This is a genomic window from Halobaculum halobium (assembly GCF_030127145.1).
Taxonomy (GTDB): Archaea; Halobacteriota; Halobacteria; order Halobacteriales; family Haloferacaceae; genus Halobaculum; species Halobaculum halobium.
Map to the genome: position 1 here is coordinate 288,357 of NZ_CP126159.1, position 56,594 is coordinate 344,950.

Sequence of the window (56,594 nt, forward strand, 5' to 3'; positions counted from 1 at the left end):
CGCCGATACCGGTGGGGCCGGCGAACTTGTGGCCACTGAACGCGAAGAAGTCCGCGTCCATCGCCCCCACGTCGACGGGACGCGTCGGCGCGGACTGTGCGCCGTCGACGACCGCGTACGCGTCGTGGTCGTGCGCGAGCGCCACGAGATCTTCGATGGGATTGATCGTGCCGAGGACGTTCGAGACGTGGGGCGCACACACGACCGCGGTGTCGTCGGTGATGAGGTCACGGGCGGCGTCCATGTCGAGGTGCCCGTCGGCCGTGACGGGGATGTGGCGGACGGTCGCGCCCGTCCGCTTCGCGATCTGCTGCCAGGTGACCAGCGAAGCGTGGTGGTCCATCTCGGTGGCGACGATCTCGTCGTCGGCGTCGAGGCGCTGGCTGAGCCCGTACGCGACGAGGTTGATGCTCTCGGTGGTGTTCTTTGTAAAGACGATCTCCTCGCGACCGTCGGCGCCGAGGAACTCGGCGACCCGGTCGTGAGCCTGCTCGTACGCCACCGAGGCCTCGTAACTGAGCTCGTGGATCCCGCGATGGATGTTCGCGTTGTAGCCCGCGTAGAACTCCTCGAACACGTCGTACACCTGTCTGGGCGTGTGCGTGGTGGCGGCGTTGTCGAGATAGGTGAGAGGATGCCCGTTCACCCGACGCTCGAGGACGGGGAAATCGTCGCGTATCTTCGACGCGTCGAAGGTCATATCTCCGTCCAGACAGCATGACCTCATAAATGACGCGCACATGATCTTGGTACTCGATAACGCGGTCGACGGCGGCTACATGGCCGACGAGATCGCGCACTTCCTCCCCGACGCTCACGTGTACAACTATCCGAACGAGGACGGCGACCCGAGCCTCGCGGACGTGGACGGCGTCGTCATCGGCGGGAGCGAGGTCGGCGTGTACGACGAACCGGACCAACCGTGGATCACCGATCAAAAGCGGTTCGCGCGCCGCCTCGTTGAGGAGGGCGTGCCGACGCTCGGCATCTGCTTCGGCCACCAGATCCTGAACGCAGCGCTCGGCGGGTCAGTCGTGGACAGCGGGACGGCTCGCCTCCACCTCAGGGACGCCGAATTCGACGACGACGACCCCCTGTTCGACGGTGTCGAACCGACCGTCCCCGTTCTCCACTCCGACGTGGTCACGGAACTGGGGGAGGGCATGGAGCTCATCGGGCGCGCGGACTACTACGAGTACTTCGCTACCCGACACCGCGACAGTCCCGTGTGGTCCGTGCAGTATCACCCCGAGTTCACGCCTCGGATCGTCGACGAGTACGACGGCTGGGAGGAGACCGACCGCTCCTTCGAAGAGTCCACCGCTACTCGAACGCTCAGGAACTTCGCGGACCTCGTGGAGTCGCACGGGAGCGATTGAGCCCGACCCGTAGACTGACTCGCCGCGCCACGTCACCGGATCCCCAGCGTCGCCCCGGATGTCGACGACCGCCCGCTACTCCTCCAGTTCGCCCATCGCGTCGACCACCCGTTGGAGCATCTTCCGTTGGCCGCGCCGGAGGTTCTTCGACACGGCCGGCTTGGACACGTCGAACTCCTCGGCGAGCGTTCCGAGGGTCGCCGAGCGCGGACTCTCGAAGTACCCCTCGGAGGCGGCGGTCTCGAGCGTTTGGCGTTCCACGTCCGAGAGGTCCTTACACCCCTCGATGAGCGTCATCGCGGCGCCGGCGTTCTGGATGAAGCCCTGCAGTTCGGGGAGGTCGGGCTCGTCGCGTTCGAGCACCTGGTACTCGTTGTCGCGGTCGAGCCGCGAGAGCGTTCCGTCCGCCTCGCCGCGGTCGTCGAACCCCACGTGCCACAGCTCCGATCCGTCGGCGATGTAGAACGGCCCGGTGATGTAGCCGCCGCCGTCGCGGACGGTCGACATCGCGGCCGTCTCGTCGATGACGGTCCGAATGTGACCGACGCCGCCGGTTTTCGAGAGGAGGGTGTACTCGCGGAGCCCCTCGTGTTCCCGCAGTTCGGTCAACCCCCGTCCGAGCGTCTCGCGGTCGTCACCCTCGACGACCATCCGGGTCTCCAGCGAGTCTGTCGCGGTGTCGAACTCCCAGTGCACCGCCGAGAACGCCAGATCGTGCTCCTCTGTGGCGTGGATGAACGGACAGTCGTACTGCTCCATGTCCAGGGTGACGTCGATCATGGTACTCTCTCCGGTCGCTAGGACATTCGGGAAGATCTACATAATTGTTTATGTTGTCAGGGTCGGTGACGCTGACGAATCGAACTGGGCGGTTACCGCAGTCGGTCCACCGATCACCGTTCACCGCCGAACCGCTCGCGAACCGCCTCGCGGTCTATCTTCGAGGGGCCCGAGTACGGGACGTCCTCGACGAATGCGAGGTGTTTCGGGTGCTTGAACCGCGCGAGTCGGTCGTCGAGGAACTCGTCCAGATCCGATCGCGTCAGCGACTCGTCGCCGACGAGGACCGCCTTTCCGACGGTCCCCCACGTCTCGTCGGGGACGCCGATGACGACCGCCTCTCGGATCCCTGGATGGTCGGTGAGGGCGTCCTCGACCTCGGCGGGGAAGACGTTCTCGCCGCCGCTGACGTACATGTTCTTCTTTCGCCCTTCGATGTGGTAGTAGCCGTCGGCGTCGGCGCGCGCCAGATCGCCGGTCGACACCCACCCGCCCCCGAACGTCTCGGCGGACTCCTCGGGGGCGTTCCAGTATCGCTCCGCGGCGGCCGGACTCGACAGCTCCAACTCCCCGATCCCGCCGTCCTCGACCCGGTTCCCGTCGCCGTCGACGATCCGCGCGGAGACGTGGGGCGCCGGCACGCCGACGGCGTCGGCCTTCTCGCGGGGCCAGTCGTCCGGCATCGCGAAGTTGTTCGGACCGCACTCTGTGAGCCCGTACCCCTGCGAGAGGTCGACGCCGCGGTCCCACCACGCCTCCAGTACCGACCGGCGACACGGTCCGCCGCCGGACTTGGCGAACCGCAGCGACGACAGGTCGGTGTCGGCCCAGTCGTCGTGTTCGCTCATCATTCGCAGCACCGCCGGCACCGCGACGAGGACCGACGCCTCCCGGGACTCGACGGTGTCGAGCACCTGCCCGGGGTCGAACTCCCGGGCTATCACGACGGTCCCCCCCGTGTGGAACAACGGGACGGTGAGCACGTTCCACCCGCCGGTGTGAAACAGCGGGAACGGCATCGGCGTCACGTCGTCGCCCCGGAGGTTCCACGCTGCGATCGTCGTCATCGAGTTCCAGTACACCGCGCGGTGGGTGATCACCGTCTGCTTCGGCGTTCCAGTCGACCCGCCCGTGTGGAGGAACAGGTGTGGGTCCGACAGCGACACCGACGACTCGGTCGGATCGACCGATCCCTCGGCGACGGTTCCGTCTTCCCGGTCTCCGCTGTCGTCCGCGTTGGCGGGTCTCGCCGACTCGAACGACTCGCCTCCGAGATCGGCGGCGGCGGTCGCGACGTCGTCCGCGTCGTCGCCGACTGTGTATACCGGCGCGTCATCGAGGCCGGCCGTCCTCAGCGCGTCGCCGGCGAGGTCGGCGAACTCGCTCTCGACGACGACTGCCGACGGGTCGGTGTCGCCGACGAGTTCCGCGAGCTCAGGAGGCGCCAATCGGTGCGACAGCGGCGCGAGCACGGCTCCGATCTTCCCGGTCGCGAAGAACAGATCCACGAGCGCGGGTCGGTTTCGCGAGAGCGTCACGACCCGGTCGCCCGCACCGAGGCCGGCGTCGCGGAGCAGTCGAGCGGTTCGGATCGCCCGGCCGTCGAGGTCGGCGTACGTGTACGACCGGCCGGTCGAGGCGTCGACGAGCCCCACGCGGTCAGGGGACAGCGATGCGCGCCGACCGGCCCAGTCGCCGATCCAGTCTGGACCGTCTGTGGGCGGGCGCGTCGGCTGCTCGTCTTCGGCCGCCACGTCGGCGGAGCCCTCTCCCTCAGACATCGGCGAGGAACTCGCGGAGGCGGTCATTCACCCGTTCGGCGTCTTCGATGAAGAACAGATGCGACCCGCCCTCGACGAACTCGGCGGCCGCCTCCGGGATCGCAGCGGCCAGCAGCTCGCCGTTCTCAACGGGAAGCACGCGGTCGTCGGTGCCGTGCATGACCAGCGTCGACACGTCGATCGCGTCGAGTTCGTCGCTCGCGTCGAACGCTTGCACAGCCGCTGCCTGTGCCTCCCTCGCGCTCGGTGGCGCGTCCGACGCGAGCCGCCAGTCGACGATCCGTTCGACGAGATCCCCGTTCTCCTCGATGAAGCCGTCGGTGACGGCGGGCGCCATCTTGTACCGGATCGCCTCGCGCTCGTTCGCGTCGTCGGGCACCGAGAACATCCGCCCCAGCGTCGACTCCGGCGTCGGCACCGCCTCCGGTCCCCCGGGCGAGGTACAAAGCAGCGTGAGGGACTCTGCCCTGTCGTAGTCGATCGCGTATCGCTGGGCGACCATGCCGCCCATCGACGCCCCGACGACGTGGGCTGCGTCGACGCCGGCGTCGTCGAGCACGCTCTCGAGATCGCCAGCGAGTTGGTCGATCGTGTACGGTCCCGCCGGAACGTCGGAGTCGCCGGTCCCCCGGTTGTCCCACACCAGCAGGTGATACGACTCGGCGAGGGCGTCTGTCTGCCAGTTCCACATCCAGCGACCGTAGCCGAGCCCCTCACACAGGACGACCGTCTCCGCCTCGGCCGGGTCGCGGCCGCGCTCCTCGTAGGCGATTTCGACGCCGTCGTGGTCCGCACGTTGCACGAAGTGAGACTGTCCGCGCCCCCCCTTCAAGCGGGCGCTTTACATGTTAACCCCCGACGCTTTCGGGCATCGTCCCGGAGCACCGATATGCCAGTCGCAACCGTCGGCGACGATGCGACCGCGAGTATCGACGTGACGACTGAAACGATCGACGCGTACGCGGAGATCACCGGCGACGAGAATCCGATTCACCTCGACGACGCCTACGCGAGCGAGACGATGTTCGGCAGCCGGATCGCCCACGGAATGCTCGGCGCAGGCGTCGTCAGCGCCGCGCTCGCGTCGCTCCCCGGCGATATTATCTATCTCGACCAGGACTGCTCGTTCGAAGCACCGGTCCGTCCGGGTGACACGGTTGAGGCGCGCGCGACCGTCCGGGAGGAACTCGGCGGCGACCGGATCCGCGTTGAGACGGTCGCCGCCGTCGACGGTGAGACCGTCATCGAGGGACTGGCGACGGTGCTGTCGGTCCCCCACGAGCCTTGAGGGGCGTGTAGCGACTACCGAATGTCGTACAGCACGCGCTCGCTGACTCTGGTTTTCAACTCGTTGAAGTGTCGGATAGCTTTTCCCGCCAGCATAAAAATAATCATGCGAGTGTCATTTGAGGGAGCGACAGCAGACCGCCCACGCCCGCAACGCAGTCTGGGCCGGTGACAGAGCCAAGCACGACTGAGGCGGCCAATTCATCCGGTCAACCAGCGTCGGGTAGCGACCACTCGTGGCACGCGGTGTCTGTCGACCGCGCACTGGAGCGCCTCGACACTGATACTACGGGACTTTCGTCGTCGGAGGTGGAGCGACGGACCGGCGAGTACGGACCGAACACACTGCCGAAGGCGTCTCCTCCGTCAGCGCTGCGAGTGTTTGCTCGACAGTTCCGTAGCCCGCTGATCTACGTCCTCGCCGCCGCGGCACTCGTCTCGATCAGCGTCGGCGAGCGCACGGACGCGGGGTTCATCGTCGTCGTCCTTCTGGCGAACGCGCTGGTCGGCGGGGTCCAGGAGTGGCGTGCAGCACAGAGCACTCACGCGCTCCAACGCCTGCTCCGAACCCGAGCGACTGTCGTGCGCGACGACCGGACGGTCGAGGTCGACAGCGAAGTTGTCGTTCCGGGTGACATCGTTGTACTGGAGTCGGGGAGCGCCGTCCCGGCGGACGTACGGCTGATCGCGACGACCGGGTTGGAGACCGACGAGTCGACGCTCACCGGTGAGTCGACGACGGTCGAAAAGGAAGCCACCTGGACGGGCGCCCCGTCGACGCCGCTTGCGGACCGACGGAATCTCGCGTTCGCGGGTACGACTGTGGTTCGAGGTCGGGCGCGCGGTGTCGTCGTGGCAACGGGCGAGGACACGGCGGTCGGATCGCTGGCCGAGGACGTGTCCGCCCTCGGGGAGGGCCGCCCGCCGTTAGTACAGCGGATGCAGCGATTCACGCGCGCACTGGGCGCGGCTGTCGTGGGCGTTTCGCTGTTGGCGATCGGCTTCGGCGTCGTCGTCCGCGGGTTCGAGATCTCGACGATGGTCTTGTTCGGCGTCGCGCTCGCGGTCGCCGCCATCCCCGAGGGGCTCCCGGTCTCGATGACGGTCGCGCTCGGGGTGGCAACCAGACGAATGGCGGCGCTCGGCGTCATCGTCCGCCGCCTCGTCGCAGTCGAAGGGCTCGGAAGCTGTACCTATATCGCTACCGATAAGACCGGAACGATCACCGAGAATCGGCTCTCAGTGCGCCGGGTACGTCTACCCGGTGGCCAAACGCTGTCGATCGGTGAAGACGGTGAGACGGCCGATACCAGATCCAAGCGCAGCGATGAGTTGTCCCGACTCGCGGTCGCCGTGTCGTTGTGCAACGAGGGGAGCCTCGTAGCCGACGGTGAGGAGGTCACTCGGCGTGGTGACCCAACTGACACCGCCTTGCTCGCGTTTGCCCGCCGGTTCGACGTAACGGCAGATAGCGCGTCGGCGCGATATCCCCAGGTCGGCACGATCCCGTTCGAATCCGAGCGCGGGTACGCCGCTACGTACCACCGCGTCCCCGATGAGGAGACGGACGGAGACGGCGAGACTCTGGTGTTCGTCAAGGGAGCCCCTGAGCGGATCATCGACATGTGCGAGTGGAACGACGACGGAGCGACCACCGGGACAGTGGGGACCGAGTCAGCGGCTCGCCGACGCGCGCTCGACGAGGCAACGGAACTCGCGGCAGACGGCTACCGCGTGCTCGCCGTCGCCGAGGGGCGTGTACACGGTCGGGTTCCGGACGATCCCTCGCTGGAACCACCGTCAGGGCTTCGGCTGCTCGGCTTCGTCGGGATGACCGATCCGCTTCGCTCGGGGGCCCGCGCCGCCGTCGAGTCTGCCCGTGCCGCGGGCATTCAGGTCGCGATGATCACCGGCGACCACCCGGAGACTGCGCTGGCGATCGCTCGCGAACTCGGAATGGCGACGAGCCTCGACGAGGTCGTCACCGGCGCTGAGCTAGCTGCGATGGACGATGGCGAGGTCGCCGAAACCGTTCGGGTGACGTCTGTGTTCGCGCGGGTCGCTCCAGACCAGAAGTTGCGCATCGTCGCCGCCGCGAAAACGGCCGGACACTTCGTCGCAGTCACTGGCGACGGCGTGAACGACGCGCCGGCACTCCAGGCGGCGAACATCGGCATTGCGATGGGTAAAGACGGCACGGATGTCGCCCGCGATGCCGCCGAACTAGTACTCAGTGACGACAACTTCGCCACTATCGTCTCGGGGATCGAACAGGGACGCGTCGCCTACGACAACGTTCGAAAGGTGATCTACTTGCTCGTCTCGACGAACGCCGCTGAGGTCGTGCTCGTCCTACTCTCGCTGGCAGCCGGGCTCCCGCTCGCGCTTACAGCCGTCCAACTGCTGTGGCTCAATCTCGTCACCGAGGGGATGCAAGACGTCGCACTCGGATTCGAGCCGAAGGAAGACGACGTGCTCGAGCGTCCGCCACGCTCGCCCAGTGAACCGATATTCGACAGACTCATGATCGAACGCACGGCCGTCAGCACGGGGTACATCGGGCTTGTCGGCTTTGCGACGTTCTCGTGGTTGCTCGCATCGGGCGCCAGCGCCCCCGAGGCTCGAAACGGGCTCCTCCTCTTGATGGTGCTGTTCGAGAACGCACAGGTCGGCAACAGCCGGTCTGAAACGCGTTCGGTGTTCCGGATCTCGCCGCTGTCGAACCCGTTTCTGCTCGCGGCCGCAGTCGGCGCACTCGTCGTCCACGCTGCGGCGTTGTACGTTCCGATCGCGCAGTCGGTGCTGGAGACGGCGCCCGTTTCTCTTGCTCACCTCTTGATGTATTTCGCGCTCGCCGGTGGGCTCCTCGTTGTGACAGAACTCCACAAGCACTGGTGGCAGTACAGACATTAAGCACCGACCTGCCTGAGTATCGTCCCGATTTCGCGATCGTGGTGTTGGACGAACAATTCAATATGTCGGGAGTCAATAGAGTAGCGTCTCGAATTGTGCACCATAGCTATGTTTGACAACCGAACCGATGCTGGCGAGCGGTTGGCCGCCCTCCTCACCGAGCGCGAGATCGAAGCCGACATCGTGCTTGCGGTGCCGAGGGGTGGACTCCCGGCCGGTCGGGCGGTCGCCGACAGGCTCGCGGTCCCGCTCGATATCGTCTCCGCACGGAAGATCGGCGCGCCGTGGAACGCTGAACTGGCGGTCGGCGCCGTCGCCAGCGACGGCAGCGTCTGGCTCAACGACGCGCTCATCGACCAAGCCGGCATCGACGACGACTACATCGACGACCAGCGCGAACGCGAGCGGGCGGCTGCCCGCCAGCGCGTCGACAGCTACCGCGGCGACCGACCGCCGCTGGACCTGGACGGCAAGCGAGTCGTCGTCGTCGACGACGGCATCGCCACGGGCGCCACGATGCGAGCCTGCCTCAGGCAGATCGCCGCCGCCGGTGCCGACCGGATCGTGCTGGCGGTTCCGGTCGCCCCGCCGGACACGCTGGAACAACTCGAAGCGTGCGTCGACGAACTCGTCTGCGTGGAGGCGCCCGCAGACTTCGGCGCTGTCGGCCGGTTCTACCGCGCCTTCGATCAAGTCACCGACGAACAAGCCCGTTCGTACCTCACCACCGATGACACCTGACGCACCTCACCACCGATGACACCCGACGCACCTCACCACCGATGACACCCGACGCACCTCACCACCGATGACACCCGACGCACCTCACCACCGATGACATCTCCCACGGATCGCGATCGACACAGCGCTCAGATCGCCGCCCAGCCGACGACCGCTCGCGAAGCGACCGCTGGGGAGTCTTCCAGACTGACCAGACGCGACGTCCTCGTCGGTGCGTTCGCGGGCGCTGGTGCCGTCGCAACCGGTGCAGCGACGACGCCGGCGAGCGCACAGGACGGATCAACTCGAACGATCGAGATGACTGATAACCTTGTGTTCGATCCCGACGAGGCAGCGGTCACCCCGGGAACGACCGTCGTCTGGGAGAACGTGGGTAACGTCGGTCACTCGGTGACAGCGTACGAGGAAGACCTCCCGGCGGACGCAGCGTACTTCGCCTCCGGCGGGTTCGAGTCGGAGGAAGCGGCGCGTTCGGCATACTCCTCGGGCGACCCGGAGAGCGGCGACGTTCCGGGCGGTGAGGCGTACGAGTACACGTTCGAGACGGAGGGAACGTACCCGTACTTCTGTATCCCACACGAGAGCGTCGGAATGCTCGGCACGATCGAGGTGAGCGAAGACGCGGGTCAGACGGACGCACCGTCCGGTCCAGTGATCCCTGATGTCCCCGACGTCGCGAAGACGCTCAGCTTGGTGATCTCGGCCACGCTGGTCGCGACGGTCGGCTTCGCGTACCTCTTCCTCAAATACGGCGGAGACTACGGAATCGATGAAGAGAGTGAGTGACCCAGGGATCGAGAACGCACCGGCCCGCAGGGAGGCGGCCGCCCCGGCTAGCCGACCTCGGCTCTGTACGATTCCTCGGTTTCGATCGCTGTCGGTTACTCGATCTCGATCTCTCGCGATTCCTCAACGTCGGTTCGCGGGAGTGTGACGGTCAACACGCCATTTCGTATCTTCGCGGTCACGGCGTCCTTCTCGACCTCGGCCGGGAGGGTGATCGACCGCCGAACCGACTCGTGTCGGCGCTCGCGTCGCAGGACTCGCTCGTCGTCCTCGCGGGCTTCGGTCGATTCGTCGCGCTCGGCGGTGATCCGAAGGGTGTTGTCGGTGACGCTCACCGACACGTCCTCGCGGTCGAACCCCGGGAGGTCGACGGTCGCGACGAATTCGTCGTCGTACTCCACGAGGTCGATGGGGGCATGCTCCTCCTCGTCGACGAACTTCTCCCCGGACCACGAGCTCGTTGCCGCCTCGATCTGGCGGTTCATGCGCTCGATGAGCTGTTCCACGTCCTCGAATGGGTCGTTTCGCGATGACATCTGGGATTCGTCTGTGCGTTCGTTGACCGTCGCAAAATACGCTCCGTCGATCGGACTGGCGTGACAACGACTGCGCTGCGGGTCTTGGCCGGCGCCGCACGGCGGGAAGCGTCGATACATACACGTCGCCGTGGCGCGTTTCTGTTGTACCTGCGGCGGATCTCGCCGCGAGGGACCGACTGCCCATGTACGACTGCGATGCGATCGCCGCCGAGCTCAACGCCGCGGACGCAGACCCCAGGCTCGCCCCGGCGCACGTGCGGTGTCTCCCGAGCTCGGATGGCATGAGTGCCGTCCTCCTCATGGGTGTCGTCCACGATCACCCCGCAAGCGTGTTCCGGGTGTCATACCTCCTCGAGGCGTTCCCGCCGGACGTCCTCGCGGTCGAACTCCCGCCGCTGTCGGTGCCGTTGTTCCACCGCTACGCCCGCGACACACACACGCCGCCGCGCCTCGGCGGCGAGATGAGCGCGGCAATTCGGGCCGCTGGTGACGCGCGCGTGGTCGGCGTCGACGCCCCGACCCGGCGGTACGTCCGCGCGCTGGTCGAGCGCCTCCGCGACGACCCGGATGCGCGGTCGATCGCGCGGACCGTTTTCGCGGATCTCGGTCGCGGACTCGTACAGGCAGGGGCGTGTCGGATCGGCGCCGTCGTCGCCGCAGTCACCCCCTACACGCCTCGGGTCTACACACATATCGCCTACGAGGCGACGCTCCTCGACGACCCCGACACGCAGGCCGACCACGAGTCGACCCACCTCGCACAGCACCGCGCGTTCGTGGGCGCGGTCGATCCCCCGCCAGAAACCGCGCTTGTCGACGACACGCGCGAGGAGGTGATGGCCGCCCGCGTCGCCACGCTTCGACAATCTGGGGATGTCGCAGTCATCGTCGGGATGAGTCACCTCGACGGGCTCGAACGGCGCCTCAAGCGAGGCGACCCGGCCCCCAATAAACGGTAGCACAGTCAATGGCCCGCGGCTATGTGGTGAGCGATCGATCCTTTGGTCGACATGTCGACCAGTAACTGGTGGCACGGACGCGGTCGGCGGCACCACTCCGGGGGGCCACACCAGCAACACACCGGAAGCCCACACCGATGACCACGCAACACGGGAATACCGACGGATGGAAACGACTGGTGACGACCAACGGGCTCCCGATCGGGTGGGCCCGCCGGGGCAGCGACGACGAGTGGTACGTCAGGCCGAAGCCTGGACTGTTGCGGGGATGCGACTCGTGGATTGCCCCTTCGTGGCGCGATCGGGGACGGCTCACGATCGACCCGTCTGTGATCGTCGGGGAGGGTGAGGGAACTGTCGTGCTCGCAACCGGCTCGGAGCCGGAATCGCTGCTCGGAGGTGATACGGACGATGACGACTCTGTCGACGATACGACTGAGCGACCGCCGGATATTCAGCCCTGACCTGTCGGCAGAACCGCCTGGGATCGTACGGTTCGGCGTGGCAAAGAAGTCGGCGGCGTTCGTTGATCCGGCCGTTCAGCGGTTCTCGATGCCGGATTCTAGAGGTTCTTTTTGAGCCTGACCTCGTCGGACCCGATATCGTCGACCCTGGAGGTGCGGAGTTCGTACGTCTCCTCGCCTTCCTCGGCCCAACCGAGGCGTCGTCGAACGCTCTGTGAGAGACCCATCGACGGTTTCACGTGCGCCATCGACCCGGACGTCTGATCGATCGTGCCGATCTCGTCGCCGTCGGCAGTTACCACGCGCTTCCCCTCGTCTTCGGCCCTGAAGTTTCGTGTCATGTGTGCTGATACTCGTTGGGTTCTCCGTTCGATCCCACGTCGCAGGACGCCGGCAGCCGGGTTCGATGTTCGACCGACCGACATCCTAATTGTCACCGTCCTTGAATATGAACGCTGACCATCGGAGTCGAACGCGTTCAAGTCGGGGCGGACTTCCGGCGTGCTCCCGGCACGTTGAGATCGTACAGATCAGTTATGTCTCTCCTCGTAGCGCTATCATGTCCGGTTCGTAGCCGTCGCTACCAGGGTCTTTCACCGGTGACAGCGAACGCTCAGCCGCACGAATGAGTGTCCACGCGACGGTCGCGGTGGCGCCGCGCCAGTTCGTCCTCGGTCGAACGCTGACCGTCGCGGGCGACGCCCGGATCGAGATCGAATCACTGGTTCCGATCGAGACCCGGATCGCACCGTACCTCACAGTCGTCGCTTCCGACCCGAGAACGGTGTGTGATCTCGTCGCCGCGGAGCCGGCCGTCGAGCGCGCCGAACCGGTCCACCGAAGCGACGACGAGTGGGTGCTGTGCGTCCACTGGGGCGACCAACAGCCTCCCCTACTCGCGGCGCTGGCCGACGCCGGTGCCGCCTGCGTTGAGGCCGTCGCAACGAACGGGACGTGGCACCTCACACTCCGTTTTCACAGCCACGAGCGGCTCGCGGACTGCTATCACCGCTGCGTGGAGCAGGGAGTCCGGCTGACCGTCAAGCGGGTCCACGACGCCAGCGGTGGCCGCTCGTCCTCACGCGCGTCGGGGGCGTTGGCACTCACGAGCGCGCAACGAGAGGCGCTCGCGACCGCATACGAGACGGGCTACTTCGCGGTGCCCCGGGAGGTGACGCTCGCCGAGGTCGCCGACCGGCTCGAGATATCGGACACCGCAACGTCACAGCGGCTTCGACGGGGGATGCAGCGGGTGTTGGCCGAGACCTTCTCCGCTACTTCGGTCGAACGCTGACCGCGGGTGCGTGGGCCCGGAGTGTGCTCTCGGGTTCGAGGTCGAGCTGACGGTTCCGTGGTCAGCGTTCCTGGTCGACTACCTCGAACAGCTCGTCCCAACCATCGTCCGCCGGTAATTGATCGCGTATCTGGCGGATCTCGTTGGGTGAGACCACTTCAGTTACCACATCGAGGACGACGCGGGCGTGATACGCGGCATCGGCTCGGTCGTCGCGGTCCGTCATCCCCTCGCGTTCCCACACGCGGGTGATGAATTCGGACCAGTCGAACCGCTGGCCGTGGTCGGCGACGGCGTCCGTCAGGTAGTAATCGATCTCCATCGGGAGCGACCCGGCAAGGTCGTTCGCCTCTCCCTCCTGGACGCGTTCGCCGAGCGTCGTCAGGGTGGCGCGGATCGCGCGGACCGCCTCCCCGGTTCCCGGAAGCGACAGTCGATGCTGGACCTGCCCAGTGAACTCGTCGAAGTTCATACACTGACATGTCGTCCTCCAGTGGCATGAGTGACGACGCCGCTTCCCACACTGTGATGAGGCGGTAGAACCGCGGGGTCTCGACGGCCAGCTGAACTGCCCCCCACTCGGATCGCTCGGCCCCCATTTATCGCGGTCGTCCCGTTACGAATGGCGGCGTTCGACGTGGACCGCTACGGCGGTGATTTAATGCTGACAGTTATGAGCCTCGTTGGCGAACTGTGAGGTATGGTACTCGATGTCGAGACGCCCGCTCAGCCCGATCTGACGAATCGCCCAATCCCAAGTGTCGTCGACGTCGACGAGGCGGTCGACTCGGACAGCGATCTCCGTCGCGAGGAACTGGAAGCGGCCCTCGCAGATGGGGCGTGGGCGGAAGGGTTCCGAGAGTGGGGAGAATATACGGATCTGATTGAAGCGGAGGTACAAGCGCTCGCCGACGCGGAGGTGTTCGGTGAGTTGGACTTCTTCTGGGACCCGACCGAACAACGGATCCGGCACGAACTGCCGGCGATAACCGACCTTGACGGGATCGATCCGGACCTCGAGAGTCGAGCGGCGGTCGAGCTCTCGGAGTTGTGCCAGACCGTGATCGAGACGGTCGAACACGGATACCTCGACTGGGGCTCCGATGGCGGCGCCGACGAGTCGTGGACGGCCGAGACGTTCGAAGGAGACGGGCCTCCTGAACCGTGACGCCCGGTTCTCGGCGGAGTGTACCCCGGTTTCCACCGCGTTGGGGTCGAGAACGGGTATTAACTGCTGTTCGGTCTAGACTCTATGCGATGGCCACAACCATCGAACTCAACGACGACCTCACCGAACGGATCGAGGGCCATTTGGAGGAAGACGAGACCGTCGAGGAGTTCCTCCAAGAACTGCTCTCGATATACGAACAGGAGGGGCGATTCCTCCATGAAGGAGTGTAAAACAGACGCGCACGGGGGCGTGCGTCCGACCAACCACAGCGTCGGGCGTTCAAGCACGTCCCGTCGCCCGTTATTGCGGCTGGGGGGTGGGTTCGAGCAAACGCGAGTACTATACGGGCACGAGAACGGCCACGGAACCATTCGAACGCTGAGCGATAATTCCACAAACACCTTCCCCCGAACACCGATACAGTACGCTATCGAAATGATCGTACAGTCTCCCAATGCTCACAGCAGGACTCGTCCGCAAGTGGCGGCTCCCGGAACTGCAACCGTCGTTGTATCGGACACGAACGTGTGTCGGTTCGGGGCAGACGTCGCACCCGCCGCGTTCGCACGTCGTGTCTCCTCTCGTCGATCGGCGGTGAATCCGGCGTGACGCCGTCGGCGCAGTCGATCACGTTCGGCGTACTCGGCACCGCGGAGATCGCCCGAACGGCGGTGATTCCGGGGATACGGGCCAGCAATCACACCGTCGAGGCAGTCGCCTCCCGCGACGGCGAGCGCGCACGAGCGTTCGCGGAGGCGGAGTCGATCCCGCGGAGCTACGGATCGTACGTCGACCTGCTATCAGACGAGGCTATCGACGCCGTGTATGTCCCGTTGCCCAACGGGCTCCACGCCGAGTGGACGACGCGCGCGGCCGACGCCGGGCTCGACGTGCTCTGTGAGAAACCGCTCGCAGTCGATGCGGCAGAGGCACGCGCCGTCCTTGACCACTGTCGCGACCAAGGTGTCACTCTCATGGAGGGCTACATGTATCGATATCACCCACGGACCGAACGGGTTCTGGCCCTCGCCGCTGAGGAACTCGCGGACGTTCGAACGGTGACCTCGACGTTCCGGTTCCCGCTGTACGACCGTCCGGGCGACGTCCGACTGCGACCGGACCTCGCCGGCGGGTCGCTCATGGACGTCGGGTGCTACCCGGTCTCGCTCGCGAGGGCGGTGCTCGGCGACCCCGACCGCGTGTACGCGCACAGCAACGACACCCGAGACGCCGGCGTCGACACGGAGCTCGCGGGGGTGCTGGAGTACGAAGACGGCCGATCGGCGCGCGTCGCCTCCGGGTTCGACACGCAGCTGGTCCAGCAGTACCGGATCGACGCGAGAAACGGCTGGATCGCGGTCGAACAGGCGTTCGACGCGCCCGATGACGAACCGGTATCGATCGAGTACGAGATCGACGGCAGACACGGCGTCGAGACGTTCGACCCGGTCGACCAGTACCGCCTCGAGGTGGAGCACTTCGCAGACTGCGTCGCCACCGACGGATCGCCGCGGACCGACGGCGAAGCAGCGATCGCGACGATGCGAGTGCTCGACGCACTGTCCGACAGCGCGGCCGAAGGCTGTGCGGTCGACGTCGAGTGAGTGGACCCGTCCGGCAGTGCTCGGTGTTTCTGCCCAATACTCAGAGCGTCCCTCCCATGGAATCGGGGAGTGAAGGACGCTCTCTGAGGTAGCGCGGCGTCTGGGTGACGACGCCACGAAAGGCTACGCGTAACTGCGCGAGGTACCTCTCGGACTATTCATCCGGTCGTCGGTAGGCAAGCCAGCCCAGCAACAGCGACATCGAGACGACGACGCTCGCGGCTCCGAACCCGGGGGCGGATCCGGCGGTCGTACCAGTCTGGACTTCGGAGACGTGCGTCTCTTCGGTGTCGGAATCAGTTAGGGTCGCGGCCGGCGTATCAGTCTGCGTCGCAGTGGCCGTCGGTGCTGGCGTCGGCGGTACGGTGGTGTTGGTCGAACCGTTCGTGGCGGTAATCGTCTCGGTGGCAGTTGCGTTGGCCGTCGTATTTCCAGTGCCGTTGGCAGCTTGAACCGTCACGTTACCGACGACCGTCGAATTAAGCTTCACGGCGTAGACACCGGGCGAGTCGAACCGGACGGTGAAGCTCACCCGCCGCTGTTCTTGCTCGGGAATCTCGACGGCTGTGTTCTCACCCATCGCTGTCCCGTTGCTGTACACGCTGGTCTCGAAGGTCCCGTCGTCGTCACCTTCGTTTTCGACGATGCCCGACACATTGACCGGTTCACCGGGTGCGACCGACGTCCGGTTGAGCGAGGTTCCCACGATGGAGAACAGGGGTTCGGGCGGTGCGCTAGCGTCGCCGCCGCCACCGCCGCCACTGCCGCTGCTACCACCGCCGCTGTTGCCGTTGTCGTCGTTGTCGCTATCCTCGTTGCTCCTCTCGTCGGTCCCGGTATCCTCTGGGGTAGCGGTTTGTGTCGGCGTTGGGGTCTGGGTCGGCGTTGGCGTCTGGGTTGGTTCTGGAGTCTGGGTCGACGTTGGCGTCTGAGTCGGTGTCGAAGTTGCCGAGTCGGTATCGACCGCCAGCTCGACGCTGTTGAACGCCCCCGGCGAGACGCTCTCCCCGTCGCCGCCGGAGAGTTTCGTGTCGGCTTCGACGAACGTCAGCTGCGTGGAGCCGGTGGCGTCCTCGGAGACGGTGAGCTTCAGTTCTGCGAGTACGGGATCGTTCGTTTCCTCGGGTCGGAGCTGATTGAACGCCACCCAGCCACCGTCGTTGTTCACGTTCACAACCGGGTTCTCGAAGTCGTCGCTCCCGGAGACGCTGTCGACGGTCACGACACTGGGATCGAACGTGAGGTTCGCCTGGTAGCCACGCACCGCCGTCGCGTTGGCCCAGACATGCACAGTGACCGTGTCACCGGGAGCTGCGTCGATGGTACCGTCGGGGGACCCAGTAACCGTGTCATCGGCCGAAATTGCGTCTGCAGACACCGGGGTAACTGCGGCGACTACCATCGGAAGCGTGCCGACGACAACGATCAGGGCGGCCACGACGACGATCCCCCCACCGTCTCTCATTGGCTCCCTCCTGCGAAGTTGTCGACCGCGACAGCGTCACTGATGTCGACATCACCGTCGCCGTCAACGTCCGCGGCCGTCCGGTTGATATCCACGTCCTCGCCGGCTATCGAGCGCTGGATTCGGGTCACGTCGTCATCGTCGATGTCACCGTCGCCATCGGCGTCTCCGACCGCGGCGTCCCTCGGGTCGTAGTCGACGATCAACGTCGGCGGGGTGCCGCTTCTGACGCCTTTGATATCCCAGCCGTCCGAGCCTAGCGGTCGGAACACCCAGCCCCTGTTGCGCGCGCCGTCCACCCAGGCTTGCACGCTTGTAGTCACGTCGACCGTCGTCTCGCCCGTCTCGACTGCGCCGGTCTCCGTCTCTGGCTCGGAGACGGCGTCTAACCCATCGGCCTGGATACCGCCGCCCACCGAAGCCCACGTGGACTCTGGTGTCCAACCCGTCCGTAGTCGGTGGACCGCGGCGCCGTCGCCGGCGTCTGCGGTCTGGAGCCGCAACGTGGCTTCGGTGATCGTAGCTCCGGGAGGAATTTGGCTGTCGCCGAGTCCGACGATACCATCGAACCGGAGGAGGACCTGTGTGGCATAACCGGTCCCTTGGGGATTGTCTCCGTCGGTTGACAGGCTCTCGACTGTGCCGTAGCTCGATTCCGGGTCGGCGGCCCGTAGCATCGTGTCGGCCGCGCCTTCGTAGCCGTCTGTCCCCTGTTGGAACGTCGCGGAGGGGTCGTCCGGTTCATCCGGCTCTTCGGATGACGACCCGAACCGTGCGTCGAAGTCCAGATCGAACCCGAACTTCGAGTCGCCGTCGGTCTTTTCATCGCCTGTGCTCGGAGAGTACGTCCGCACCTGGATCCGGTCCGGCGCGTCCGACCCACCCCCGGGTCGGAACTCGATGCGACGCATGAAGCCGTTCCCACCGTTGGGTACGCCGAACTGGTAGTTCGCGAGCAGTTCGTACACCTCCGAGTCGGCGGCATTCGTCGACACTTGGTGGACTTCGCCGTCGTCCTCGTGCCAGTGGCCACAGAGGACCATGAACACCTGCTCGTTCGGTGAGATGAGTTCCTCCCAGAGCGTCTGGCCCGTGTTGCCGATGTTGTTCGCTTCTTGGAGGTTCCGCCCGCGCCGCTTCGGCGAGTCACGGAGATACGAGTGCGTGGTGACGATCGTCGCTCGGTCCGGGTGGTCGTCGAGGACGCGTTGGGCCCACCCCAACGGGGTCGACGAGTCGTCGACCGACCCTGGCGTCTCCCATTCCAACGCAAGATGCATGAAGTCGTAGCCGCCTGCGGAGAACAACTGGTAGCTGTTGAGGTTGTCCCGGTTCTCGTCGCCGTTGGTCGGACCCGCACCGCCGAACCAGTCCCGCTGTGCGTACCGCGAGGGACCGAAGCGCTCCTTGTATCTGGCAATTCCAGAGAGGCGGTCCCACAGCTCCACGTAGTCGTGGTTACCCGTGACGGACGCGTACGGGACTACCCCATCAAGCGTGGACAAGGCGTCGTCGATGTACTGCCACTCGGCGTCATCGTCGCCGTTTTCGACCAGGTCGCCCTCGTGGCTCGCGAATACGATGTTCTCCGCGTCGGCGTTGTCGGCGATCCATTCGGTCTGATCCTTGGCGTAGGATGTCTTGTTTTCAGCATAGTTCTGGGTATCGGGGAGCGCGACGACTGTCCAGTAGTCGTCGGACTCCTGAGCGCTGCCCCCGACCGTCCCGAGCGTCGCAACGCCGACGCCGGCGCCGATGGTTCCCAGCAGTCGGCGCCGCGTCGTCGTGACTGCGCGTTCGGTACTGTCTCTAGGCATCTGTACGCCCCGTTCCGAGATGGGCGGGGGGTCGACCCCTCCATCCCCCCGCCAGCCGATGGTGTTGCGGCTGCCACCAGCTGTCTGTACGTATTTGTGACAAATGCATTTGTGGTTATTCGGACATTTGCTCTTTCGTAGGGAAGCGAATAGTTATGACTCGGTTATCGCAGTATGGGCCGTCTTCTGCTGTGATTGTGCGGCAGCTACCCTGTCAGAACGGAGTTATCACCGCCCAGCTTGGACGGTTCCGCGACGCTGTACCTCGGCCTGTCTCTCTGTACTGGGTCCATGCGCTCCGTGGAAACCTAGTTTCAGTCCATCGCCTCGATCTTGTGTGGTGAGTCCAGCGACTTGACGGTCTCCACGATATCGGTGTCGAGGTTGTGCTCGCTCCAGTTTCGCTTGCGGGGGATGGCTGCGTGGTACGTCGATACGCCCTCGAACAGCTCCCGAAAGGCTGCCCGTTCTTGTTCGACGACCGCATCGAGGGCGGCGACCATCGAGCCGCCGTCGACGAGGGAATCGTAAGCGTGGAAGTACTCCCTGAGCCGCCCGTCCCATTCGAAGTTACAGATCGCGCTGGTGGCCGACATCGCGGCTTCTGTGGAAATCCGTTCCACGGAGAAGGTTTCCATCTTCGGCGCGGCCTCAAGGAAAACGACGTTATCGACGCTCGCCTCCTCGAGATACTCCGACCGCGGATACCGGTCGGAGATGTTGGTGAACTCACGGCCGCTGTCGTCGAGATACGCGTCGTTCAGGTAGGAAACGGCCGTCTCCGGGAGCGACCCGGTTCTGTCGACCCGCGCGTCGATGAAGTCGTAGACCTCGCCGCGCAGGCGCGCCACGTTGGTGGCGTACTGGCGTTCGATTTCGGGGAAGGACTCGATGTTGTACGGCTGGAGATTCACGCCGAGGGGATACCCCACGGCCGTCCCGTCCGCGCTCACCCAGAGCCGGTCATCAGACAGGAAGTCTGCTCCCTGACGCAACAGCGAGAGTAGTATGTTGGTCTTGCCGGCTCCGCGCCAGGCCGGGAACAGCGTCGTCTGCCCGTCGAACCGGACCCCGGAGGCGTGTATCAGTGCCTGCCCCGTCGCGGCTCGCTCCTGTCGGATACGGAATTCGATCGGGTAGATTGTGTAGAACGGCTCGAACCCGTGTGTCACTTTGAGGTGGTCCCACCCTGGTTCGACAGCCATGAAGTCCGACCCGTTCCGGATGACGAACTCCTCGCCCGTCCACCCGTAGTGATCGTTGGGGTCACCGAGAACGATCTCGGCCTCCACATCCGCTGTCGTCTCTTCGACGATGATGTCGGGGTCGTCAACTGGCGTGCTGGTCGCGAAGTGGTCGTACATCTGGCGGAACTGACGGCTCGTCCGCCCGCCCTCCCCCAGGACTGTCACTGTAAGGTCGCCGAAGAATTCGTACGAGTGTTGATTCATAGAGCCCCCGATAACTTCCGATCGCTTCCCGGACCGATACAGGCGGTCTTTAAATTCATCCTCTCTGATTCTGCGATATCCCGGTATATGATTATGGATGGTACAGCGTACCACGACAGCCGATACTGAAGAGACCAATCCGTTGGCGCGATGCTTCACCGTTCGGTCCAGCAATCGACGAAAACGCCGGAGGTACATCCAGGATACTTACCACTGAGACTCGGACGGTCGCTCGCGGGGATCCCTCCCGTCGTTTACCACGTACAGTCCGTTCGCACTTCAGTCGGCTCCGGATACCCTACTCAGGTTGAACGTGAACGGTATGGTGAATTAGATACTCGGCGTGACCAGTGTGGTCGCTGGCCGATCACCGGCTTGGTTCGTTGAGCGCAGATGGTCCTACTGGTAGGCAACCCAGCAAACGTCGTCGGATTGGTGGTGCACTCGACAGATTCTCTCGCTCGTTGGCCAGCACACAAGTTGCTATGCTTCTGTAGAAATCCTCAGCCGGCGGTAACGTTTCGATGCCGTGCTGAATACAGATGAATCAGCTATCACCGTGAAATCTGGTGAGACTACATTCTGGGCAGATGTAGCAAGCCAAATATTCCCTTTGAGGTCGAGAGCACCGAATAAACCACCAGAGTTGATGCGTATTCCGCCGCCCCTGTACGAAGTCTTGAGCTCCATCTTCTTCACTCTACATCCCAGTCAGGACATGAAGGCATGGGCAAATGATTCCGAGTTGTACCTATTAACGGTGGGTTCACACGTCTAACAACAAACTCCACTATTCGAGGTACTGGTTCACGACCGTTCGGTGCTCGGCTGCGCGTTCGCTCCGTTTCTCTGGTGACGCGTCCTGGTACCAGAGCGGGAGGCTCGCCATCGCGCCCAATCGGGCGACGAGTCGGTACTCGTCTATCCGTTCTCGCGTCGGTTCGTCGAACGACCAGTCGGTTCGGGTTTCCGCGTATGCAGTACGGAAGGCTTCACGGAGCCGATTCGTCCATTCGGGACCGTCGGCTATCGGGCTCAACAGGTAGAACTCCGTCTGTGCGAGGTTGTACGCTGGCTCCGCCGACGAGAGGTTCGCCCAGTCGAGAACCGCACATGTGCGACCTGTGTCTGGCTCGATTAGGAGGTTTCCAATGCGGTAATCCCAGTGGCAGTACGTCGGCTCTTCGGGCGCTGGCAGGGCAGGAATACGCTCCCGTACGTACTCCCGCAGTTCCGGTACGAGATCGGCGAAACGCTCCGGGTCGTCTGTGAGGTTCGGGTAGAAGCCTCCATCTGCGAGTCTGTCGAGCGTCTCCTCACAGTCAGCCAAGACTGCCTCGCGGAAGTCGTCGTGTCGGGGATGGTCGTCCGTATCGAGAACACACAATTCACCGTCTTGCACTCCGATTTTGCCTGCTGCAGGCAGTGAACCGAGTTCGTGGAGTTCCGCGAGGTTCTCACCAGCCTCTCGAAGTAGGGTCTCACGTGCAGCCTCTGAGAGTTCCGCTAATTTCCCTTCGTAGTTTTCTCCCTCAACGTATTCCATCACGTAGAACGGAGCGGGATATCGATCGTGGTCGTCACAGTACCCAAACACCTCTGGAACAGGGATCGTGGTTTCTCGGTGTACGAGTTCCAATAACCGGGGCTCTGACCGGGCAACAATCGGATCGACGAAGTCAGCTGTCGTCGCCTTCAGAACGACAGACCGGCGCTCCGGCGTTCGAACGTCAAGAATAGCAACCAGGTCAGTTCCGTGCGGGCTCCGTTCGATAGCTGTGACACGCCACTCCGGCTCGATCTCCGCGACCATCCCACGCACCCCCGAATCAGATACCTGCTCGGTGTCTGATCCGGGTGCTTCCTCCGTCATGGAAGGAATTCTTTTTGACATGTATGAAAACATGTCTATCCACAAATTCGACGACTAGCGACCCGTCGATAGCACGGTTCCAACCCCCCTTGGAGGATACACTGCAGTTCTTGGTGTGGAACGCCTGAATTAGATTATTTCAGGGTTTTATTCTATCTGTGATCTGAATTGCTACGTACAGAATGCCTTCCTATCGGTGTTCGGATGGTATGTCACTTGTAGCCTGAAATGCCTCAGAGATCGCACCAATGCTACCGAAGAGAATCAGTCCTGTTCCGATGGTCAAAACAATGAGTGGAGACAGGAGTTCGGCGACAACCCAATAGGCGTCAGTGAACGCAGAAGCGAGTTCTAGTACACTCCAGTTGAGAAGTACAAGTCCAATGGCGATTGGGAGAGTATACGGCAGGGTTCGAACCGCTACACGGTATGATGGTGATGCCGTATCGGAGGGCACAGGCTGGACAATTCCTTCGGTGAGAGTAATACTTCTGTTTTCTTACGATAAACTCGCAGTAGGTACCTACCGGGTTTCCAGACTTCTAGCTCTGTAAAACTGCGATCGGTGGGAGGTTGCGTTGGATACAGAGGATAAGTTCAGCGGACGATCTCTGCGGGCGACGTACTGGTCAGTCCTGCTTCTGAATCATTCCTAAGTGGATCAGGAGTCCCAATATGCCCAAGAATCCTAGCAAGATACCGCGTAGTTGCGGATTCTTGAGCCCTCGTTTCTCTGCATCTGAGTAGACGTAGTACCCGACGGTGGGCCAGAAAATGAGTAAGTAGAGCCCGGCGCGGATGAGGAGGCCATTGTACGCGGTCAGCAAATCCATCAGAGACTCACCGCCGTCTTCACGGGAACCATATTCGATTGTTCTTTCCTGTTGAAAAGTAGTTTTGGAGGAATGGGACTATTGAGGCCGTGACCGATTCGCAACAGCTATCTAACGGCTGTTTCATCTGGATATCAGCCGAACAGAATACCAGAGTCACCCGTTACTGAAGTTCTTCAACCAGTGAGGCAATAGCCTCCTCGACGAGAACGCTGTCAAGGCGACCCTGCCAGAAGTCGAGGAACTTCCAGCAAGCACCAGAAGTTGAGGCTGGCCTTCTCAATGCATGCGATCCTCGAACCGCTCCATGGTCAACAGAGAATTAAACTCCAGTATTTTCGTAGCTTTCACTCCTAACACTCTTTACAGTGCATAACGTGTCCACATTCAAAGATGTCCATCGACCGAGACACCTTCGAGAACACAAGCGAGGACGAGCTCGCGGATCTTTCTGTCCCAGATCAGGTACTGGGGTTCCTCGTCGCCAACGAGGAACGTGCGTTCAAGGCCCACGAAATCGCCTCCCAGATTGGCGTCGACGAGGGCGCGGTTAGCACCGCTCTGTCGCGATTGAAGGGTCGTGACCTCGTTGAGCACAAGGCGACGTACTGGGCGGTGACCGATGACGCCGAACGCCTCGAAGGATATAGTGGCTACGAGCGAGTGACCGCGCTGTTCAACGAACAATTCGGCGAAGAAGACAAGGAAGCGTGGCGCGAGCACGCACCCGCGGAACCCCACCCGAGCGTCGAGGACGACCAGTGACCGACGAAGAGACCCTGATTTTCGAGCGTGGCGACGTCGTCTACGGAGATGATCCGTTCAAAAGCGAGGAAGACGCTCGGCCCTGGCTCATTCTCTCGAATCACGAAGGGCGTCCGTTCACGTCGAATCGGGCAGTCACTCGATGCAGTTCCTGTACGTTCCGTCGACAAATGGTGGGGGAACAACCGTGTTCGCGACGAATCTCCGAATCGGCCCGGAAGAGGCTGAGTCATTCTGTCGGCGCTACAGCCGCAGCTGGAAGATCGAAGACGAGTACAAATCAATCAAGAACGATTTCCTCGCAAAGACCTCCTCGAAAGACTACCGTGTCAGGCTGTTCTACTTCGTGTTCGCGGTCCTGCTCTACAATATCTGGCGGCTCACTGATTTCCTGTGAAAGCTGGCGTTGACGACGAGATGGACTATGCGCCCGTGTTGAGCGCGGGTGAATGCGTTGAAATCGTCGTTTCGGCGTGATCCCACCCGACTGACCGGCAGCTTCCCTCCCGGGTTCGCCATCCGAGAGTGGTAATGCTATTCAGCAACGCCTGAATCCAAGAGATTTTGGACGTTTTTGTCAAATTAGTCAAGGACAGTTCAAAATTGGTTCTCAATTGGTGAATAGAGCACGAATCGATGGCGACCCAACCCAAAACTGGCCTATCCTCCGAAACTGTGGAACTTCACCAGAGCAAATTTGATATATCGCTATGCAGTTTATAAACACCGATTTTCAACCGTATCCTGCGCATAGCTGCTCCTGAGGCCTTCTACGTAGCGTATCGCCTCTTCGAAATTCCACTTTTGCTTAATCAACTAAGCACAAGTGGCTTTGACCACCACTGAGCCCTCCGGTGAGCCAGTCAGTTAGTAAACCGACGAAGTGCCGCTACTCCCCGCCTGCGTGAGTTCGAAGATGCTAGGAAGCCGACGATCAGTTGACCGAGACCGTTACCCTGTTCTACGGATCACGACGCCGGCAGGTCACTCGCTTACGCCCGCTAACGGCAGCCTCACGTGTACGACGGTTCCACCGCCATCGCGATCCTCGAATTCGATCGACCCGCCAGATCGGGTGACGATCCAGTTCGCGAGCCACAGACCGATCCCGTCGGTGTGTGTGAGCGAATCGGGGATCTGATGGGTGGTAACGAGTTCTTTGATAGATTCCGGAACTCCAGGTCCGCGATCAGCGATCGAGATGCGGACCGTATCGGCTCCTGTCTCAGTGCCGCCTGCGTCGCTCGCAGCCACGATGGTCACGGTGGGGACGGCGTCGTCAGTGTGTTCGATCGCATTTTCGATGCATTCCGCCAGCGCGTCTTCGATCTGTGGCGTTGCATCCACGGTCAATCCGGCCGGACAGTCGACGGAAACCTCCGCACTCGGATGGGTCTCCCGGAGATCCGTGAGGGCTGATCGAAGCACCGAGCGGACGTCGTGTGAGCGAATGTCGTCCGGGGCCGAGAACTGTTTGACGACGGCCCGTTCCTTACGAACGAGGTCGAGGAGGCGCTCGCTTGTCGCGGTGATGGTCGATGCCGACTCGGCGACGTCGCCGTCTGTTGCTCGTTCGATACGACCTGCGTGGCCCAAGATGACGTTCATGTCGTTGCGGAGATTATGGCGCAGCACCCGATCCAACACAGCGACTTGTTGAGCACGCTCGATCTGATCAGTGATGTCGATTTGGACGGCGACGAATCCGACCACGTCTCCGTCATCGATTAGCGGAGAGATTGTCTGGTGAGCGCGGTAGTGGTGTCCGTCGCTGTCCTTATCGATGATCCGTTCCTCGAAGGTTTCCCCGCTTGTGATGGTCCGCCAGAGTCGGTCGAAGTATTCCTCGCCCATCTGACCCGAGCTCAGAATGTTTGGCGTCCGGCCGACCGCGTCGTCGTACTCGTAGCCCGTTAGCTCCTCGAAACTCCGGTTGACGTAGGTAATTGTGCCGTCGAGATCCGTAATATAGATCGCGTGGCCAGACTGGTCGACGGCTCGTTCGAACCCTTGGAGCCGTGATTCGGTCGCTTTCTGTTCGCTCACGTCTGTCTGAAAGCCGACGTAGTGGGTGACTCTGCCGTCTGCGTTCGTGACAGGAGCGATCGTCAACCGGTTCCAGAACGGAGTCCCGTCCGCACGGTAGTTGCGGATCGTCACCGTGGCCGACTCCTCAGCCTCGATTGCGTCTCGGAGCGTTGAGACGGTGGCGGAGGTAGTCTCTGGTCCCTGTAGGAACCGGCAGTTCCGGCCGACCGCTTCGGAGATGGAGTACCCCGTGAGCTTCTCGAACGCTTCGTTCACGTACACCAGCGGTTCGTTCTCTTGACGTACGTCTGCGAGCGTCACGCCGACCGGTGCGGCGTCGATCGCTCGCTGCAACAACGCGATCTGTCGTTGCTGGTCACGGGAGTCGGTGATGTCCTGAATCGCACCACGTACTACAACGACCTCGCCGTCCTGTTTGATGGGGTGTCCGATGGTCCGAACCAACCGCCGGGTGCCACCGTTCGTGAGAATCTGTGCCTCCGTGTCGTACGCCGCTCCGTCCTCGATCGCCCGTCGCACCGCAGTTTGAATCTCCTCTCGATGGTCCGGGTGATAAAACGACAGCGCCTTTTCAACTGTCGGCTCGAACTCGGAGTCGACTCCGTGGATCCGCCTCGTGCCCGCGGTCCAGACGAGCGCGTCTGACTCGATGTCGTACTCCCAGCCACCGGTGCCCGCAAGCGACTCCGTATGGTCGAGTAGCGTTTCAGTCGTCCGGGCCTCGGCTTCGTTCGACGGAGTCCGTGACTTCGATTCGGGCCCTGTGTCCGTGGGACCGCTCTCTTCGGATCGGGGCCGAATCCCAGTACCGGACGCCGCCGCGGTGGCTGTCTCGTCAACGACAAGCAGCACCGCGACGCCGTCGCCATCGGGGACCGCCCACCCCAATCCGCTCTGTTCTGTCGTCTGTGCTGCCCACTCGATTGTTGCCGGCCGCTTTGTCTCTACTACTGCCTCTAATGTCTCGCGTGTGGTCGCCGGAGAGGGTGATAGCTGCGGGAGGATGTCGGCCGTGACTCCACTTGGGTCAATACCCAATACCGCCGCCGCAGCCTCGTCAAGACCGCAACACTCCAGCGACGCATCGAACTTCACGGTGCCATCGACGGGAACGCCGTCTCCGCTGGGGTGAGTAGGACCGTGCGTGTCGCCGCCAGTCACGACAGCCCTCCACCCGATGCCGAACCGGTGTTACGCTCGATAGTCTCAGATTGCAGTTGCATTGTGTGTTGTACCCGCCGCAGTCTCATAAGCGTCCACAGTCGATTCGCGCGCCGATCCGCTCACCCGCGGATCGGCGGTCGTTTCAGCGTAACTGACCGCGCGACCACGTCTTCTCCGCCTCGGCGCAAGACGGCGTCCACGGCGACAGGCATCGAATCCGTCGGTAAGTCCCACGCACCGGTCACTTCACCCGTCTCGCCCGCCGCGATCGCACCGCTCGTGGAAACGCTGTCCAGGCTCGACTCGTCTCTGAGAGAGACTCCTGTGAGGCGCAACTCGATATCCTCATCTGTCGGATTCTCGACAACGACCCGGAGTATGTAGGTCCGTGATCCCGGTGACTCCCCCCTGATCTCCGAGGTCTTGACCGTCTCGATCGGCTGCGTCTCGGGGAGCAACTCGTCGCCCACGCCGACGGCATCCGCCGCCGGAGTGGCCGACTCCGTCGCAGCGTCGTCTCCCCCCGAGGACCCGTCGGTCCCGTCGTCGCCTCCGAGCAATTGGTCGCCGATCAGCCCACCGAACGTGAGCAACTCGACGATGACGGGTACTGCGAATGCGAGCACTGCAATCCACCGAATCAGGCGTCGACGGCTCGCGTCGTCAGCTTCCGACGAGGTCGAGTCGGACGCAGTCGGGTCGTCACGCGGGCCATCGGCCGCCGTCGGATCTTCATTGTGTGTCGTGTCTTTGGTCATCGGATCAAGAACATGCAGGCGGAGACTGCGGCGTCTCTTCGTCGCGGGTTATGCCGGAACCGGGAGACTCCCCGGCGAGAGCACTCCGTCAGCAACCATGTCGTACAGCGGGAGGCCGTACGCGAGCGCCACCAAGACGATCGCGATCCCGACCCACAGCTTCAGGTTGTCGAGCACCCGCGGCGAGTCTTCGGCCCCCGACATCGGTTCCGGGAGGAAGCCGTTGACTCGGAGCTGACTGTTCGACTTCCCAAGCGTCCACGTTGCCAGCATGACCGCGAGGAACATCACGGCGCCGACGAACAGTAACGTGCCGCCAATCGCGATCTGAATACGCATCTCGACGACGCTGCCGACGACAGCCTGGAAGCTGAACTGGTCGTACTGCGGCTCGGCCGTCCGGCGAGGGATCCCCGCGAGGCCGGCACGGTGCATGGCGTTCGACATCAACACCATCCCGACGAACCAGACGTACGGCTGGACCGCGGCGAGGCCACGCCATTGGAGCCGCTTGCCCGTCACCTGCGGGACCAGCCAGTAGGAGACCGCCATCAGCGTGAGGGCGAACGCCGTCCCGACGGTGAGGTGGAAGTGACCGGGCACCCACAACGTGTTGTGGATGAGGTAGTTGATGTTCATCCCAGCGTTGATCATCCCCGAGAAGCCGCCTGCGGCGAACATGATGCCCGAGAGGGCGATGCCCGCGAACGCCGGCCGCTCCCACGGAAGCGCCTTCAGCCAGCCGAGGTAGCCGGTGCCGCCTCGCTGCCTGGCACCGTGCTCCATGCTGGCGACAACGGTGAACAGCGTCAACAGCGACGGTAACAACAGGAAGAACGTGTTCGTCATCGCGACGAATTTGTACCCCGAAGCGATCCCGGGGTCGGTGTACTGGTGGTGGAACCCGACTGGCGTTGAGAGGATGAGGAACAGCACGAACACCACCCGTGCGAGCGGGTCGCTGAACAGCCGACCGCCCGAGAGCTTCGGAAGGACCGTGTACCAGATCAGGTACGCGGGAAGCAGCCAGAAGTACACGACCGGGTGCCCGAAGTACCAGAACAGCGTCCGCGTGAGTAGCGGATCGACCTGACTGATGAGTCCCAGCGACCACGGGATGAGGAAGAAGACGACCTCGACGGCGACCCCGAGAGTCGAAATATACCACATCAGCATCGTCGTCAGGACCATGAACGACTGCAGCGGAATGCGCGCGTCGGGGTTCTCCGAACGCCACTCGCGGAACTGCAGGAAGTAGCTCGCGCCGGCCAGCCAGGAGCCGACGATGATCAGTGCTGCGCCCACGTAGAACAGCGGATGGGCCTTCAGGGGCGCGTAGAACGTGAACAGTACGTCAGCGCTGGCGGGAATCGCGTCGGTCAGTCCCGCGAGGATCGTTCCCCCGGCCAGTAGCGTGCCGAGTGTTATCGTGCCGAGCCACGCCGCAGTCAACCGAGAGCTCGGGGGTTCACGGTCGAGACTTCTCGTGGTAGCCCACTGGAACAGCCCCGCGATACCGAACGTCGTGAACACCAAGACCATCAGAACGCCGTGCCCCGTCAAAAGCGTATAGTAATCCGACGAGGGGATGATCCGGAGCACGTTCGTCCGATGGAGCGCCTGAATCAGGCCGAACAACGCGCCGCCAGCGAACGCGACGAACGAGATGCCAAGACAGATGCGAACGATCTGTGCAGCTTCCGGGTACCGGTCGACGAACGCCCGGCGGCGTCGCGTTCCCTCCGCGGTCTCCACGTATTCTTCGTCACTGTGCGTGGCCGTATCGTCGGGATGTCCAGTTGCCATTAGTTCTCACCCTCCGCGGTCGTGTCGAACTGCGACTGCGGAACGACGTGCAACTGGCCAGCCATCGTGTGGTGACCGCTCCCGCAGTACTCGTGACAGACGATGCCGTACTCTCCCGTCTCCTCGAACGTGACGTCGAATTTGGCGACCTGCCCGGGGATCACCATCGTGTTGACGTTGGTGGCGGCGAGGTTGAACCCGTGCGTCACGTCGGCTGAGGTGACGTGGAACGTTACCTCCTCGCCCCTGGGCACCTCTATTGGCTCCGCAGTCCCGGGGTTGAACAGATACTGTCGAGCCACGATGTACACGTCGACGCCGTCGCCGTCGGTGGACTCGTACACTCCCGGTTCTCGGAAGTTTTCGGTTTGTTCGAAGTTCCCGTCAGAGACGGCGGCGGCCTCGATGGTACCGCCGTCGTCGCCGACCATCGCGACCCCGGGACCGATCGCGCCGTAGACGATGGTCCCGACGAACGCCACGATCAGGACGAGCGATGCGCCAAACCAGAGTTTCTCGAATCGGTGGACGTGCATAAATTCACCCAGTGATTGTCGGGCCGCCGATGAACTCGACGAAGTACATGAAGGCCCACAGCGCGGATATCAACAGGAAGTACCCGACGACGAGCGCCGCGGTCCCGACCGGGTCGTACTCCTCGCCGAGTTCGACTTCCGCCTCTTCTTCGACACCATCGACCGGCTTGTCGCGGACGTACGCCTCTTCCTCGCTCGCGTGGGTGCGATAGGCGATGTACGCCTCGTTGCCCAGGACCGAAGCGACCGCCAGCCCGACCGTGCCGCCGAACACGAGCGCCAGCCAGCCGTTGATCCCGTCCGGGACGAACAGCGAACCGCCCGACTCCTCGGGAGCCCCTTCGCCATCGCCGCCGGACCCATCGCCGCCGCCGCCACCCCCGCCGCCGACGTTTCCGACGACGACAGCGCCTTTCATGCCGAGGGCGCGGTGCGGCTGACAGAAGTACGTTGAGACGCCCTCGCTCTCGAAGGTGTGACTGAAGGTGTGGCCTGCCTCCGCCACTAACTCGGACTCGTAGGAGCCGTCTTCGGCGATGACGTTGTGTGAGCCACCCTGACCGTTCCACTCCCAGACGACGGTCGTCCCTGGATCGACTCGAATCGACGCCGGACCGAATCCGTAGGGACCGTCGCCGTTCTCGACGCCGACCTCGACGGTGACTTCCGAGTTCCCTCGCTCATCGACCGTGCCGTCGTAGTTGGGAACGTCGTCGAACCAGCCGCCGAAATCGGGTTCGGACACCGATGATCCGCCGCCGCCGCCACTCCCGCCGACGACGACAGCGCCCTTCATGCCGAGGGCGCGGTGCGGCTGACAGAAGTACGTTGAGACGCCCTCGCTCTCGAAGGTGTGACTGAAGGTGTGGCCTGCCTCCGCCACTAACTCGGACTCGTAGGAGCCGTCTTCGGCGATGACGTTGTGTGAGCCACCTTGACCATTCCATTCCCAGACGACGGTTGCCCCCGGATCGACCCTGACGGCAGCCGGGCCGAACCCGTAGGGACCGTCGCCGTTCTCGACGCCGACTTCGACGGTGACCTCCGACTGGCCCGTGCGGTCTACGACGCCGTCGTAGTTGGGAACGTCGTCGAACCAGCCGTCGAAGCCGGGGTCCGATTGGGCCGCGGCGGGTGCGGCGCTACCCAGGAGCGCCCCACCGGCGGCAGCCGCGCCCGCAGCCATGACCCGTCGTCGAGTCAGGCCGGTGTCGCTGTCTCGCTGCTGTACCATACTCAGCGGGAAAGCTTACTGGTGATTAATAAACCCAACTGCTTCCCAGTCCCTGAGAATCAGGTGACCCGAATATACTTGTGACCAGGCATCTCGGATATACACATATGACGCCGCGAACGCTACTGGCCCTCTCGCTCGTCGTGCTCGTTCCGTTGTGGGCATACGCGCTATTCGGCAACGGTGCCATCTATGAGGCGGTCGTGTCGAGCGTGTCGGTCGTCCTCACGGTTGGCGCCCTGTACGTCGCGTTCGGCCCCCACGAGGGCGAAACTGACCGCGCGGACGCCCACTGAGGGGATGGTCGCTGGGTTCGCCGGGGCGGTCGAACTGGGAACGTTCTTTCTCGTCGGCCTCCTGGGCGGTGCGCACTGTCTCGGGATGTGCGGTCCGCTGGTGTCCTCTTACGCCGGCCATACGAGCGGCGACGCCGGCCGTGTCACGCTCCGTGACGTCCGCCAGCAGGGGTTGCTCACGCTGGGCCGCGTCGGGACCTACGCGCTCGTCGGCGCCCTCCTCGGAGCGCTCGGCGGCGCCGCCATCGCCGGCGGGAGTCTGTTCGCGGGCGCGGACTTGGTCCGCGGCGTCGCCGGCGTCGTCGCCGGCGTCGTCGTTCTCGTCGTCGGCGCGGGCTACGTGCGGGGTCGCCCCCTCGATCCAGGTCGGATCCCCATCCCCGGGGTCTCGACGGTGTTCGGACGACTCGCGCGCGTCGCCGGCGACCGTGCTGAGGAGTGGGCGGACGGGCCGAAGATCGCGATCCTCGGATCGATGCACGCGCTCCTCCCGTGCCCCCTGCTGTATCCGGCATATCTCTACGCGTTCGCACGGGGGTCGCCGACGGCCGGAGCGCTCGCGCTCGGCGCGCTCGGCGTCGGCACCGCACCGGCGATGGTCGGGTACGCGACTGTGCTCGGTGCGATCCCGGCGTCGGTCAGAGGTCGCGTTCATCGGGTGCTCGGTGGCGCGTTCCTCTTGTTGGGATTGTTCCCGCTGTTGCACGGCCTGGGCCTGCTTGGCGTGCCCGTCCCGATGGTCCACCTGCCACACTACGGTGAGGTGCCAACGCCGTGAACGAGGGAGGCCCCCATCGTGTTCAGGCCGGTAGCGACGGCTGCACGCTCTGCGGACTCGAGACGCCGAGCACCCCAGTGCGCGACGACGGTGTGGATGGGGCGTTCTGCTGTCGCGGCTGTCTCGAGGTCGCGCGGACGCTCGACGATCCGGCCGCGGCCGACTCGGCCGAGGCCCGCGAGGCGGTTCGCGACGAGGTCGGGGACGCCCCCGGTGACGCAGCATCTGGGGCGGCTGACGTGAATGGGCCCGACGGCGCCGAGACTGCGTATCTCCGGGTCGACGGGATGCACTGCGCGAGCTGCGAGGCGTTCCTCGAGGGCAGAGCCGGCGGCGTCGACGGCGTCGCCGCCGCGGACGCGAACTTCCCGGCGGACGCCATGCGGGTGCGCTTTGACCCCGACCGAACTGACCCTGACGCCGTCGCTGACGCCGTCGCCGGCGTGGGCTACGCGGCGGCGCCGACGACCGACGAGGGAGGAGTCGGCGACGACGACGAGACCGTGGGGCGCCTGCTCGTCGGGGGGTTCTTCGGCATGATGGCGATGTTGTGGTACGTCTTGTTCCTCTATCCGACGTACTTCGGGCTTCCCCCGGAGGCACTGCTGTTCGATCTCCGTGGGAGCGCCGGCGGCTTCCTCCTCGCGAACGTCTGGGTGTCGGCGTCAGTCGTGCTGGGGTACACCGGCGCGCCGCTGCTGCGCGGGGCGTACGTGGCAATTCGCACCCGTCAGCCGAACATGGACCTCCTCGTCGCGCTCGCGGCGACGACCGCGTACCTCTATAGCACACTCGCGATCACGGTGGGCCGCGTCGAGGTGTACTTCGACGTGACCGTCGTCGTTATCATGGCCGTCACCGTCGGCACCTACTACGAGGAGCGAGTCAAGCGCCGCGCGGTCGGAACGCTGACCGATCTCACGCGTGACCGGGTCTCGGACGCCCGCCTCGCGACCGCCGACGGCACCGAGACCGTTCCGGTCGAGGCGGTCGAGGGCGGAGACCGGGTCGTCGTCCGGTCTGGCGAGCGCGTCCCCGTCGACGGGACGATCCGCGACGGCACCGCCGCCGTCGACGAGTCGCTCGTCACCGGCGAGTCACTTCCGGTCCGCAGAGGACCTGGAGCGACAGTCCGGGGCGGGACCGTCGTCTCGGACGGTCGGCTGGTCATTGAGGCGGCCGACGGCGCCGAGCGGACGCTCGACCGGGTCGTCTCGCTCCTGTGGGACGTCCGAGGTGAGGGCGCGCCCCAGCGGCTGGCCGACGCCCTAGCGACGATTTTCGTTCCGGTCGTGCTCGTCCTCGGGACGCTGGCGTTCGTCGTTCACCTCGCACTCGGGTCGCCGCCGACGGCGGCACTGCTCACCGGGCTGGCGGTGTTGGTCGTCTCGTGTCCGTGCGCGCTCGGACTGGCGACACCGCTGGCGATCGCCGCCGGAACGCGAGCGCTCCTCACGGACGGCGTCGTGTTGACTGACGGGAGCGCCGTCGAGACCGCAGACGAAGTCGACGTGGTCGCCCTCGACAAGACGGGGACGCTGACGACTGGTGAGATGGCCCTGCAGGAGGCAGTGACCGCAGCGGGGACCACCCGCGCGGAGCTACTCGGGCGCGCAGCCGCCGTTGAGGCACGCTCGGATCACCCCGTCGCGGCCGCGGTCGTCGAAGCGGCTGGCGACACTGCGTCCGCGTTCGGCCCGGCATCTCCAGTCGAAGACTTCGAGACGCATCCGGGTCGCGGCGTCTCCGGCCGCGTCGCCGGCGGGCCGCGCGTTACCGTCGGTGGCGAATCGCTGTTCGATGCCGACGACAACTCGGTTCCGGACGAGGTGCGAGAACGCTACGCCGCGGCTGAGGCCGACGGTAGCCTCGCTGCGTACGTCGGCTGGGGGGGCGCCGTTCGGGGCGTCCTCGTCGCGGTCGACGACCCGCGTCCCGGCTGGCGCGAGGCGGTCGCCGCGCTCGGGAAGCGTCGGCGCGTCGTCGTGCTCACCGGCGACGAGGGTCCGTCGGCCGACCGCCTCCGCGACGTGGACGGCGTCGACGAGGTGTACGCCGGGCTGCCGCCGGAGGCCAAGACGGAGACGGTCCGTCGGCTCCGCGAGTCGGGCACAGTTGCGATGGTCGGTGACGGGAGCAATGACGCGCCGGCGCTGGCGGCCGCCGACCTCGGCATCGCGGTGGCGTCCGGGACCGAACTGGCGGCCGACGCCGCAGACGCCGTGCTCGTCGGACGAGACCTGCGGGCGGTCGATCGCGCGCTGGATACGCTGTCGGCGACTCGGCGGCGCGTCCGCGAGAACCTCGCGTGGGCGTTCCTCTACAACGTGATCGCCGTTCCCGCGGCGGTGCTGGGCGTCGTGACGCCCCTGTTGGCGGCCGTGGCGATGGCCGCCTCCAGCCTCCTCGTTGTCGGGAACTCGGCGCGCTCGCTGGGTCCGGCGGCCGGCGATGACGTGTCCGGGGACGACGGGGAGGAGCCGCCGGGCGCGGCACCATCTGAGTCGGGTGCAGGTACCACCGTCGACTCCGACGACCGGCGGCCGGCCGTCGCCGACGGTGGCCCGACTGATGCGGGCGATTCCGGCCTCGGCCCCGACTCGGACGGGATCGAGTCTCACGCTTCCGGGGGACCCGACGCCACCGGCGACGACGGAGGTGGGCTCCCGTGAGCGGGTTCGCGGTCAGGAGCTCTCTCGAGTCGCCCTCGGAGCTGGCCAGGACGGCGGTGCTTGCGCTCGGCGCGCAGTCGGCGCTCGCGCTGGTGTACCTCGTTGTCACCGACGCGGGGCTGGCGGCACCGCGAACCCTTGCGATCTCATTTATCTGGGTCACCGCGGCGGTCGTCGGCGTTCACCACGCCGACCGCCCTGACTCCGGGCGCGCCGTTCTCGCACTCGCCGGCCTGGTCGGCGTCGGCTACGGGCTCGTCCTCGGGTGGCTTACCGGCTCGATCGGCGCCTCCTCTGGTGCCGCCATGGGACTCGATGTGGTGTTGCTCCCGCCGTGGTGGGGGCCGATGGTGCGCTACGACGGCACCGTGCTCTCGCTGTTTGTGTTCCCGTACCAGGCGTTCGGCTACGCGGCGCTGGCGTACCTCGTCTCGCTTGCCGTCCGCGACGTGGCGGCCTACGGGACCTCCGCGGGCGTCGGTGGGTTGATCGCACTCGGGTCCTGTGCGAGCTGCGCGCTTCCCGTCGTCGCGGCGGTCGCGAGCGCGCTCGGCGGTGCCGGTCTCGGCCTCGGGACCGCACCAGCGGCCGGCGACACGTACCTCCTCGCCACGGGCGCGTACGTCATCTCGGTCGGGGTATTAACCGTTCGACCGACGCTCGGCTGAATCTCCGGTTGACGGTATCTCTGCACCTGCCCCCCGCGACAGTCGCCGGAGCGTATTTGCCGTTCGAGTGTGTTGACACATCCGATCTACACATGGATGGAATCGACGGCGGCGTCGCGATCGTGACAGGCGGAGCAGCGGGCATCGGTCGGGCGACCGCACAGCGGTTCGCCGCAGAGGGTGCGAGCGTGGTCGTTGCTGACATCGACGCGGACGACCTCGCGGAGACAGTGGACTTGATCGAGGCGGACGGCGGCGAAGCGACCGCCGTCGAGACGGACGTCAGCGATCAGGACGACGTGGCCGCGCTCGTCGAGGGGACGATCGACACCTACGGCGTCCCCGACTTCGCGCTCAACAACGCCGGGATCGAGGGCAGCAGCGCACCGATGGCCGACCAGTCGCTCGAAGACTGGAAGCGGGTGATCGACGTGAACCAGACCGGCGTGTGGAACTGCCTGACGGAGGAACTTGCCGTGATGGCCGACAACGGCGGCGGCGCGATCGTCAACACCTCGTCGATCGCCGGGCTCAGCGCGGCCGGCGGCGCGCCGTACGTCGCGAGCAAACACGGCGTCGTGGGACTGACCCGCGTGGCCGCCTCGCAGTACGGTCCCGCGGGCGTCCGCGTGAACGCGGTCTGCCCCGGCGTCATCGACACGGAGATGATCGACCGCGCGAACGAGGAGATGGGCGAGGGGACCATCGAGCAGTTCGTTCAGGCGAAGCCCCTGCGGCGAATGGGGACGCCCGAGGAGGTCGCGTCGGCCGTGGTGTGGCTGTGTTCCGAGGAGTCGTCGTTCGTGACGGGCCACCCGCTCGTCATCGACGGCGGATTCATGGCCTGACGAAGGCCCACGGGGGATTTCGAGGTACCGAGCGACACAACTGAATACCCCTGCCCCGACGCCACAGTATGCTCGTTCGAGACCTCATGACCCGGGAGGTCGTCACGTGCGACGCCGGCGTGACCGTTCGAGACGCCGCCAAGCGGATGCTCGACACCGGGATCGGGAGCGTGCTGATCACCAAGGACGGAACGCCGCTGGCGATCCTCACGGAGACAGATATCGTCCGTGCTGGCGTCGTCACGGGGCGAGCGCTCGACGACGTTCCGGTCGACAAAGCGGCGAGCCACCCGTTGCAAACGATCGCCCCCGACGTGACGATCAGGTCGGCAGTCAAACGGATGAACGACGGCGGGATCAAGAAGCTCCCTGTAGTCACGGACACCGAACTCGTGGGGATCGTGACCCACGGCGATATCGTCGCCCACTACAGCGATTTCGTACGGGAGGCTCATCAACTCGACGCGAGCGCAAGTCAGTGGGAGTCCGATCGGAGCTGACTGTTGGTCACGACGGAGTCCTTACTCGGCGGCTCGCGGCCTGCGGCTCGGTTAGACGACGCGGACGGGGACCTCGGTCCGGCCGAGAACGCGCTTCGTCGTCGACCCGATGAGTGGCTTGTCCGGGTCCGCTCGACCGCGCTTTCCGATGACGATGAGGTCGACGCCCTCCGCTTCGGCGTACTCGATGATCTCGTCCTCCGGGATGCCCGACTTCACGACGGTGACGCAGTCGACGCCCGCCTCGCCGGCCAGCTCCGAGATGTCGTTCGTGAAGCCTCGTCCCTTCTTTTCCAGTCGCGTCCGCGTCTCCGCGATGTCGCTCGGGACCGCCACGAAGTCGGCGTCGCCCATGTCCATCACGTACATTGCGTGGACCGTGGCGTCGTTCTTGTTCGCTAGGTCGATCGCTTGTCTCGCGGCCTTCATCGCCGCCTTGCTTCCGTCAGTCGGGACGAGAATGTCGTGAACTTCGATGCCTGTTGCTTCGCTCATACGAGCAGATACGATGGCAAAGTTAATTAAATGACACTTCTGCCACCACGAACTGGGATAGAATCAGTTCCCCTGCCAATCTTGCATCGCCCCCGTCCTCCTCCTGGATGAGGCTGATCTCGCGTCCAGACTCTTACGAAATAACAGCAAAAGGCCGGAAAGAAGCGTGTGATCGGCCCCCGCCGCCGAAGTCCGCCGCGACAACGCGTTCGTGTCGGGAGCCCCGATCGCACTGAAGCCGACTTCGCGGCGTGAGCCATCTCGGGGTCCGGTACCGGCTACTCTGTCAGTCGGACGCTCTCGCCCGTCTCCGCCGACTCGTAGATCGCCTCCAACGCCCGCGAATCGACGAGCGCGTGCCGACCGTCCGGATGAAACGGCGTCTCCGTCAGCAGGTGGTGGCCGAAGTAGGCGAACTCCTCTTCTAGTTGGTGAACCGGGTCGACCTCGACGTCCATCCGCACGTCGCCGCGTTCGACCGACAGTTCGCGCTCCTCTCGCTCGTAGAAGGCGGGGTCGAGGACCACCCGTCCCTCCGTGCCGGAGATCTCCAGCCGACTCGCGTGTGTCGCGTTCTGGCTGACGGTGCACATCGCCGCCACGCTGCCGGGGAACTCCACTCGGAAGTCGGCGTGCTCGTCGACGCCCTCGAACGCCTCGTGCTCAGTTCGCGTGTGACCGGAGACGGCGACGGGATCGGCATCGAGGACGAACCGCGTCGTGTTGAGCGGGTAGATCCCGATGTCCATCAGCGCACACCCGCCAGAGAGATCGGGGTCGAGGCGCCACTGGTCGGTGTCTCCGGTGAGTTCGCCGAGCATCGTCTGCGACATCGTCGCGTGCACGTGGATCGGGTCACCGACGAATCCGGCGTCGACGAGGTCCTTCAGCCGTCGGACCACGGGGTCCGTCTGCATCCGATAGCCGACCATCAGCGGGACGCTCGCATCCTCACAGACCTCGACGAGTCGCTCGGCGCGCTCGGGCGACGCCTCCATCGGCTTCTCACACAGCACCGCTTTCCCCTGTTTTGCGGCTGCTTCCACGTACTGCAGGTGCGTCGCGTTCGGCGTCGCGACGTACACCGCGTCGTACTCCTCCGCGACCTCGCCCGCGCGGAAGGCTTCGGGGGGAACTCCGGTCAGGTCGGTCCCGGACGCGACTGCGTCGACGGCGTCGGCATCGACGTCGGTCACCACAGTCGCCTCCGTGAACGCCGACCGCTCGATGCCGGGAAGCGCCCATTCCGCTGTGAACCACCCGGCGCCGACGACTGCCAGGCGAACCGGGTCCTCGACCGCATCGGGGGGGAGCGTCTGCCAGTCACGACGGGTGAACTCGTCGACGTACTCGCCGAGTCGCGTCTCCATTATACCGGACTGTCTCCGCGGGGGCCAATAACTCCGCGGGAGGCGACGGCGTCGGGATCGGTCAGTCGGCGGTCCTCCCACCGGCGTCGGTCAACGTCGCGATTTCGGCGCGGATCGCGCGGCGTTTGAGCAGGAGGAACCCTGCGAAGATGAGGACGAACCCGCCCGCGGTCGCAGCCGTGGGGACTTCAGCCAGAAACGCCCACCCGGAGAGCGCGGCGAAGATCGGCGCGAGGTAGCTCACGAGGTTGATTTCGACGGGGCCGAGCCGCTCCAGCAACTCGAAATAAATGAGGAAGCCGACCGCGCTCGCTGCGAGCGACAGGTACGCGAGCGCGGCGATAGCCTCCCCTGTGAGCGCGACGGTCCCGGCCGACTCACCCAGTCCGAGCGAGACCCCGTGCATGATCACCGCGCCGCCGAGCATCGCCCACGCCTCCATGGTCGCGATCGGGAGGTCGGAATCGACGCGGCGCGAGAGGACGCTTCCGAGCGCGAACGCCGCTGCGGCACCGAAGATGAGCAGCTTCGCGACCGTACTCCCGGCGAGGAGGGCGTTCGGGTCGAGTTCTGAGAGCACCGCGACGCCGGCGAGACCGAGGAACATGCCTACGAGGCCAAGCGCCGTCAACCGCTCGCTGGGGAGGAACGCTCTGGCGAATCCGGTGGTGAGCACCGGACTCAGGCTCACGACGACAGCGGCGGCCGCGCTCGTCACGGTCGGATCCGTCTGGCCGACGAACAACAGTACGTGGTATGCCGCGATGAGCAGCACCGCGCCGATGCCCACCTCGGTCCACTGCGCTCGTCCCCGAGGCACGAGACTCTCAGTCGTGTACGCGGCGTACGCGAGCATCACGACGCCAGCGACGTCGTACCGGATCGCCGCGAACAGCACGGGCGGAAAGAACTCGAGGCCTGCCTTGATCGCCATGAACGCCGAGCCCCAGACTGCCGCCAGGAGAAGGAACAACACGAGCGTTCGATACCGGCTCACACGGTGAGTCGGCCGCCGGCCAGTCTGAACGTTTCGACTTGACCGCGCCGCTACTCACTCGGCGCCGGCACGACGACCGACTCGGGGTCCGGTTCGGCCTCGGCGATCTGGGCCCGTGACTCGATCTCGGCTTCCATGTCCCGCATGAAGTCGTCGACCGTGTTCCCCATCAGCAGGACCGGTTCCTCCGAGTCGAGGAGGTCGTCGAGCACGGCGTCGGCCCCCTCCGAACGGTCGTGTCGTTCGACCGGAATCGAGACGTTGCGCGCGAAGACGTCGGTGTAGTCGCCGGCGCAGTGCGCGTGGTCGATCAGATCGCGCTCGGCCAGCGTGTCGAGGTACGCCGCGAACGAGGCGGTTCGGCTCCGTCGGTCCGACCTGAGGAACACGAAAGGCAGTACGGAATCGTCGCCGACGAGCGCGTCACGCACCGCCTCGGTGCTCTCGATATCGTTGACCTCCGCGCCGTTGAACACCCGACCGCCCGGGAGTCTCACCCACTCCGGTTGGATGGCGTCGAGATACGCGCCAAGTTGCTCGTCCGGGACGGGTCGATATCCGAGCTCCCGGAGAACGGTGTTGGTCGCGTACACGGTCTCCGCCCCGATTCGGCCGTCGTGCTCGGGCGGGATATCGACCGGGACCATCGTCGCACCCTGATCTTCGACCTCCGCGCGCATGTAGTCGTACAGCACCGGGTTCTGTTCGCCGCAGACGACCGTCGTGTCGGAGGGCACCGTCCGCGCAAACGCCCTGGCGATGTCCGGCAGCGTCTTGCCGAGGGTGTCCTGGTGGTCCTGGCGGACGTTCGCGATCACGACAACGTGCGGCCTGACGAACCGCTCGTTGATGAGGCGGGTGGTGTACTCGGTGATTCCCTGGTTCTCGAAGATCGCCACGTCCTTGGGCGTGTACCGTTCGAGCTGCGGTCCGAACTCCCGGAGGACGTTGATGTTCTCGTACAGCGTCGTGTGCGGGCCGTTCCGCCGGATTGGGATCACGTCGCCGTTGCGAATGAGGTGGGGTTGGTTCCCCGTGATCTTCGTCAGCGTGTCGTATCCCCGTCTGTTGAACACGTCGTCGAGCCGCCGGGTCGTCGACGACTTCCCGCGGATGCCGGAGACTACGATCCGCGTGTCGATGCTCTCGAGGTATCGGCGGTGTTCGCGTCCGCGACGCAGCAGCGTCGATAGGACGCCGCCTACCTGCGAGAGGCCGACGTCGAACGGGTCGAAGTCGACTCCCTCGTCGTCGGCGCCGACGAGATACACCGGCAGCGCGCCGAAGGCGAGCTGCTCGACGTCCATCGCCTCCGAACGGGCTTCCTCCCGCGTCGGATAGGTGTGCTGTGCGATCGCCAACGTCTCGTCCCCGTCGACGAGGCTCCATGAGTGGAACGCTCCGGACTCGGCGCTTTCGACCCTGATGCGCGGCTTCGCGGGGGGTGCAAGCGATGTCTCGATGTATTCGAGTTCGGCCATCGCGCCGCGAACGCGGTCGACACCCTCCCGAGCGCCGCCCGCCGTCTCGTACGCGCCGTCGCTGACGGCGACAACCGCCTCGTCGTGCCGAAGCCGCCACCGCCATCCCGTCTCGGTCCGGAACACCTCGAACGCGGCGGAAGCGTTCATCGCTCGCCTCCCGAGAGGATCGACGAGTCGAACACGTCATCGGTCGAGGGCTTCTCGACGATCCTGCGCTCGACCAGGCCGTACGCGACGGCGGCCACGAACAGTCCTGCCACGACCGTGAGTGGGCCGAAATTTGACGGGACGCCCGTCTGGAGCACCCGACCGGCATCCGGAATCAGGGCAACCGCACCGCGGGCGACGATCAGCAGTACCGCGAACGTCCCGAGTTTGAGCAGCGGAACGTCGAGCCGCCGTGCCGGGTGAGCGGTGTGCCAGTTGTACGCGTTGATCCCCGCGAGGACCCCGACGAAGTACGCCGAAAGCCCCCTCGTTACCGGGGTGACCAACACCAGGGGAACGACGAGGACGACCGCGACCGCGGTGGTCACCGAGATAGTGACGCGGCCGTACAACATCGTCTCCCGGTGCAGCGTCTGGAGGAAGGCGTACGCGACCGCCAGGGTGACCGCGTACAGGAACAACAACCAGACGTTCGCGAGCGCGTACACCGCGAGCAGCGCCATCGCCATCAGCCCGATCCGGAGTCCGTAGCGGGCGCGGACACGCTCGGAGAGGACGACGCCGACCACGAACAGTCCGACCGCGATCGGTCGCTCGAAGATCGTCGGCTCCGGCGTCGCGGACACGGCGGCGCCCTTGAACGCCGCCACGTCCGCCGTTACGGCGTACAGCGCCGCCGGCGTGAGCGTGCCGATGACGGGGCGGAGACCGGGCGAGACGAGGAGCCACCCGAGCGCGAGGAGTCCGAATAACAGCGCCGATGCGACGCCGGCGTCCCTGAGCCGGGACCCCGGCTTCAGCTGGTGGTAGTTGTACGCCGCCAGCCCGGGGAGGATGCTTCCGATGAAGACCACCGAGCGCAGCGAGGAGGGGAGCAGCTCGGTCAACAGGAGGAGCAACCCGATCGGAATCAGGCTCCCGACCGTCATCGCGACCAACAACTCGTCGCGACCGTACGCGAGCGTCTGGTCCTTGACGACCCGGAGCCCGACGTACGCGAGCACGGTGCTGAGTAGGAATATCGGAAGCATCAGCACGTTCTTCAGCGTGTACACCGCGAGCACCGGGACCGCGATCGTTCCCCCGAGGCGGAACCCGTATAGCTGGGACAGCGTTCCGACGGCGAGCAACCCTATCGCCGTCACCGCCGTCACGACTATCACTGAGACCTCTCGTCGGGAACCCGAGGCGGGCCGACGGCGCAGTTCGCTCCCATGTCGGAACATGATCGGAAGTCGATCGACATATCGTCATCGATCGCCAAGCCGCCCCAGTCCGTCCGAGAGAGTATCGGCTGAGTACGCGCTACTACTTATATTGCTCAGACGCACACAACAATGCGTGTCACAGCGCCGCTTCGCCGTCCCCGACGTCCCGGACTCCGATCACGAACTGTCCGCCGACGATGCAGTCCACTACCACTGGGACGCCGACATCGAGCCCGCGCTCACCGTCGAACCGGGCAGCGTCGTCCGCTTCGACTGCCGCGACGCGTACGACGGCCAGCTCGACCCGCCCGTAAGCGTCGAGAAACTGCGATCCGTCGACGCCGAGGGGCACCCGCTCACGGGGCCGGTCGCCGTCGCAGGCGCCGAGCCCGGGGATACGCTCGCCGTCGACCTGCTCGCGTTCGAGCACCGTGGCTGGGGCGTCACCGCGGTCCCGCCGGGCGAACGCGAGGGCGGCCTGCTCCCGGCGGAGTTCCGCGACCCGCACGTCCGACAGTGGGACCTGGACGCCCGGCGGAACGGGACGCCGGTCGCGACGTTCGCCGCCGCCGACGCGCCGGACGTGGCGGTGCCGCTGGCCCCGTTCCCCGGCAACCTCGGCGTCGCTCCCGGAGGCGACGGCCCTCACTCGACGATGCCACCGCGTCGCGTTGGCGGCAACATGGACGTGAAGCAGCTGACCGCCGGATCGCGGCTGTATCTCCCCGTCGAAGCGGCGGGCGCGCTGTTCTCGATCGGTGACTGTCACGCCGCACAGGGTGACGGCGAGGTGTGTCTCACGGGCATCGAATCACCTACGACCGTAACTGCCCGGCTCGATCTCGTCGACCACCACTCCGTTCCCGGTCCGCAGTTCGAGACGTCCGGGCCGTTCACGCCCAGCGGGCGCGACGAGCCGATGTACGCCACGACCGGTATCGCGCCGGACCTCATGGACGCGACGAAGGCGGCGATCAGCGACATGATCGCCCACCTGCACGAACGGCGCGGCTTCTCGCGACCGGACGCGTACGTGCTGTGCTCTGCGGCGGTCGACCTGAAGATCAGTCAGGTCGTCGACGCGCCCAATTGGACGGTTTCGGCGTTCCTCCCTGAGTCTGTGCTTGCGGCACCCGACGGTTCCGGCGCGGCGGCGAGTCCCGACGACGAAGCGGGAAACGAATGACCGACCACCGACACGGGACCGGCCCTTCGTTCGGGTTCCAACTGTACAGTGTCCGCGAGGTCGACGACTTCCTCGCCACGGTCGTTGAGCGCGTCGGCGCCGCCGGCATCGACGGGGTGGAGTTCGCAGGCGTCACCGCGGGGGGCGTCGACGGCGACGACCCTGCCGACCTCCGGGAGGCGCTGGAGGCGGCGGGCGTGGCGGCGGCGGGCGCCCACGTCGATCTGTCGGCGATCGAGCCCGACCCGGAGGGCGTCGCCGCAACGTGTCGTGCCGTGGGCTGCGACCGCGTCGTCGTTCCGTGGCTCGATCCCGACCACTTCCGGTCGGGGGAGGCCGTTGACGCCGCCGCCGATCGTCTCTCGGTGGCTGCGGCGGCGATGGCCGAACACGGGCTTGACCTCCACTACCACAACCACGATCAGGAGTTCGAGCGGATCGATGGCGAGTACGCGCTCGACCGGTTGCTGGCGGCGGCTGACGGCGTCAGGCTGGAGCTGGACCTCGGGTGGGCGGGCGCCACGGGTGCCGACCCCCTGGCGCTACTCTCGCGTCACGCCGACCGCATCGACCTGGTCCACCTCAAGGGCTACGACGGTGCAGCGGGGACGACGGTTCCGGTCGGCGAGGGCGACCTCGACCTGTCGGCCGTCGCCCGCGCCGCCCGTGATCACGGCGTCGACTGGGTGATCTACGAGGCCGAAGGCGGCGCGGACACGTACGACACGCTCGATGCGGCCGCCGAGGTCGGCGCGGCGTACTTCGGGCTCTGACCGTGGCGGTGAGCGGTCGTCAAATTCCAGGGGGTCGGGGATCGACGATTCCCGTGTGACGATCTCACGCCGGCAACACGAGGTTGATCGCGGTGACGACCACCCCGGCCAGCCCCATCCGTGCGGCCGCGACGTACCATCGCTGCCCGGAGATACTGCCCATGTACGCCCCGAACGCGCCGAGCACGCACACCGCGATCGCGACCGAGGCCGCTCCGGCGGTCACCATCGTGAACACGGTCCCCTCGAACACGAACGGCGTGAGCGGAAGGAGAATCCCGATCAGGGGTCCGAGCCCGCTCGCGACGGCGTGGACCAGTCTCGTCGTCGACTGCTCGTGCTGGACCCGCGTGTCGTCGAGGTCGACGAGCATCGCCGCTTCGAGCCGGTGGATTTCCGCGCGCGTCTCGGCGCGCTCGATCTCCCAGACGCTCCACACAGCCGAGGTCCCCAGTCCGACGGCGGCGCTCAGACCGATCCTGACGACGACCGTCCCGTTCGGGATTCCGGACAGCACGGCGCCGACGACGATGCCGATCCCGGTCAGAGTCCCGTCGAACCCGTTCGAGACGAAGTACCGCCGGGCGATAGCCCGGACGTCCTCGCGCGCGATCGATCGCGCAATCCGCGTTCGGAGCGACGACACGGTCGATCAGTCGTCCGATTCCGGTGCGAGCGTGTCGCCTGAGGGCCGGTCGCCGCAGGTCACCTCGTCCACCGAGTGGACCGTCGCCCCGAGCCCGTCGATGGTCTCGACGACGGCGTCGTAGTCGATCGGTTCGCCCTCGACGGTCACCGCGATGTTCTGCACCTCGCGGTCCAGTTCGATGAGTCGGGAGCTCGCGGAGTCGACGCCTGGCGTTTCGTTCACCCGTTCGGTGAACTCGACGAGCGGCGGCGCGTGCGGCTTCAAGACGTCGACGACGACCTTGCGAACAGATGCCATGTCGGTGAATACGTCGGATAGCGTATAATAGGTCGGCCGCTGGGAGCCGCCGACCTGTTTTTTCACCTTTGGTGACGTATTCCCGGTATGAGCGCCCCCGATCCAGTGACGATGGACGACGACGAACGCGACGAGTTTCTCGGCGCCGGCGGCGTCGGCGTCCTCTCACTGCACGCCGAGAGAGACGGCGAGCAGCCGCCCCACAGCGTCCCCGTCTCGTACGGCTACGACGGGCACGAGGAGACGTTCTACTTCCGGCTGGCCGTCGGTAGTGACAGCGAGAAGCCCCCGCTTGCCGACCGCGCGGTCGCGTTCGTCACGTACGATACCGTCGGCGACCAGTGGCACAGCGTCGTCGCGTCCGGCCGGCTCGAACGCACCACCGACGGCGACATCTCCACGGAAACGCTGGCTGGGCTGAATCGGGTGGGCATCCCGCTCGTCGACATCTTTGGGCGACCGACGGCGGACGTGCAGTTCGAGTTCTACCGGCTCGTCCCGGATAGCCTCACCGGGCGCAAAGAGTCGAGCCCCGACGTGTGAGCGCTCCGGACGACCCCGGAGCGACGGACACGACCGCGGCCGCCGCTCCGTCACTCCGGCGAGACCTCGGGCTATTCGAGGTCGTGGTCTACGGCGTCGGACTCATCCTCGGTGCAGGGATCTACGCGATCCTCGGCGCCGCCGCGGGCGTCGCCGGTGAGTCGGTACCGCTGGCGTTCCTGTTGGCGGCGGTCGCCGCGTCCTTCACCGGCCTCAGCTACGCGGAACTCGCGTCGCGGTTCCCGCGCGGCGAGGGCGATTACGTGTACGTCCGCGAGGCGTTCGACAACAAACGACTCGCGGAGGTCGTCGCCGTCTTACGCGTGTTCGTCGGGGTCGTCTCGACGGCCGCCGTCGCGATCGCGTTCGCGGGCTACCTCTCCGGATTCGCGAACGTGCCGACCGCAGCCGCCGCCCTCGGGCTCGTGCTCGTCGCCTCCGGGGTCAACTACTGGGGGATCGACCTCTCTGCGAAGCTCAACCTCGTATTTACGATCGCCGAGATCGCCGGTCTAGCTATCGTCATCTGGGTCGGCGCACGGACGTGGGGCACAGTGGACGTGTTCGCGCTCCCCGGCGGCGGGCTCGGCATCGTCGAGGCGACGTTCCTCGTGTTCTTCGCGTACCTCGGCTTCGGCTCGATCGTGAACGTCGCCGAGGAGACCGAGGACCCGACGCGGACAATCCCCCGCGCGGTCGTCCTCGCAATCATCATCACGACCGTGCTGTACGTTCTTGTCGCGTTCTCGGCCGTCGGACTCGTCGACTCGGCCGTCCTCGGTGCGTCGGGGTCGCCGCTCGCGTTCGTCGCCGAGGCGGGCGGCGGCGCGGCGGTCGGCAGCGTCGTCGCCGCGATCGCGCTCACGTCGACGGCCAACACCGTGCTCATCCTGCTGGTGTCGACCTCGCGACTGACGTACGGCGTCTCGAAGTCCGAGTACCGCTCGTTCCCGACAGCGTTCTCTCGCATCCACCCCGAACGACGGACCCCCCATCTCGCGATCGCGCTCGTGGCGGCGCTCACGATCCCGTTTGTTCTCCTCGACGACCTCGTGGTCGTCGCCGGCATCGCGAACGGAGCGCTGTTGGCCGTGTTCGTGGCCGTGAACGCGGCGCTCGTCCGCTTGCGGTACGTCCATCCGGAGGACACGAGCGGCTTCACCGCGCCGCTGACGGTCGGGCGGATCTCCGTCACGGCGGCGCTCGGTGTGCTCACCTCCCTCGGACTGTTCGTGTTCTACCTCGACTCGCTCGTGTAGTGTGAGGCGACTAATCCTGTCGCCAGGAGTGCCGACCCGCCGCTGACTGCCCAGCCCGTCCACACCAGGGCGGTCCGCGTCGCAGTAGGCGACGTGGCGGCGATAGCGACGGACAGGCTGAGGTCCATGACGACGACGACGAGCGCGCCGACGAGATCGAACACGAGGTCCAAGGCCGTGTCGCGCCAGCCGTAGTGGACCAACACCGGTTCGATATCGAGCCACTCGGCGATATCCCGAGCGAACAGTTCGCCGAGTTCCCAGAACACGCCGAGGGCGAGCACGAACCCGACCGTTGCGCCTGCAAGGGCGACGCTCGTGAGGCCGAGACCGACTGGCGGGCGTGAGATAACGACCAGCCCGCTGTACACTATCGAGGCTGCCAGCGCCGCCGAGACGGTGTGCGTGAGGTGATCCCACCACCAGACGGTGTCGTACCAGCCGAGCATCCCGACGACGTGCAGGAACCCTGCCAGCGCGACCCACAGCAACAGTTCCGAGGAGCCGGCGACCGCCTCCGCGACTGCCGGGGGCCCGGTTACTGACAGTCCGAACGGAAACAGCGCGACCGTCAGCGCGAACGCCGCGTTGAACGCGGCGGCCGCGTCACCGCGTCGGACTGCGAGGACGCCGCCGGCAGCGATCCCGATCTGCAGGGAGACGGCACCGAGGTGGACCGCATCGTGCATAGCTACCGGCCATTTCGTGCGACACGACCGCTGCGATCGCCGCGCGAACTCGCCTGCGTGTCGCGTCCGCCATCGTCCGTCTCAGTCGCCGCGTGCGGTCGGTAGCGCGCGGGAAGCGCGGACACGATGTCCGCCGGGAGCGCGGGGACGATCAGCTCGACGAGTCGCGGGAGGATCCGTCGGACGACGGTGTAGACGGCCGCGATTGTGAGCGCGCCGGCGACGACGAACTGCAGCGGTCCGTCGACGACGCCCCACAGTCCGGCCGCGAGCGTCGCCGACAGCAGCAGGTCTTCGGGCGCGCCGTCGTACCGGATCCATCGACGGGGCGCGATCCAGCGCCCGTTGAAGTGGTCGTACACTGCGCGGTCTGCCGTCGCGCGCCAGGGTCGCAGCTCCAACCCGCCGCCGAACACGTCGGCGACGCTGTGTGCGGCCGCGCCGACGAGTCCGGCGGCGATCACGGCGCTCGCGACCGTGTCGAAAAAGAAGGCCGACGGGACGGCGACGGCTGTGGCCGCCGAGTAGTACACCGGGAAGTGGAGCGTGCGGCGATGTCCCACGTACAGGTCCAGATCCGGGAGGGCACCGCCCACCAGTCCCGCCGCGAGCACGAGCGCGGCCGCCTCAGGCGCGACTGCCGCCAGCGGGACCGCAAGGGCGGCTCCAGCAAGCGCGTGGGTGGGGAGCATCATGGCTGTGCCGGGGCCGACGGGGCCCACGCGTTTGAACGTGCCGCGTGATTCGCTGACACGTCTCGTTGTCTCGGTGCCTCGTCGCTCAGTACGGTGGGATCGCCGACTGGACGGCTCTCGCGAGGTCGTGCTGTTCGGTAGTGAGCAGCACGTGAAGGTCATCGAGAGTGATGATCCCCGCGAGCGCGCCGTCGTCGTCGACGACCGGCATCCGCCGGACGCGGGCGTCGGCGAACTCGTCGCACAGTTCGAAGACGCCGATATCGGACGGAACTGTGCTCAGTTCGTCAGTCATGACGTCGGCAGCAGTTCGTGTTTGTGGATCCGCGCTCTCGGCGACGACGCCGAGTGCGAGGTCTCGGTCGGTGACGATTCCGATCGGGCGTCCGTCCTCGGTGATGACGACGCTGCCGACTTGTTCGTCGCGCATCTTGGCGGCAAGCTCGCCGGCTTGTGTGTCCGTCCGGGCGGTGACGACATCGGTTCGCATCAGATCTGAGACAGTCATTCTCCCACATAACCGATCGACCCGCTGGAAGGTATATCGGACAAGTGGTTCTCGACATTTGACAATTGTATAACACTCTTTCTCCGTGATAGTATAAACTCCCGCATACGTCCGGCACCATTTGTACACAGTTCCTCCTGCAAGTAGTGATGATGTCAACGGTTGCTACGCCCGCTGACGACTCACAGTCTGAGCCGCACGAAGCGAGTGTTGCTCGCGCCGCAGACGGGCGGCCAATATCGTACACCGAGTACGGTCGACCGGACGGCGCCCCTGTCGTCTTCTTACATGGAACCCCCGGGTCGCGACTGCTAGGGAAACTCCTCGACCGCCCCGCTCGGAAGCGCGGAGTTCGAGTCCTCGCCCCGGACAGACCGGGATACGGGCGCTCCCCGTCGTGGCCGGACCGGTCGATCCGCGACGCCGCCGAGTTCGTCACCCCGGTACTCGACGACGCCGGCGTGGAAACGGCTGACATCGTCGGGTTCTCCGGGGGTGGGCCGTATGCCCTCGCGACGGCTGCTGATCGACCTGATCGGATAGAGCATGTCGACGTGATCGCCGGAGCCACCCCGCCGTCTGCCGACGGCAACATGCCCGCGGTACAGCGACTTGTGACCCGGCTTGCCACGAGTGCGCCGTCGGTCCTTGGCGGATTGTTTCGGGGCCAGGCGTGGCTCGCAGAGCGGCTGGACCCGTCGTTCGTCGTCGATCAGTACACCAGCGCCGAGGTCGACGATCCGATTTCCGAAGACGTGGCAGCGATCGTTCGTGCGGATTTCGTTGAGGCGCTCGCGGAGCGACGGGGCGGTGCCGTCACCGAGTTCCGTACTACCGCAACGGATTGGGACGTCGACTTTGCCTCGATCACTCCGAGTGTGGGCCTGTGGTACGGTGATACGGACACGAACGTTCCGATCGACGGGGCGCACTGGCTCGAACGGGAACTACCGACCGCACAGTTGCACGTGCTCCAAGGCGCCGACCACATCCGAACACTGACCAGAAGCATCCCCGAGGTGTGCGGGGGAGATCGATGACCGAGGCAACTGGGATCGATCAACTAATGAGGCGAGTCCGCATCCGAGACTCGCCGGGTGACCGTCTCGGAACCGTTCTGACGATCACGCTCCTTCCTGTTCCGATCGTGTCTGCGTTGTACGCTTCTCATCGCCTGCTCGCAGGTACGCCGGAGGCTGGCGGTTCGGGGGCCCTGTCATACCTCATTTACGGCTGTGTCAACCTCCTTGTGGTCGCGATCCTGTACGTGATACTGACACCAAAACGGCGCGAGTCGGTGTTCGTATTTCACCGACCGTCTGCGGGGGAAGTCGCTGGGTCCCTCGGTGCGTTCCTGGCGGGGTTGGGCGTGTATCAGGTGACTGCTCGAGTGAATGCGGTACTCGGTGTCCAGATGTCTGGGTTCTCCTACTCGTTGAACGATCCCATGACGGTATTCGCGGTCGTCGCTGGCGCGGTCGTGCTGGCGCCGGTGACCGAAGAGATCCTGTATCGAGGACTCGTGCTTGGAGCCCTCACCGACCGCGGGATCGGATCTGTGAGCGCGACGGTTGTCATGACTGCCCTGTTCGCCGTCATTCATCTGCCGAACTTCGGTGTCGGTGGGACGATCTTCATTTCAGCGTGGGGGATCCTCCCGGCGATCCTTCGGATCCGCTATGAGAATCTCGTGGGAGCAGTGGTGATGCACGTACTGAACAACCTGTTCGCATACGTGATCGTCGTCAAACTCGGATGAGCGCCCATCGTCGTGCTCGGAGGAACGATTGATATGCGGGTCGGCCGACACCGATTCACGGACAGTATGAAACGAATCCGGTTCTCCGTGACCTACCCCGATCGTCTCGTCCACCCGTTTCACCGGCGGATCATCGACGGTGGACCTCTCTCGCGGGCCGAGCTGTTGATGTGGAGTCCGACCGCGGACGCGACGACACTGTTCTGGTGTGACGGTGGAAAGAACGCCACGGCCGCGGCCGTCGCGGGGATCGACTCCCTCCTCGATACCCACTTCGTTGAGAGCGCTGACGGGACCTACGCGTTTCTTCGACAAGACTCATACGAGTTCCCGGCGGTACTTCTCGACGCGATCGCAGCCGCGCGAGTCATTTTTTTAACCCCCGTCGTCTTTCTTGACTCCGGTAACATTCGATTCGACGCAGTCGGGGAGTCAACTGCCCTCAGCGAGTTTCACGACCGACTCTCTACCCACGGGGATCTCGCGATCGAGTTGGTCCAGGAGTTCGAGCGGCAGACCCGTTCCTCGCGCATCACCGATCGCCAGGATTCAGCGTTAGAGGCCGCCGTCTCGGTGGGGTATTACGAAGTTCCCCGGGATGGAACGATCGCCGACATCGCAGCGGTACTCGACTGCTCGACAAGCACCGCAGGCGAACTCGTTCGAAAGGCCGAGGCGTCCGTGATCCGCGGGTATGTCGGAACGACCGGGGATCAGTGACGGGGAGTCGAGGGCAGTTGCGGGAACCCGGACCGAATTGAGAGTACCATGAGTTATATTCGATTCGAGATATATTATGAATCTACGTACTCATGGCAGCTACCGAAAATCGAATCCGGACGACACACGTCGGAAGCCTCCCGCGACCGCCCGAACTACTGGATCTCCTTACGGCCCGGCAAGACGGCAAAGCGGTCGACGACGAGGAATGGGACGAGACCGTCGCGGACGCGACGCGCGACGTGGTCAGGCGGCAGGCAGAAGCGGGCATCGACGTTGTTAACAACGGCGAGCAGTCGCGGGTCTCGTTCAACTGGTACGTCGCAGATCGGCTCAGCGGGATCGAGGGGAAGCAAGAACAGGAGCTGTGGGCTGACCTCCAGGCGTTCCCCGAGTACGCCGCGGAGACGTTCAAGACGGACGTCATCGATCTTTCGATGCACCCCGTCGTCACCGACCCGGTCGAGTACACGGGCCGCGAAGAGGCCGAAGCCGAGATCGCGGGATTTCGGGAGGCGGTCGACGCCGTCGGCGCCGACTTCGACGAAACGTTCATGACCGCCGCGTCGCCGAGCGTCGTCACCGCCACGCACGTCAACGAGCACTACGACTCCTACGACGAGTACCTTTTCGCCGTCGCCGACGCGATGGCTGAAGAGTATGAGCTCGTCGCCGACGCGGGGCTGACGCTGCAGATCGACGCGCCGGAGTTACTCACGGTCGGTCACACCGCGGCGTACGCCGACGCTCCCTTAACGGAGATCAAAGCGGCGACGCGCCTGCACGTGCAAGCGATAAACGAGGCACTGTCGAACGTCCCCGCCGATCAGGTCCGCCTGCACACCTGCTGGGGGAGCTACGAGGGACCCCACCACCTCGACGCGGACCTCGTCGAGTTGCTCCCCGAGATCTACGAGGCCGATATTTCCGGGCTCAGCGTCGAGCAGGCGAACCCGCGCCACCAGCACGAGTACCGCGCGTTCGCCGAACAGCCGGTGCCCGACGGCTGGACGCTGATCCCGGGCGTCGTCGACGTGAAGACGAACGTCATCGACCATCCGGAGACGATCGCCGACCGGCTGGAACGCGTCGCCGACGCGGTCGACGACTCGACGCCGCTGGTCGCCGCTCCTGACTGCGGCTTCGGCACGCAGGCCGGGCTCGGCATGGTCGACCCGGAGATCGCGTGGGCGAAACTCGAGGCGCTCGACGAGGGCGCCGCAATCGCCACCGACCGGCTGTCCTGACGTCACCTCGCGTGCAAGGCGAGCGCCAACCGGCGATAGCTGTAAGTCGTCTCCCGGTCACCGTCGGACGTGACTGATCCGGTCGTTATCGTCGGCGGCGACGCGGCGGGGTTGAGCGCGGCGAGTAAACTCTCTCGGGATGACCCCGATCGCGAGGTGATCGTGTTCGAGCGCGGCAGATGGGTGTCGTACGCCCACTGCGGCGAGCCGTACTTCGTCAAAGGCGAGGTTGACACGCTCGACGACCTGCTGTCGTTGTCGCCAGCGGAGATCGACGAGCGGGGGATCGACCTCCGACGCGAACACGAGGTCGTTAGTGTCGACACCGAAACCCGGACGGTCACCGTTGAGGGTCCCGACAGCGCGTTCGACCAGCCCTACGGCGAGTTGGTCGTCGCGACGGGTGCGCGCGCCCGGACTGCTCCGATCGCTGGGAGCGAATTAACCGGGGCGTTCACGATCCACGGGCTGGACTCGGCGGCGGCCGTGCGCGCCCTCCTGACCCAGCCTGCGGAGTTCGCCGTTGACGACCTCGGCGGCGGCGACTACGTCGATAAAGCGGAGCTCAAACGGTACGGCGCGATGGAGCCGCCCGAGACCGCCGCGATCGTCGGCGGCGGGTATGTCGGCGTCGAGATGGCAGAAGCGCTCGACGCCTGGGACGTCGACGTGCATCTGTTCCAACGCTCGGCGCTGCCAGTCCCGACGTTCGGCGAAGCCGTGGGGGAGACGGTCGTCGACCACCTCCGGGAGCGAGGCGTCGATCTTCATCTCGGCGCCGAGGTCGACGAGTTGCTCGGCGAGGATGGACGGGTCGCCGGCGTTCGCTGCGGCGACGGATCGACTCTCGACGCGGATCTTGCGGTCGTGGGGGTCGGTGTCGTGCCGAACGTCGAGATCGTCGATGACACGCCAGTCGAACTGGGCGAGATGGGCGCGATCGCCGTCGACGAATACGGCGAGACCGCCGTCGAGGGCGTGTACGCCGCCGGCGACTGTGCCGAGGACCGCCACGTCGTCACGGGTGAACCCACGTGGGTGCCGCTCGGGCTGACGGCGAACCGCGCCGGCCGGGCGATCGGCCAAACGCTGGCCGGGACACCGACAGAAACCGGCGGAATCGCGGGCACGGCCGTGGTCAAGGCGTTCGATGAGGAGTGTGGCCGGACTGGGTTCGTCGACGCCGACGAGGCTCGTGAGGCCGGGTTCGATCCAATCTCACGGACGATCACTGCGGGGTCGCGCTCAGGGTACTACCCCGGGAGCGAGGAGACGACCGTCACGCTCGTTGCCGACCGGGACAGCGAGCGGCTCATCGGGGGGTCGATCGTCGGAACAGACCGAGCGGCGGTCCGCATCGACACCGTCGCGACTGCCCTAGAGGGCGGACTCACCATCGACGAGGTCGAACGACTGGACCTGGCGTACGCGCCGCCGTTCAGTCCCGTCTGGGACCCGGTCCTCGTCGCGGCGAAGGTGCTGAACGGCGCGATAGAGAACTGACCTCTCGATCTACTCGTCTCCGTTTTCCCCCGCCAATAGATCCGCCTCGTAGGCGGCGACCGCCTCGACGACGGCGTCGGCGTCCGCTTCATCGACGTCGAACGCGTCTAGGCTCTCGTACAGCAGGTCCACGGCTCGTTGAATACGCTCTGCGGTGAAGGGGACGTGGAGGTGGGCCTCTCGGACGGGCGCTGCGTCGTACGTCTCTGGCCCCCCCGCCGCCTCACACAGGAAGTCTGTCTGCGTCTCCCGGAGCCGCTCCATGTCGGCGTCCTCGAACAACGGGCCCAACTCCTCATCGGCTTCGAGCCTGTCGTAGAACTCGTCCACCACTGCTCGGATCCCCTCGTGGCCACCGAGACGGTCGTACAGCGTGTCGCTCGCCATGGATACGTGGTCGACGTTGACCGGAAAATGCGTTCCGCTCGACCGACCCCGTCGCGCCGGCCGGGGGACGGCGAGGGCGCGCCGACAGCGACTCACTCCTCGACGACGAGGACACGGAAGTCGTTGACGTTCGTCCCGGTCGCCCCGGTTTGGACCACCGCGTCCCGCTCGCGCAACGCGGGGAGCGCGTCGTTGTCGTCGAGCGCGGTCCGCGCAGCCGCCGCGTCAGCCGCGTCCGCGATCGTCTGCGGCGTCACGAGCGCGCCCGCGGCGTCGGTGCTGCCGTCGTGCCCGTCCGTGTCCGCCGCGAGAAACGCCACCGGTCGCTCCGCGACCGGCGACTCGGGGCGTGCGAACTCGAGCCCGGCGGCGAGGGCGCACTCGAGGTTCGGGCCCCCAGAGCCGTCGCCATCGACGGTCACCGTCGTCTCCCCGCCCGAGAGGACGACCGCCGGCGGCTCGACCGGGTTTCCAGAGTCGGCGACCTCCTCGGCAATCGCGGCGTGTGTCACACCCGCCGCTCGGGCTTCTCCCCGGATCCGACTCGACAGCACAAGCGGGTCGTACCCCAGGTCCGCAGCGGCCGCCGCGGCCGCATCCAGCGCGGTCGCCGCGTTGGCGAGGACGTGCGTCTCGACCCGATCGAAGACAGTCGCGTCGGCGGTCGGCGTCTCCGTTTTTGTGCCGTCTGCGCCTCGCCGTAGGTGGCGGTCCACCGCCGCCGGGGCGTCGATTCCGTACCGGTCGAGCACGGCGAGCGCCTCCGCGTACGTCGAGTCGTCGGGTGCGGTCGGGCCGCTGCCTATCACGCTCAGATCGTCACCGACCACGTCGCTGAAGGCGATCCCAACGACCGTCGCGGGCGCGGCCGCCGCCGCGAGCCGGCCGCCTTTCACTTGCGAGAGGTGCTTGCGGACGGCGTTGATCTCGTCGATGTCGGCGCCAGCGCGCAACAGCGCATCCGTCGTCTCGCGCAGCGCCGCCAGCCCGACGGACTCGGCGGGCGCCGCGAATAGCGCGCTCGCGCCGCCGGTGACCAGCGCGAGCACGAGCGTGTTCTCGTCCGCCGAGCGGGCCAACTCTACCGCGCGGGCGGTGCCCTCGACGCCAGTGCTCGTGGGGACGGGATGACCGCCGACGACTCGGTCGATCTGCGAATTGTCGACGTCGGCTCCCGGGCGGGGGTCGCCGCCTTCGGACGACGCCTCGTCTTCCTCTGGTGAATCTCCGTCGACCGCGTCGACGACGATCACCCCCTCGTCGATCCGCGCGCCCAGCTGCTCCTCCAGCGCGGTGGCGGCGCCGTCGGCCGCCTTGCCGCCGCCGACCACGACGAGTCGGTCGTACGCGTCCAGGTCGTACGCGCCGTCGCCGACGCAGAGCACGCTCGCGTCGACCGAGACGAGCTTGGCGACGACTGTCGCGGGGAGCGCCGCCTCGATGGCT

Annotated in this window: 55 protein-coding genes and 1 pseudogene (2 of these 56 cut by a window edge); 28 read left to right on the forward strand and 28 right to left on the reverse strand. The window is 65.5% G+C overall.

The annotated features are described in order from the left end of the window. A protein-coding gene (locus tag P0Y41_RS16290; protein ID WP_284063485.1) for a SufS family cysteine desulfurase crosses the window boundary here: on the reverse strand, positions 1 to 700 show its start. It extends 923 nt beyond the left edge of the window; only the first 700 of its 1,623 coding nucleotides appear in the window; the start codon lies at positions 698 to 700; the stop codon falls past the left edge of the window. 40 nt (positions 701 to 740) lie between these two features. On the opposite strand from P0Y41_RS16290, the gene P0Y41_RS16295 reads away from it, so the two are divergent. Next, positions 741 to 1,379, forward strand: a complete 639-nt coding sequence (locus tag P0Y41_RS16295; RefSeq protein ID WP_284063486.1) for a type 1 glutamine amidotransferase — start codon at positions 741 to 743, stop codon at positions 1,377 to 1,379. 75 nt (positions 1,380 to 1,454) lie between these two features. On the opposite strand, the gene P0Y41_RS16300 is transcribed toward P0Y41_RS16295, so the two are convergent. From P0Y41_RS16300 to P0Y41_RS16310, 3 genes are all read right to left on the reverse strand, one after another. Next, on the reverse strand, positions 1,455 to 2,159 hold the full coding sequence (locus P0Y41_RS16300) for a helix-turn-helix domain-containing protein (RefSeq protein ID WP_284063487.1): 705 nt from the start codon (positions 2,157 to 2,159) through the stop codon (positions 1,455 to 1,457). Between the two features lie 113 nt (positions 2,160 to 2,272). Then, positions 2,273 to 3,940, reverse strand: coding sequence for an AMP-binding protein (locus P0Y41_RS16305; protein WP_284063488.1), 1,668 nt, complete (start codon positions 3,938 to 3,940; stop codon positions 2,273 to 2,275). Next, positions 3,933 to 4,742: an alpha/beta fold hydrolase gene (locus P0Y41_RS16310; protein WP_284063489.1), complete on the reverse strand. Its 810-nt coding sequence runs from the start codon at positions 4,740 to 4,742 to the stop codon at positions 3,933 to 3,935. Before P0Y41_RS16310 ends, P0Y41_RS16305 begins: the two co-directional genes overlap by 8 nt. 87 nt (positions 4,743 to 4,829) lie before the next feature. Between P0Y41_RS16310 and P0Y41_RS16315 the strand changes: the two genes are divergently transcribed. The 4 genes from P0Y41_RS16315 (at position 4,830) to P0Y41_RS16330 (ending at position 9,667) form a co-directional block, all read left to right on the forward strand. Further along, positions 4,830 to 5,228, forward strand: a complete 399-nt coding sequence (locus P0Y41_RS16315; RefSeq protein ID WP_284063490.1) for a MaoC family dehydratase — start codon at positions 4,830 to 4,832, stop codon at positions 5,226 to 5,228. Between the two features lie 245 nt (positions 5,229 to 5,473). Beyond that, entirely contained in the window at positions 5,474 to 8,140 is a 2,667-nt protein-coding gene (locus tag P0Y41_RS16320; protein WP_284063491.1) for a cation-translocating P-type ATPase, read from the forward strand. A 108-nt stretch (positions 8,141 to 8,248) separates the two neighbouring features. Beyond that, positions 8,249 to 8,881, forward strand: coding sequence for a phosphoribosyltransferase (locus P0Y41_RS16325; RefSeq protein ID WP_284063492.1), 633 nt, complete (start codon positions 8,249 to 8,251; stop codon positions 8,879 to 8,881). A 297-nt stretch (positions 8,882 to 9,178) separates the two neighbouring features. Further along, complete coding sequence (locus tag P0Y41_RS16330) at positions 9,179 to 9,667, forward strand: plastocyanin/azurin family copper-binding protein (protein ID WP_284063493.1); 489 nt, start codon at positions 9,179 to 9,181, stop codon at positions 9,665 to 9,667. A 95-nt stretch (positions 9,668 to 9,762) separates the two neighbouring features. On the opposite strand, the gene hsp14 is transcribed toward P0Y41_RS16330, so the two are convergent. After that, entirely contained in the window at positions 9,763 to 10,203 is a 441-nt protein-coding gene (hsp14, locus tag P0Y41_RS16335; protein ID WP_284063494.1) for an archaeal heat shock protein Hsp14, read from the reverse strand. 185 nt (positions 10,204 to 10,388) lie between these two features. On the opposite strand from hsp14, the gene P0Y41_RS16340 reads away from it, so the two are divergent. Both P0Y41_RS16340 and P0Y41_RS16345 read left to right on the forward strand, forming a co-directional pair. Beyond that, positions 10,389 to 11,165 carry a TraB/GumN family protein gene (locus P0Y41_RS16340; RefSeq protein WP_284063495.1) on the forward strand — a complete coding sequence of 259 codons (777 nt, stop codon included), beginning with the start codon at positions 10,389 to 10,391 and terminating at the stop codon, positions 11,163 to 11,165. 137 nt (positions 11,166 to 11,302) lie between these two features. Beyond that, positions 11,303 to 11,629, forward strand: coding sequence for a hypothetical protein (locus tag P0Y41_RS16345; RefSeq protein WP_284063496.1), 327 nt, complete (start codon positions 11,303 to 11,305; stop codon positions 11,627 to 11,629). Positions 11,630 to 11,727: 98 nt separating this feature from the next. Here P0Y41_RS16345 and P0Y41_RS16350 read toward each other — a convergent pair whose 3' ends face one another. Then, a complete protein-coding gene (locus P0Y41_RS16350) occupies positions 11,728 to 11,970 on the reverse strand; it encodes a DUF8593 domain-containing protein (RefSeq protein WP_284063497.1) in 243 nt (80 codons plus the stop codon). A gap of 284 nt (positions 11,971 to 12,254) precedes the next feature. Here P0Y41_RS16350 and P0Y41_RS16355 point away from each other — a divergent pair, with 284 nt between their 5' ends. Further along, positions 12,255 to 12,923 (forward strand): helix-turn-helix domain-containing protein, encoded by a 669-nt coding sequence (locus P0Y41_RS16355; protein ID WP_284063498.1) that lies wholly within the window; start codon positions 12,255 to 12,257, stop codon positions 12,921 to 12,923. Positions 12,924 to 12,984: 61 nt separating this feature from the next. Here the strand turns inward: P0Y41_RS16355 and P0Y41_RS16360 are convergent, their stop codons facing one another. Next, on the reverse strand, positions 12,985 to 13,395 hold the full coding sequence (locus P0Y41_RS16360; RefSeq protein WP_284063499.1) for a DUF2267 domain-containing protein: 411 nt from the start codon (positions 13,393 to 13,395) through the stop codon (positions 12,985 to 12,987). A 228-nt stretch (positions 13,396 to 13,623) separates the two neighbouring features. On the opposite strand from P0Y41_RS16360, the gene P0Y41_RS16365 reads away from it, so the two are divergent. The 3 genes from P0Y41_RS16365 (at position 13,624) to P0Y41_RS16375 (ending at position 15,698) form a co-directional block, all read left to right on the forward strand. Next, the gene (locus tag P0Y41_RS16365; RefSeq protein WP_284063500.1) at positions 13,624 to 14,091 is read left to right on the forward strand and encodes a DUF7992 family protein; all 468 of its coding nucleotides are present in this window, start codon (positions 13,624 to 13,626) and stop codon (positions 14,089 to 14,091) included. Between the two features lie 89 nt (positions 14,092 to 14,180). Next, positions 14,181 to 14,324, forward strand: coding sequence for a DUF7557 family protein (locus P0Y41_RS16370; RefSeq protein ID WP_284063501.1), 144 nt, complete (start codon positions 14,181 to 14,183; stop codon positions 14,322 to 14,324). A gap of 375 nt (positions 14,325 to 14,699) precedes the next feature. Next, a complete protein-coding gene (locus P0Y41_RS16375) occupies positions 14,700 to 15,698 on the forward strand; it encodes a Gfo/Idh/MocA family protein (RefSeq protein WP_284063502.1) in 999 nt (332 codons plus the stop codon). Positions 15,699 to 15,852: 154 nt separating this feature from the next. On the opposite strand, the gene P0Y41_RS16380 is transcribed toward P0Y41_RS16375, so the two are convergent. The 4 genes from P0Y41_RS16380 to P0Y41_RS16395 form a co-directional block, all read right to left on the reverse strand. Beyond that, positions 15,853 to 17,163, reverse strand: a complete 1,311-nt coding sequence (locus P0Y41_RS16380) for a cohesin domain-containing protein (protein WP_284063503.1) — start codon at positions 17,161 to 17,163, stop codon at positions 15,853 to 15,855. Next, the gene (locus tag P0Y41_RS16385) at positions 17,160 to 18,980 is read right to left on the reverse strand and encodes a DNRLRE domain-containing protein (RefSeq protein WP_284063504.1); all 1,821 of its coding nucleotides are present in this window, start codon (positions 18,978 to 18,980) and stop codon (positions 17,160 to 17,162) included. The genes P0Y41_RS16380 and P0Y41_RS16385 overlap by 4 nt, the downstream gene beginning before the upstream one ends. A 314-nt stretch (positions 18,981 to 19,294) precedes the next feature. Continuing rightward, positions 19,295 to 20,590, reverse strand: coding sequence for a hypothetical protein (locus P0Y41_RS16390; RefSeq protein ID WP_284063505.1), 1,296 nt, complete (start codon positions 20,588 to 20,590; stop codon positions 19,295 to 19,297). A 631-nt stretch (positions 20,591 to 21,221) separates the two neighbouring features. Then, complete coding sequence (locus P0Y41_RS16395) at positions 21,222 to 22,304, reverse strand: phosphotransferase family protein (protein WP_284063506.1); 1,083 nt, start codon at positions 22,302 to 22,304, stop codon at positions 21,222 to 21,224. Between the two features lie 1,226 nt (positions 22,305 to 23,530). Here P0Y41_RS16395 and P0Y41_RS16400 point away from each other — a divergent pair. Beyond that, entirely contained in the window at positions 23,531 to 23,902 is a 372-nt protein-coding gene (locus tag P0Y41_RS16400) for a MarR family transcriptional regulator (protein ID WP_284063507.1), read from the forward strand. 109 nt (positions 23,903 to 24,011) lie between these two features. Continuing rightward, positions 24,012 to 24,393: pseudogene (locus tag P0Y41_RS16405) on the forward strand (transposase); the annotation flags it as partial. 493 nt (positions 24,394 to 24,886) lie between these two features. Here P0Y41_RS16405 and P0Y41_RS16410 read toward each other — a convergent pair. The 5 genes from P0Y41_RS16410 to P0Y41_RS16430 all read right to left on the reverse strand — a co-directional run bounded on the left by P0Y41_RS16410 (position 24,887) and on the right by P0Y41_RS16430 (position 31,449). Beyond that, positions 24,887 to 27,112: a PAS domain S-box protein gene (locus tag P0Y41_RS16410; protein WP_284063508.1), complete on the reverse strand. Its 2,226-nt coding sequence runs from the start codon at positions 27,110 to 27,112 to the stop codon at positions 24,887 to 24,889. A 122-nt stretch (positions 27,113 to 27,234) separates the two neighbouring features. After that, a complete protein-coding gene (locus P0Y41_RS16415) occupies positions 27,235 to 27,585 on the reverse strand; it encodes a hypothetical protein (protein WP_284063509.1) in 351 nt (116 codons plus the stop codon). Between the two features lie 336 nt (positions 27,586 to 27,921). Continuing rightward, a complete protein-coding gene (locus tag P0Y41_RS16420; RefSeq protein ID WP_284063510.1) occupies positions 27,922 to 29,679 on the reverse strand; it encodes a b(o/a)3-type cytochrome-c oxidase subunit 1 in 1,758 nt (585 codons plus the stop codon). Further along, entirely contained in the window at positions 29,679 to 30,215 is a 537-nt protein-coding gene (locus P0Y41_RS16425) for a cupredoxin domain-containing protein (protein ID WP_284063511.1), read from the reverse strand. The genes P0Y41_RS16420 and P0Y41_RS16425 overlap by 1 nt, the downstream gene beginning before the upstream one ends. A 4-nt stretch (positions 30,216 to 30,219) precedes the next feature. Continuing rightward, positions 30,220 to 31,449: a halocyanin domain-containing protein gene (locus P0Y41_RS16430; protein WP_284063512.1), complete on the reverse strand. Its 1,230-nt coding sequence runs from the start codon at positions 31,447 to 31,449 to the stop codon at positions 30,220 to 30,222. A gap of 107 nt (positions 31,450 to 31,556) precedes the next feature. Here P0Y41_RS16430 and P0Y41_RS16435 point away from each other — a divergent pair, with 107 nt between their 5' ends. The 6 genes from P0Y41_RS16435 (at position 31,557) to P0Y41_RS16460 (ending at position 37,211) form a co-directional block, all read left to right on the forward strand. Beyond that, positions 31,557 to 31,745: a DUF8131 family protein gene (locus P0Y41_RS16435; protein WP_284063513.1), complete on the forward strand. Its 189-nt coding sequence runs from the start codon at positions 31,557 to 31,559 to the stop codon at positions 31,743 to 31,745. Between the two features lie 4 nt (positions 31,746 to 31,749). Next, the gene (locus P0Y41_RS16440; RefSeq protein WP_284063514.1) at positions 31,750 to 32,523 is read left to right on the forward strand and encodes a sulfite exporter TauE/SafE family protein; all 774 of its coding nucleotides are present in this window, start codon (positions 31,750 to 31,752) and stop codon (positions 32,521 to 32,523) included. A 77-nt stretch (positions 32,524 to 32,600) separates the two neighbouring features. Beyond that, the gene (locus P0Y41_RS16445; RefSeq protein ID WP_284063515.1) at positions 32,601 to 35,195 is read left to right on the forward strand and encodes a heavy metal translocating P-type ATPase; all 2,595 of its coding nucleotides are present in this window, start codon (positions 32,601 to 32,603) and stop codon (positions 35,193 to 35,195) included. Next, positions 35,192 to 35,863 carry a DUF7546 family protein gene (locus P0Y41_RS16450; RefSeq protein ID WP_284063516.1) on the forward strand — a complete coding sequence of 224 codons (672 nt, stop codon included), beginning with the start codon at positions 35,192 to 35,194 and terminating at the stop codon, positions 35,861 to 35,863. Before P0Y41_RS16445 ends, P0Y41_RS16450 begins: the two co-directional genes overlap by 4 nt. Positions 35,864 to 35,955: 92 nt before the next feature. Further along, positions 35,956 to 36,711 carry a glucose 1-dehydrogenase gene (locus P0Y41_RS16455; protein ID WP_284063517.1) on the forward strand — a complete coding sequence of 252 codons (756 nt, stop codon included), beginning with the start codon at positions 35,956 to 35,958 and terminating at the stop codon, positions 36,709 to 36,711. A 68-nt stretch (positions 36,712 to 36,779) separates the two neighbouring features. After that, positions 36,780 to 37,211: a CBS domain-containing protein gene (locus tag P0Y41_RS16460; RefSeq protein ID WP_284063518.1), complete on the forward strand. Its 432-nt coding sequence runs from the start codon at positions 36,780 to 36,782 to the stop codon at positions 37,209 to 37,211. Between the two features lie 51 nt (positions 37,212 to 37,262). Here the strand turns inward: P0Y41_RS16460 and P0Y41_RS16465 are convergent, their stop codons facing one another. The 5 genes from P0Y41_RS16465 to P0Y41_RS16485 form a co-directional block, all read right to left on the reverse strand. Then, positions 37,263 to 37,706 (reverse strand): universal stress protein, encoded by a 444-nt coding sequence (locus P0Y41_RS16465; RefSeq protein ID WP_284063519.1) that lies wholly within the window; start codon positions 37,704 to 37,706, stop codon positions 37,263 to 37,265. Positions 37,707 to 37,984: 278 nt separating this feature from the next. Then, on the reverse strand, positions 37,985 to 39,076 hold the full coding sequence (gfo6, locus tag P0Y41_RS16470) for a D-xylose 1-dehydrogenase Gfo6 (protein WP_284063520.1): 1,092 nt from the start codon (positions 39,074 to 39,076) through the stop codon (positions 37,985 to 37,987). Between the two features lie 61 nt (positions 39,077 to 39,137). Continuing rightward, positions 39,138 to 40,073 carry a DMT family transporter gene (locus tag P0Y41_RS16475; protein ID WP_284063521.1) on the reverse strand — a complete coding sequence of 312 codons (936 nt, stop codon included), beginning with the start codon at positions 40,071 to 40,073 and terminating at the stop codon, positions 39,138 to 39,140. 50 nt (positions 40,074 to 40,123) lie between these two features. Further along, a complete protein-coding gene (locus tag P0Y41_RS16480; protein WP_284063522.1) occupies positions 40,124 to 41,704 on the reverse strand; it encodes a Mur ligase family protein in 1,581 nt (526 codons plus the stop codon). Further along, the gene (locus P0Y41_RS16485) at positions 41,701 to 42,888 is read right to left on the reverse strand and encodes a poly-gamma-glutamate biosynthesis protein PgsC/CapC (protein WP_284063523.1); all 1,188 of its coding nucleotides are present in this window, start codon (positions 42,886 to 42,888) and stop codon (positions 41,701 to 41,703) included. Before P0Y41_RS16485 ends, P0Y41_RS16480 begins: the two co-directional genes overlap by 4 nt. Positions 42,889 to 43,066: 178 nt before the next feature. On the opposite strand from P0Y41_RS16485, the gene P0Y41_RS16490 reads away from it, so the two are divergent. Both P0Y41_RS16490 and P0Y41_RS16495 read left to right on the forward strand, forming a co-directional pair. Continuing rightward, a complete protein-coding gene (locus P0Y41_RS16490) occupies positions 43,067 to 44,119 on the forward strand; it encodes an acetamidase/formamidase family protein (protein WP_284063524.1) in 1,053 nt (350 codons plus the stop codon). Continuing rightward, entirely contained in the window at positions 44,116 to 44,892 is a 777-nt protein-coding gene (locus tag P0Y41_RS16495) for a sugar phosphate isomerase/epimerase family protein (RefSeq protein WP_284063525.1), read from the forward strand. Before P0Y41_RS16490 ends, P0Y41_RS16495 begins: the two co-directional genes overlap by 4 nt. A gap of 64 nt (positions 44,893 to 44,956) precedes the next feature. Here the strand turns inward: P0Y41_RS16495 and P0Y41_RS16500 are convergent, their stop codons facing one another. Together P0Y41_RS16500 and P0Y41_RS16505 are read right to left on the reverse strand one after the other, a co-directional pair. Continuing rightward, positions 44,957 to 45,538 (reverse strand): VIT1/CCC1 transporter family protein, encoded by a 582-nt coding sequence (locus tag P0Y41_RS16500; RefSeq protein WP_284063526.1) that lies wholly within the window; start codon positions 45,536 to 45,538, stop codon positions 44,957 to 44,959. Positions 45,539 to 45,544: 6 nt separating this feature from the next. Next, positions 45,545 to 45,838: a DUF211 domain-containing protein gene (locus tag P0Y41_RS16505; RefSeq protein WP_284063527.1), complete on the reverse strand. Its 294-nt coding sequence runs from the start codon at positions 45,836 to 45,838 to the stop codon at positions 45,545 to 45,547. 87 nt (positions 45,839 to 45,925) lie between these two features. On the opposite strand from P0Y41_RS16505, the gene P0Y41_RS16510 reads away from it, so the two are divergent. Both P0Y41_RS16510 and P0Y41_RS16515 read left to right on the forward strand, forming a co-directional pair. Beyond that, positions 45,926 to 46,381: a pyridoxamine 5'-phosphate oxidase family protein gene (locus P0Y41_RS16510; protein ID WP_284063528.1), complete on the forward strand. Its 456-nt coding sequence runs from the start codon at positions 45,926 to 45,928 to the stop codon at positions 46,379 to 46,381. Then, positions 46,378 to 47,640 carry an APC family permease gene (locus P0Y41_RS16515; RefSeq protein WP_284063529.1) on the forward strand — a complete coding sequence of 421 codons (1,263 nt, stop codon included), beginning with the start codon at positions 46,378 to 46,380 and terminating at the stop codon, positions 47,638 to 47,640. The genes P0Y41_RS16510 and P0Y41_RS16515 overlap by 4 nt, the downstream gene beginning before the upstream one ends. On the opposite strand, the gene P0Y41_RS16520 is transcribed toward P0Y41_RS16515, so the two are convergent. From P0Y41_RS16520 to P0Y41_RS16530, 3 genes are all read right to left on the reverse strand, one after another. Then, complete coding sequence (locus P0Y41_RS16520; protein WP_284063530.1) at positions 47,619 to 48,329, reverse strand: DUF2238 domain-containing protein; 711 nt, start codon at positions 48,327 to 48,329, stop codon at positions 47,619 to 47,621. The genes P0Y41_RS16515 and P0Y41_RS16520 overlap by 22 nt on opposite strands. A 2-nt stretch (positions 48,330 to 48,331) precedes the next feature. Beyond that, the gene (locus P0Y41_RS16525) at positions 48,332 to 49,024 is read right to left on the reverse strand and encodes a metal-dependent hydrolase (RefSeq protein WP_284063531.1); all 693 of its coding nucleotides are present in this window, start codon (positions 49,022 to 49,024) and stop codon (positions 48,332 to 48,334) included. Positions 49,025 to 49,109: 85 nt separating this feature from the next. Beyond that, complete coding sequence (locus P0Y41_RS16530) at positions 49,110 to 49,514, reverse strand: CBS domain-containing protein (protein WP_284063532.1); 405 nt, start codon at positions 49,512 to 49,514, stop codon at positions 49,110 to 49,112. Positions 49,515 to 49,684: 170 nt separating this feature from the next. Between P0Y41_RS16530 and P0Y41_RS16535 the strand changes: the two genes are divergently transcribed. The 5 genes from P0Y41_RS16535 (at position 49,685) to P0Y41_RS16555 (ending at position 54,761) form a co-directional block, all read left to right on the forward strand. Then, positions 49,685 to 50,572, forward strand: coding sequence for an alpha/beta fold hydrolase (locus P0Y41_RS16535; RefSeq protein WP_284063533.1), 888 nt, complete (start codon positions 49,685 to 49,687; stop codon positions 50,570 to 50,572). Next, complete coding sequence (locus tag P0Y41_RS16540) at positions 50,569 to 51,291, forward strand: CPBP family intramembrane glutamic endopeptidase (RefSeq protein WP_284063534.1); 723 nt, start codon at positions 50,569 to 50,571, stop codon at positions 51,289 to 51,291. Before P0Y41_RS16535 ends, P0Y41_RS16540 begins: the two co-directional genes overlap by 4 nt. Before the next feature lie 66 nt (positions 51,292 to 51,357). Next, on the forward strand, positions 51,358 to 52,011 hold the full coding sequence (locus P0Y41_RS16545; RefSeq protein WP_284063535.1) for a helix-turn-helix domain-containing protein: 654 nt from the start codon (positions 51,358 to 51,360) through the stop codon (positions 52,009 to 52,011). Between the two features lie 92 nt (positions 52,012 to 52,103). Beyond that, the gene (locus tag P0Y41_RS16550; RefSeq protein WP_284063536.1) at positions 52,104 to 53,258 is read left to right on the forward strand and encodes a cobalamin-independent methionine synthase II family protein; all 1,155 of its coding nucleotides are present in this window, start codon (positions 52,104 to 52,106) and stop codon (positions 53,256 to 53,258) included. Between the two features lie 69 nt (positions 53,259 to 53,327). After that, the gene (locus P0Y41_RS16555; RefSeq protein WP_284063537.1) at positions 53,328 to 54,761 is read left to right on the forward strand and encodes an FAD-dependent oxidoreductase; all 1,434 of its coding nucleotides are present in this window, start codon (positions 53,328 to 53,330) and stop codon (positions 54,759 to 54,761) included. 9 nt (positions 54,762 to 54,770) lie between these two features. On the opposite strand, the gene P0Y41_RS16560 is transcribed toward P0Y41_RS16555, so the two are convergent. Next, entirely contained in the window at positions 54,771 to 55,148 is a 378-nt protein-coding gene (locus P0Y41_RS16560; protein WP_284063538.1) for a truncated hemoglobin, read from the reverse strand. Positions 55,149 to 55,240: 92 nt separating this feature from the next. Continuing rightward, a protein-coding gene (locus P0Y41_RS16565) for a glycerate kinase type-2 family protein (protein WP_284063539.1) crosses the window boundary here: on the reverse strand, positions 55,241 to 56,594 show its 3' portion. 98 nt of this gene lie beyond the right edge of the window; the window shows 1,354 of its 1,452 coding nt (coding positions 99-1,452); its start codon lies off the right edge, out of view; its stop codon occupies positions 55,241 to 55,243.

Bases quoted from the DNA above. Each gene is read 5' to 3' on its own strand.
- P0Y41_RS16295 (WP_284063486.1), top strand. From the start codon at position 741: ATGATCTTGGTACTCGATAACGCGGTCGACGGCGGCTACATGGCCGAC.
- P0Y41_RS16300 (WP_284063487.1), bottom strand. From the start codon at position 2,159: ATGATCGACGTCACCCTGGACATGGAGCAGTACGACTGTCCGTTCATC.
- P0Y41_RS16305 (WP_284063488.1), bottom strand. From the start codon at position 3,940: ATGTCTGAGGGAGAGGGCTCCGCCGACGTGGCGGCCGAAGACGAGCAG.
- P0Y41_RS16315 (WP_284063490.1), top strand. From the start codon at position 4,830: ATGCCAGTCGCAACCGTCGGCGACGATGCGACCGCGAGTATCGACGTG.
- P0Y41_RS16325 (WP_284063492.1), top strand. From the start codon at position 8,249: ATGTTTGACAACCGAACCGATGCTGGCGAGCGGTTGGCCGCCCTCCTC.
- P0Y41_RS16330 (WP_284063493.1), top strand. From the start codon at position 9,179: ATGACTGATAACCTTGTGTTCGATCCCGACGAGGCAGCGGTCACCCCG.
- hsp14 (WP_284063494.1), bottom strand. From the start codon at position 10,203: ATGTCATCGCGAAACGACCCATTCGAGGACGTGGAACAGCTCATCGAG.
- P0Y41_RS16340 (WP_284063495.1), top strand. From the start codon at position 10,389: ATGTACGACTGCGATGCGATCGCCGCCGAGCTCAACGCCGCGGACGCA.
- P0Y41_RS16345 (WP_284063496.1), top strand. From the start codon at position 11,303: ATGACCACGCAACACGGGAATACCGACGGATGGAAACGACTGGTGACG.
- P0Y41_RS16350 (WP_284063497.1), bottom strand. From the start codon at position 11,970: ATGACACGAAACTTCAGGGCCGAAGACGAGGGGAAGCGCGTGGTAACT.
- P0Y41_RS16355 (WP_284063498.1), top strand. From the start codon at position 12,255: ATGAGTGTCCACGCGACGGTCGCGGTGGCGCCGCGCCAGTTCGTCCTC.
- P0Y41_RS16360 (WP_284063499.1), bottom strand. From the start codon at position 13,395: ATGAACTTCGACGAGTTCACTGGGCAGGTCCAGCATCGACTGTCGCTT.
- P0Y41_RS16365 (WP_284063500.1), top strand. From the start codon at position 13,624: ATGGTACTCGATGTCGAGACGCCCGCTCAGCCCGATCTGACGAATCGC.
- P0Y41_RS16370 (WP_284063501.1), top strand. From the start codon at position 14,181: ATGGCCACAACCATCGAACTCAACGACGACCTCACCGAACGGATCGAG.
- P0Y41_RS16380 (WP_284063503.1), bottom strand. From the start codon at position 17,163: ATGAGAGACGGTGGGGGGATCGTCGTCGTGGCCGCCCTGATCGTTGTC.
- P0Y41_RS16385 (WP_284063504.1), bottom strand. From the start codon at position 18,980: ATGCCTAGAGACAGTACCGAACGCGCAGTCACGACGACGCGGCGCCGA.
- P0Y41_RS16395 (WP_284063506.1), bottom strand. From the start codon at position 22,304: ATGACGGAGGAAGCACCCGGATCAGACACCGAGCAGGTATCTGATTCG.
- P0Y41_RS16400 (WP_284063507.1), top strand. From the start codon at position 23,531: ATGTCCATCGACCGAGACACCTTCGAGAACACAAGCGAGGACGAGCTC.
- P0Y41_RS16420 (WP_284063510.1), bottom strand. From the start codon at position 29,679: ATGGCAACTGGACATCCCGACGATACGGCCACGCACAGTGACGAAGAA.
- P0Y41_RS16425 (WP_284063511.1), bottom strand. From the start codon at position 30,215: ATGCACGTCCACCGATTCGAGAAACTCTGGTTTGGCGCATCGCTCGTC.
- P0Y41_RS16430 (WP_284063512.1), bottom strand. From the start codon at position 31,449: ATGGTACAGCAGCGAGACAGCGACACCGGCCTGACTCGACGACGGGTC.
- P0Y41_RS16435 (WP_284063513.1), top strand. From the start codon at position 31,557: ATGACGCCGCGAACGCTACTGGCCCTCTCGCTCGTCGTGCTCGTTCCG.
- P0Y41_RS16440 (WP_284063514.1), top strand. From the start codon at position 31,750: ATGGTCGCTGGGTTCGCCGGGGCGGTCGAACTGGGAACGTTCTTTCTC.
- P0Y41_RS16455 (WP_284063517.1), top strand. From the start codon at position 35,956: ATGGATGGAATCGACGGCGGCGTCGCGATCGTGACAGGCGGAGCAGCG.
- P0Y41_RS16460 (WP_284063518.1), top strand. From the start codon at position 36,780: ATGCTCGTTCGAGACCTCATGACCCGGGAGGTCGTCACGTGCGACGCC.
- P0Y41_RS16465 (WP_284063519.1), bottom strand. From the start codon at position 37,706: ATGAGCGAAGCAACAGGCATCGAAGTTCACGACATTCTCGTCCCGACT.
- gfo6 (WP_284063520.1), bottom strand. From the start codon at position 39,076: ATGGAGACGCGACTCGGCGAGTACGTCGACGAGTTCACCCGTCGTGAC.
- P0Y41_RS16480 (WP_284063522.1), bottom strand. From the start codon at position 41,704: ATGAACGCTTCCGCCGCGTTCGAGGTGTTCCGGACCGAGACGGGATGG.
- P0Y41_RS16495 (WP_284063525.1), top strand. From the start codon at position 44,116: ATGACCGACCACCGACACGGGACCGGCCCTTCGTTCGGGTTCCAACTG.
- P0Y41_RS16505 (WP_284063527.1), bottom strand. From the start codon at position 45,838: ATGGCATCTGTTCGCAAGGTCGTCGTCGACGTCTTGAAGCCGCACGCG.
- P0Y41_RS16510 (WP_284063528.1), top strand. From the start codon at position 45,926: ATGAGCGCCCCCGATCCAGTGACGATGGACGACGACGAACGCGACGAG.
- P0Y41_RS16520 (WP_284063530.1), bottom strand. From the start codon at position 48,329: ATGCACGATGCGGTCCACCTCGGTGCCGTCTCCCTGCAGATCGGGATC.
- P0Y41_RS16525 (WP_284063531.1), bottom strand. From the start codon at position 49,024: ATGATGCTCCCCACCCACGCGCTTGCTGGAGCCGCCCTTGCGGTCCCG.
- P0Y41_RS16530 (WP_284063532.1), bottom strand. From the start codon at position 49,514: ATGCGAACCGATGTCGTCACCGCCCGGACGGACACACAAGCCGGCGAG.
- P0Y41_RS16535 (WP_284063533.1), top strand. From the start codon at position 49,685: ATGTCAACGGTTGCTACGCCCGCTGACGACTCACAGTCTGAGCCGCAC.
- P0Y41_RS16540 (WP_284063534.1), top strand. From the start codon at position 50,569: ATGACCGAGGCAACTGGGATCGATCAACTAATGAGGCGAGTCCGCATC.
- P0Y41_RS16545 (WP_284063535.1), top strand. From the start codon at position 51,358: ATGAAACGAATCCGGTTCTCCGTGACCTACCCCGATCGTCTCGTCCAC.
- P0Y41_RS16550 (WP_284063536.1), top strand. From the start codon at position 52,104: ATGGCAGCTACCGAAAATCGAATCCGGACGACACACGTCGGAAGCCTC.
- P0Y41_RS16560 (WP_284063538.1), bottom strand. From the start codon at position 55,148: ATGGCGAGCGACACGCTGTACGACCGTCTCGGTGGCCACGAGGGGATC.